The organism is Brachymonas sp. J145 (genome assembly GCF_036312245.1).
Classification (GTDB): domain Bacteria; phylum Pseudomonadota; class Gammaproteobacteria; order Burkholderiales; family Burkholderiaceae_C; genus Brachymonas; species Brachymonas wangyanguii.
Map to the genome: position 1 here is coordinate 166,181 of NZ_JAZDCI010000003.1, position 56,090 is coordinate 222,270.

Sequence of the window (56,090 nt, forward strand, 5' to 3'; positions counted from 1 at the left end):
GCGAGGAGGGCGGCATCGAGGCCACGCACGAACAGCTGGAGCAGGCCGTACTCGAAGCCTTTGTCGCGCAGCACTACCTGGGTTCCGACATGCCGCCGGTGCTGGTGACCAGCGTGCCGCTGCAACCGGCGCTGGTCGCGGCGTTGTCGGCGCAGGCCGGCCGCAAGATCACGGCGGTGCACCAGCCGCGTGAACTGCGCCGCACCTGGCTGCAGATGGCCGAGCAGAACGCCGGCCTGCAACTGGCGCGCCTGCTGGCCGAAGAGGGCTCGCAGCGTGCGCGTACGCGGGCGCTGGCCGAAGCGCTCGGGCTGGAGCGCGAGGAGCTCGACAGCCTGCATATCGAGTGCTTCGATATCTCGCACACCGCTGGTGAGGCCAGCCAGGCTTCCTGCGTGGTGTTCCAGAACCACGCCATGCAGCCCTCGCGCTACCGCCGCTACGGCATCGAGGGCATCACGCCCGGTGACGATTACGCCGCCATGCGCCAGGTGCTGCAGCGCCGTTACGGCAAGTTGGCCGAGCAGATCCGTGCCTGGCAGGACGAGGCGGCCGAATCGGGTGAAGCGGCTGACAGCGACAAGGCTCCGCGCTGGCCCGACATCGTGCTGATCGATGGCGGCAAGGGCCAGGTCGGCGTGGCACGCGAGGTGTTCAGCGATCTCGGCATGGACCTGTCGCGCATCGTCGGCGTGGAAAAGGGCGAGGGCCGCAAGGTCGGCCTGGAAGAGCTGGTGTTTGCCGATGGCCGCGAGAAGATCTGGCTGGGCCAGGATTCGGCGGCACTGATGCTGGTGGCGCAGATCCGCGACGAGGCACACCGCTTTGCCATTACCGGCATGCGCGCCAAGCGCGCCCGCGTACGCACCGGCGGCAGCCGGCTGGAAGACATCCCCGGCATTGGCCCGAAACGGCGCGCGCGCCTGTTGCAGCGCTTTGGCGGAGTCGCCGGCGTGGCCAAGGCCTCCGAAGAGGATCTGGCCAGCGTCGAGGGTATTTCCACCGAGCTGGCGGCGCAGATCTACCGCGCATTGCACTGACAGCGCCGGGGCTGATGTTTCCATGCCACAATCGGCAGGATACCGTTTGCCCTGATACGCCATGTTCCTGACCATTCCCACCGCCCTGACCTGGACGCGCATTGCCGCCATTCCCCTGCTGATGGCGGTGTTCTACATGCCGTTGGCAGAGCAGACGCAGAACCTGGTGGCGGCGCTGATGTTCATCATCTTTGCCATGACGGACTGGTTTGACGGCTACCTGGCGCGCAAGCTCAACCAGACTTCGGCCTTTGGTGCCTTCCTGGATCCGGTGGCCGACAAGTTCCTGGTTTGTGCCAGCGTGCTGGTGCTGGTGCACCTGCAGCGTGCCGACGTGTTTGCCGCCCTCATCATCATTGGCCGTGAAATCGCCATTTCCGCCTTGCGCGAATGGATGGCGCAGATCGGTGCGTCGCGCAGCGTGGCGGTGCACATGATCGGCAAGATCAAGACCACGGTGCAGATGACGGCGATTCCCTTCCTGCTCTATAACGGCCAGCTGTTCGACCTGATTGATACCCGCTTCTGGGGCAACATCCTGCTCTGGTTGGCGGTGGTGCTGACGGTCTGGTCCATGGCCTACTACATGCGCAAGGCGATTCCGGAAATCCGCCAGCGTATCCGCTGATCCGGTAGCGCCATGAAAACGCACCGCATTGCCGTCATCGCCGGCGACGGCATCGGCCAGGAAGTCATGCCCGAAGGCCTGCGCGTGCTGCAGGTAGCGGCACAGCGCTTCGGCTTTGCCCTGCAGTGTGACCATTTCGACTTTGCCTGCTGGGACTACTACCGGCAGCACGGTCGCATGCTGCCGGAAGACTGGAAGCAGCAGATCGGCACGCACGACGCGATCTACTTCGGCGCTGTCGGCTGGCCAGACAAGATCCCCGACCATATCTCGCTATGGGAATCGCTGCTGCTGTTCCGCCGCGAGTTTGACCAGTACATCAACCTGCGTCCGGCGCGCCTGATGCCGGGCGTGACGGCACCGGTGGTGCGCCGCGACGGCAGCCCGCGCCAGCCCGGCGAGATCGACATGCTGATCGTGCGCGAGAACACCGAGGGGGAGTATTCCTCCATCGGTGGCCGCATGTTCGAGGGCACCGAGCGCGAGCTGGTGATGCAGGAAACCGTGATGACGCGCCTGGGCGTGGACCGCGTGCTGCGCTTCGCCTTCGAGCTGGCACAATCGCGCCCGCGCCAGCACCTGACCAGCGCCACCAAGTCCAACGGCATTGCCATCACCATGCCGTACTGGGACGAGCGCGTCGCGCTGATGGCGCGCCAATATCCGGATGTGGTGGTGGACAAGTTCCATATCGACATCCTCACCGCGCACTTTGTGCAGCGGCCGGACTACTTCGACGTGGTGGTAGCCAGCAACCTGTTTGGCGACATCCTGAGCGATCTCGGCCCGGCCTGTACCGGCACCATTGGCATCGCGCCCAGTGCCAACCTGAATCCGACGCGCCGTTTCCCTTCGCTGTTCGAGCCGGTGCATGGCTCGGCGCCGGATATTGCCGGCAAGGGCATCGCGAACCCGGTTGGCCAGATCTGGGCTGGTGCCATGATGCTGGACTTCCTGGGCCATCGCGACGCGCACGATGCCATCGTGCAGGCGATCGAGCAGGTGCTGGATCCGCAGCATGGCCTACCACGCACGCCGGACCTGCATGGCGGCCATGCGACGACGGTGGAGATGGGCAGGGCGGTGGCGCAGGTGTTGCAGGCGGGGTAAGCCCTGTGGACGAAAACGCGACACTCCATCGAATGCTACATGGAGTGCGCCGGACAAGCTCGCTACAATGAATTGAATAGGACGACTGTGCGCTGGTGGCGTAACGCATGTATGCCCCGGTCTGTCCATGCACCCGTCCCGGCTCCAGACATGCGCTCCAGACAAGCAACAATCGGGGGACTTCCGTGAACAAGACAGAGTTGATCGAACATATTGCCAAGCAGGCAGGCATCTCCAAGGCAGCCGCAGCCCGTGCGCTCGAGGCCACCTTGGGGGCTGTCACCACCACCCTGAAAAAGGGCGGCAGCGTGACCCTGGTGGGTTTTGGCACCTTTGATGTAGCCAAGCGCGCTGCAAGAAAAGGCAGAAATCCGCAGACCGGCGAGGAAATCCCGATTAAAGCTGCTAGAATTCCGAAATTCCGTCCTGGCAAGGGACTGAAAGATGCCCTGAATTGATCGGCGTGGGGTGCTTAGCTCAGTTGGTAGAGCGGCGCCCTTACAAGGCGTAGGTCGGCGGTTCGACCCCGTCAGCACCCACCACCACACCGCACAGGTTCATCAGCAAAAACAAGCACTTGAGAGAAATCCAGGTGCTTTTTTTGTGGCCGAGCGTTTTTACAGCTTCCCCTTATGCCACTCGCATAAATACGTTTCCCAACCGTCCTGCGCCTTGTAAGGGCGTAGCCCGACAGACCATGCAGCAAGGTATCGCCCTGATTCGACCTGTCGAATCACCTTCTTGACTTAATCTTCCGCTAAGCCCCCCTTTGCATCATCCCTCCCACGCCCTACCGGGCGAAGGAGTAGATGATGGGAATTCCCCTGCCAGGCAGGACAGACACAGAGGCGCCGCGCCAGCGGCTGAAGCCGGAAGCCCTGCGCCTGTTGCCAGCGGTTGACCCGCTGCAGCGCCACCGTATCGAGGCCTATGTGGCCGGGCGTTTTTTGCTCGAGCATGGTGCGCAGCTGACGCGTTTTCTGCCGATGCTGTATGGCCTGGTCGATGCCGCTGGCCAGTTGCAGGGCGCACTCGGTTTGCGCAGCGCCGCCGAAGACACGCTGTTCCTGGAGCGCTACCTGCCACAGCGTGTCGATCGGATGATGGGCCGGCTGATCGGCCATGCGCCAGCGCGCAGCGAACTGGTCGAGGTCGGCAATCTGGCAGCCAATGGCCGTGGTTCGGCGCGCGCACTGATCGTGTTGCTGACGCAGGAGCTGGAGTCACTGGGCCTGCGCTGGGTCACGTTTACCGGCACGACGGCACTGGTGAACAGTTTTCGTCGCCTGGGTATCGAGCCGCATGCGCTGGGGCTGGCTGATCCGCTCTGTCTGGACGAGGAGGAACGGCAGGCCTGGGGCCACTATTACGATTGCGGCCCGCAGGTGATGGCGGTGTCGGTAGAGCAGGCGCGTGCCCAGCTGCAGCGTCTGCGCCTCTGGCCGGCGCAGGTCGTGGAGCGCAGCGATGTCCATTGAGAGCCTGTTGCTGGCCCTGTCCTGGGCCGCCAATCGCCCGGTGCTGCGTGGCAGTGATGCCAGCCTGAACGGCAAACAGCTGCTGCAGCAACTGGAACAGGCGCAGCAGATGTTGGCAAAGCTGCGCGCCCGACGCGTGGCGCTGGCGCTGGACAACAGCGCCGCCTGGTGCCTGCACGACCTGGCGCTGGCCGCCAGTGGCCTGGTCTGTGTGCCGGTGCCCGGCTTTTTTTCGGCCGGCCAGCAGCGCCATGTGCTGGACAGTGCCGGTATCGATACGCTGATTGGCCACCAGCTGCAGCCTGGCGTACTGGAGCAGGCCGGCTTTGTGCCGGTGCGCAGCGGGATCTACCAGCGCACGTTGCCGCAGAGCCAGGCGCTGCATGCAGGTACGGCCAAGATCACCTATACCTCCGGAACCACCGGGCAGCCCAAGGGGGTTTGCCTGTCACTGGAAACCCAGCTGACCGTGGCAGATAGCCTGCGCCAGGTCACGGCCGGGCTGCAGCTGCAGCGCCACCTGTGCCTGCTGCCGCTGGCCACGCTGCTGGAAAACATCGCCGGAGTCTATGCCCAGTGGTTGCAGGGTGCCGAGGTGATCGTGCCGTCCTTGCCGGAGATTGGCTGGTCGGGTGCGGCCGGGCTGGACGTTTCGCGGCTGCTGGCCTTGCTGCAGCGCGAACAGCCGCACAGCGTGATCCTGCTACCGCAACTGCTGCTGGCCCTGGTGCAGGCGGCGGAGCAGGGCTGGCAGCCGCCGTCCAGCCTGCGCATGCTGGCAGTGGGCGGTGGTTTTGTCAGCGCCCAGTTGTTGCAGCGGGCCGAACGCCTGGGGCTGCCGGTGTGGGAGGGCTATGGCCTGTCCGAATGCGCTTCCGTGGTCTGCCTGAACACGCCGCAGGCACGCCGTATCGGCAGCGTTGGCCAGCCCTTGCCACATGCCAGGGTCTGCCTGGCCGAGGATGGCGAACTGCTGGTGCAAGGCCCGCGCATGCTGGGTTACCTGGGTGAAGCGCCGTTGCAGGGCAACTGGTTGCACACCGGCGATCTGGCGCGTGAACAGGATGGCTTCATCCTGCTGCAGGGCCGCAAGAAGCACATGTTCGTCACCGCCTACGGCCGCAATGTCCATCCCGAGTGGGTCGAGGCCGAACTGACGCAGCAGCCGGCGATTGCCCAGGCCTGGTTGCATGGCGAGGCGCGCGCCAGCAATGTCGCCGTGCTGGTGCCGCGTGGCACTGCGGGTGATGCCGATCTGCAGGCAGCTGTCGATGTCGTCAACGCCAGCCTGCCCGATTACGCCCGCGTGCACCAGTGGCTGCGCGCCGAGGCTCCGTTCAGTGCCACGGCCGGTCTGTTGACCGACAACGGCCGCTTGCGTCGCACGGCCTTGTTGCAGCACTTTGCTCCCGCGCTATCGGCGCTGGATGCCGTTTCTTCCCCCACCCCTGTCTGAATCCTACTTCCGGAGATCTGCCATGACTTTTTTCCAGCAACTGCAGCAAGCCACACAGCAGGAGCGCCAGCAACTGCTGAGCGCGCCCATCATCACGCATGCCGTCCAGCAGGGCATTCCGCTGGCCAGCTACACCGCCTTCCTGGAGCAGGCCTACCACCATGTGAAGCACACCGTGCCGCTGCTGATGGCCTGCGGTGCGCGCCTGCCCGATCGCCTTGGCTGGCTGCGTGAAGCCATTGTCGATTACATCGCCGAGGAGTTCGGCCACGAAGAGTGGGTGCTGAATGACCTGACCGCCTGCGGTGTCGATGCCGATCGTGTACGCCATGGCCAGCCGGCGTTGGCCACCGAGCTGATGGTCAGCTATGTCTATGACCGCATTGCACGCCACAACCCGGTCAGCTTCTTCGGCATGGTGCTGGTGCTGGAAGGCACCAGCACACAGGTGGCGACGCAGGCGGCGGATCGTATCCAGCAGCAGCTGCATCTGCCCAACAGTGCCTTCAGTTATCTGACTTCCCATGGCAGTCTGGACATCTCCCACATGCAGGGCTTCGAGCTGCTGATGAATCAGCTGACCGAACCGGAGGACCAGCAGGCCGTGCTCCACACGGCGCGTGTGGTGTATCGCCTGTATGGCGACATGTTCCGCAGCCTGCCGCTGCCGCAGGAGGTGGCCGCATGAAGCTGCAGGATGCACGCGTCGTACTGACCGGTGCCACTGGCGGTATCGGCCAGGAATTGCTGGAGCAACTGCTGGCGGCCGGTGCCCAGGTGCTGATCGTGGGCCGGCGCCATTCGGCGCTGGATGCACTGGCGGCTGGGCGGCGTGCGCGCGTACGCACGGTCGAGGCCGATCTGGCCACGCGTTCGGGTCGCGATGCGGTCGAAGCCGCTGTGCGCGACTGGGGTGGTGCCAACGTCCTGCTGCACGCCTCCGGCCTGAACGAGCTGGCCAGCTTTGCCCATCAGGATGAAGAGAGCATCGAGGCCATGCTGACCGTGAACGTCACGGCCACCTTGCAGCTCACGCGGCGCTTGTTGCCGATGCTGCAACAGCAGCCGCAGGCCATGGTGCTGCTGATGGGGTCAACACTGGGTGCCATCGGTCACCCCGGTTATGCCAGCTACTGCGCCAGCAAGTTTGCCCTGCGCGGCTTTGCCGTGGCGTTGCGGCGCGAACTGGCTGATACCGGCGTGCAGGTGCTCTACGTGGCACCGCGCGCCACCCGCACCAGCATGAACACGGCTGCGGCCGTGCGCATGAACGAGCAACTGGGCAGCGCCATGGATACGCCGCAGGCCGTTGCACGACAGGTGCTGCTGGCCATGCAGGGCACGCGCCACGAGTGCTATCTGGGCTGGCCGGAAAAGCTGTTCGTGCGCATCAACCAGATCCTGCCGGGCGTGGTCGATAGTGCCATGCGCAAGAAACTGCCGCAGATCCGGCAAAGCCTGGGCCAGTCACGTGCTGCGCCTTGATCGGTACGGCTGTTGACAGTCCTATACTGGCGGGCAGTTTCCCTTTTGTTGCTGCCCACCATGCGCCTGCTGCTTGTCGAAGATGATCCCGCCCTCGGTGAAGGTATCCGTGTCGCGCTCAAGCCCGAAGGCTATACCGTGGACTGGCTGCAGGACGGCCGCAGCGCGCTGCATGCACTGACGCACGAGACTTTCGACCTCGCCGTGCTCGATCTGGGCCTGCCCGACATGGACGGGCTGGAGGTGCTGCGCCGCCTGCGTGAACGCCAGCAGTCGGTGCCAGTGCTGGTGCTGACCGCGCGTGATGCCACCAGCGACCGCATCCAGGGGCTGGATGCCGGCGCCGATGATTACATGGTCAAGCCGTTTGAAGTCGGTGAACTCACCGCACGCCTGCGTGCGCTGCTGCGCCGCAGCTTTGGCCGGCCGCAGCCGGTGCTGGAGCATGGCGGTGTCCGGCTCGATCCGGTCAGCCAGGAAGTCAGCTGCCGTGGCGAAGTGGTCACGCTGCAGCGCAAGGAATTCTTGCTGCTGCACCAGCTGATGTCGCAGCCGGGCCGCGTCTTCACGCGTGACCGGCTGGAAGAGGTGCTCTACGGCTGGAGCGAAACCGCCGCCGAAAGCAATGCGCTCGAAGTGCATATCCACCACCTGCGCCGCAAGCTCTACCCGGAGCTGATCCGTACCGTGCGCGGCGTCGGCTACCGTATCGATCCGGCATGATGCGTTCGATCCGCAGCCGCGTGCTGGGCGCGCTCCTGATCCTGCTCATGGTTGCGCTCAGCAGCATGAGCTGGCTCAGCTATCGCGACGCCCGTGTCGAGATCGAGGAAGTGTTCGATGCCCAACTGACCCAGGTGGCACGCATGCTGGCGGTGCTGGCCGATCCGGCGATGACGCCGCAAGAGGGCATGCATCTGCAGCAGGCGCTGCAACAGGCCGCCGCCCTGGGCGAACAGTCGCCCGCCTTCCGCCATTACGTGCACGAATATGAAAGCAAGCTGTCTTTTGCCGCCTTCCGCGCCGATGGCAGCCTGATCCTGGCATCGCCCACCGCGCCCATGCAGCAGCTGGAGGATTTGTGCCAGTTGCGCGAGAGCGGGGCGCTGCACGCCAGTCCTGAAGCTACACCGACCGCGGGCGAACAGGCCTTGCTGCCGGGTCTGGTCCCCGGCTATTACCAGGTGCGCCATGGCGACTGGGATTGGCGCATCTATCTGCACCACGATCCGGCCCACGGTAGCTGGGTGCTGGTTGGCGATCGTGCCGATGTGCGCAGCGAACTGGCCACGCGCATCGCCAGCCGCAGCCTGTGGGTGGAGTTGCTCGGCATGCCCGTGCTGATGCTATTGGTCTGGCTGGTGGTCGGCTGGGGCCTGCGCCCGCTGGAGCAGCTGGCGCATTCGCTGCGCCAGCGTGATCCGCAGCAGCTGGAGCCGGTGCAGCTGCGTGCCGCGCCCAGCGAGCTGGAATCGGTCTTGCAATCGCTCAACGGACTGCTCGGGCAGGTCACGGATGCGCGCGAACGCGAACGCCGCTTCCTCTCCTACGCAGCGCACGAGCTGCGCACGCCGCTGGCGGTGCTGCACGTGCAGGCGCACAACGCCTTGCACGCGCCCGATCCGGCCGACCGCGAAGCCGCCATCTGCCAGATCGATCGCAACGTGGTGCGCGCCACCCACTTGTCGGAACAGCTGCTGCTGCTGGCGCGGCTGGAACCCGGCCTGGTGCGCATGCAGCGGGTGGCGCTGGATCTGGCCGCTTTCCTGCGCCAGGAGCTGGCCGAGCTGATCACGCTCAGCCTGCAGCGCGACCAGGAACTGACGCTGCAGGTACAACCGGGCGAACGTTTCGTCATCCACGCCGACGAGCAGGGCCTGCACAGCCTGGTCGAGAACCTGGTGGCGAATGCGATCCGCCATACGCCCGAAGGCGGGCAGATCCAGGTCGTGCTGGAACGGCAGGCCGATGGCATCTGGCTGCGCTTCCAGGACAGCGGCCCCGGCATTGCGCCGGAGCTGCGTGAGCGCGTGTTCGAGCACTTCTTCCGCCAGGGTGCCGGGCAGGGCGCCGGCCTGGGGCTGGCGATCGTGGCGCGCGTGGCCGAGCTGCACGGCTGGCAGCTGCAACTCGCCGACAGCCCGCTGGGTGGACTGGAAGTCGGCGTCTGTCTGCCGGAAGGCGAACCGGCTGCCGGCAGCCACGCAGCACATTGAAGTAAAATCTTCTGCTGAGTCTCCGGGCCGGTCTTCTCCTGCCCGTCTTCCCTGCCTGCCGGCGCCGCTGGCGTCGCTGCTTCTGCTGGCATCTGCCAGCCAACAGGATTCCCTTGCATGTTTGAATTCATTCGCAAGCACACCAAGTGGATGATGGTGCTGCTGTTTGCGCTCATCATTCCCTCGTTCGTGTTTTTCGGCATCGATAACTACCAGAGCATGAACAGTGCCGCCAACGCCACCGTCGCCGTGGTGGATGGCCAGAAAATCACCCAGGCCGAGTGGGACGAAGCCCACCGCCAGGAAGCCGACCGCCTGCGCGCCAGCCAGCCGGGCCTGGACAGCGCGCTGCTGGATTCACCCCAGGCCAAGTACGACACGCTGCAATCGATGGTGGAAGAACGCATGCTGTTTGCCGCCGCCAACAAGCTCAAGCTGTTCGTCAGCGACCAGCGTCTGGCGCGTGAACTGCTCAACGATCCGACCATTGCCAGCCTGCGCGGCCCCGATGGCAAGCTGGATGAAGAGCGCTACAAGCAGCTGCTGTCCACGCAGGGCCTGACGCCCGCCAGCTACGAAGCCATGGTGCGCACCCGCCTGTCGCAGCAGCAGGTGCTGGGCGGTGTCATCGCCGCTGGCGGCTGGATGCCCGAAAACAGCGCCAACCTGGTGCTGAATCCCTTCTTCGAACGCCGCGAAATCCAGCTGGCCGGTTTTGATCCGGCCAGGTACGCCAGCCAGGTGCCGGTGGACGATGCGGCCGTGCAGGCTTTCTACGATGCACACAAGGACCGCTTCCGCACCACCGAACAGGCGACCGTCGAATACGTGGTGCTGGACATGCCTGCCGTGGAACGCACCCTGACCGTGTCCGAGCAGGACATGCGCAGCTACTATGAGCAGAACCAGGAGCGTTTTGTCGATGCCGGCCAGCGCCGCGCCAGCCACATCCTGATCACGGTAGATGCCGCGGCCGACCAGGCCACGCGTGACGCCGCACGCAAGCGCGCCGAGGAGCTGCTGGCGCAGGTGCGCCAGGATCCGTCCAGGTTTGCCGAGCTGGCACGCGCCAACTCGCAAGACCCCGGCTCTGCCGCACAAGGTGGTGATCTGGGTTTCTTTGACCGCAACGCCATGGTCAAGCCCTTTGCCGATGCTGTTTTCGGCATGGAAAAAGGCCAGATCAGCGACATCGTGCAGACCGATTTTGGTTACCACATCATCCAGCTGACCGATGTGCAGGCTACCGCCCAGCAGGGCTTTGATGCGCACAAGGCGGAGATCGAGGCCGAGCTGAAGCAGCAACTGGCGCAGCAGAAGTATGGCGAACTGGCCGAGCGTCTCAGCGATGGCGTGTTCCGCAACCCGGCCGAGCTGAAGACGCTGGCGACCGAACTGGGCCTGCAGCTGCAGACCGCCAATCACGTGCAGCGTACGCCGGCTCCGGGCACCCAGGGCCCACTGGCCAACCGCAACTTCCTGCAGGCGCTGTTTGCTGCCGATTCCATCAGCAAGAAGCAGAATACCCAGACCATCGAGATTGGCAGCAACCAGCTGGTGGCCGGCCGACTGGTTGAATACCATGCTGCGGGCCAGCAGGCGCTGGCCGACATCAAGCCGGCCGTGACGCAGGCCTATGTGCAGGATCGCGCTGTTGCGCTGGCCAAGGCCGATGCCCAGGCCAAGCTGAAGGAATGGCAGGCCAATCCGGCTGCTGCCGGTGACATGGGCGAGACCGCTGTCATCTCGCGCGTGCAGCAGACCCTGGTGCCCCCGGTGGTCGATGCTGCCATGCGCGCCAATACCGGCAAGCTGCCGGCCTTTGAAGGCGTGGATCTGGGCCAGCAGGGCTACGCCATCGTGCGCGTGAACAAGGTGCTGCCGGCCGATCCGGCAACCGACGAGTTCAAGAAGCAGCAGCTACCGCAACTGTCCCGCGCGCTGAACGAGGCACAACTGATGGCCTACTTCGAGACGCTGAAGAAGCTGCTCAAGGTGGAGATCAAGGTGCCGAAGCCCGCGGCTGCGGCGGCAGTAGCCACTTCCTGAGGAATACCATGACCGAACGTATCAACCTGGGAAAATCCGCTCCCAAGCTCTACCAGGCGCTTGCCGAACTGGATCGACAGGCATCGGAGGCCGTTGCACAGGCTGGCATTACCGAAGGCTTTTCGCATCTGCTGCGCTTGCGTGCCTCGCAAGTCAACCAGTGCGCTTTCTGTATCCGCCTGCACACGCGTGACGCCCTGGGCAGTGGCGAGAGCAGCGACCGTCTGGCCGTACTGCCGGCCTGGCGCGAGACAGCGTATTTCACCCCGCAGGAGCGTGCTGCGCTGGAATTGGTAGAGGCGATCACCCTGGTGGCCGACGGGCAGGTGCCTGATGCGGTTTACACGCAGGCTGCGGCTGTGCTGTCCGACGCAGAAATTTCGGCAGTGGAGTGGCTGGCGATCGTGATCAACGCCTGGAACCGGGTGGCCATTAGCAGCCGCTATCCGGTCAAGGCCTGAGGCAGGCTGTCGCCGAGCAAGAAAGCTGGTCCTGGACCAGCTTTTTTCTTGCGCCTTCGCAAGGCATGATGGAAAAAGAAAAACCCTTGCAAGTCGTTGACCTGCAAGGGTTTTTAATTTGGGGTGGCTGATGGGGCTCGAACCCACGACAACAGGAATCACAATCCTGGACTCTACCAACTGAGCTACAGCCACCAGAGAAAGAGAAATTATAACCCTATTTTCTCGCCCATGCCAGCCTGCTGGGCAAAATACTTGATCGGTTGAAGATCAGCCCATCTTCAAGGAGCCAGCTGCTTGGAGCAGGAGTGGCTGGGGAGAGCAGCTACACTCAAGGGCTCTCTGGCACACATGGCTTGCGGGATATGGATCCGACAGGCTGTTTTGACGATATTCTGATGTGCCCAACAGCAGCAACATGACAACAAAGTACCGGTTTTTCCCACACGTCTCATTGGAGCGCAAGCAGCATCGTGGTTGGCAATGGCTGCTTGCCTGCATCGGCCTGATCCTGTTCCAGCCCATGTCAGCTCACGCCGCCGACATCGCCTGCCGCGTCGTCGGTGTCGCTGACGGTGACACCCTCAACTGTCTCACCGCCAGCAAGCAGAACCTGCGCGTGCGCCTGCACCAGATTGATGCGCCGGAGCGTGGCCAGCCGTTCAGCAATGCCTCGCGCAAGGCGCTGGCCGATCTGGTAGCGGGCAAGCAGGTGCTGCTGCAATCAGCCGGTCAGGATCGCTATGGCCGGGTGCTGGCCACGGTGCAGGTGCAGGGCCTGAATGTCAACCAGCAACTGGTGCGCCAGGGCCATGCCTGGGCCTATCGGCAGTATCTGGTCGATCGTCGTTACCTGCAGCTGGAGGCGCAGGCGCGCAGCGAGACGCTGGGTCTGTGGAGCCAGCCCGGTGCGATTTATCCGGCCGATTACCGCAAGGGTATCCGCTCAGCCGCGCAAAACAGCATTGTGCTGGACGCGCCAGCACCGCGCACACGGCTGCTGCCGCTCATGGGCGCGGGGCAGGGCAGCCACTGTGGCAGCAAGCGCTTCTGCAACCAGATGAACAGCTGTGCCGAGGCGCGCTACTACCTGAACCAGTGCGGCATCACACGTCTGGATCGGGATAGCGACGGCATTCCCTGCGAAAACCTGTGTACCTCGCGCTGAGCGCGGCACCACCGTCAGGCAGACAGTTCAGCAGCCGCCGGCAGCCACAGCCCGCCCACGCGCAGTGTCTGTGCCGCGCGCACGGCGCACAGCACCGCCAGTTGCACCGCTTCTGCCGCCATGGCTGACAGTGTGATCAGATCGGGCTGCTGCTGCGCCTGGGCGGTAGACAGGGCAAACAGGGTATCGCCATCGAGCATGGTGTGCACCGGACGGATGCAGCGCGCCAGGCCATCGTGGCCGGCTACTGTCAGCCGCTGCAGTTCGGTACGGGACAGCGCGGCATCGGTGGCGATGATGCCGATGGTGGTATTGGTGCCGGGCAGGGCAAAGCGCGGTGCATCGCCCTGCAGCAGGGCACGCTGGGTATCACGCAAGCGCAGCTGATCTGCCGCAGTACGGGCGCCGGCCAGCAGTTGTCCGGTATGCGGATCCAGCACATCGCCCACGGCATTGCAGGCCACCAGCGCGCCCACGGTCACGCCATGGAGCTGCACGCCGGCACTGCCGATGCCGCCTTTCATGGCGCAATTGCTGCCGAACAGCTTGCCCACGCTGGCACCAGCGCCGGCACCGACGTTGCCGCAGACCAACGGACTAACACTGGCGGCGGCACAGGCCGCAAAGCCGCCATCGGCATCGGGCCGGATCAGGGCATCACCGACCGGCAAGTCAAACAGCACGGCCGCCGGTACCAGCGGCAACGGGTGGCCAAAGCCGACATCCATGCCGATGCCTTGCTGCTCCAGCCAGCGCACCACGCCGCTGGCGGCATCCAGGCCCCAGGCGCTGCCGCCGCCCAGCATCACGGCATGCACCTTGTCCACCAGGTGGCCCGGGGCCAGCAGATCGGTTTCGCGCGTGCCAGGTGCCGCACCGCGGACATCGACGGCCGCTACCGCGCCCTGCGGCGCGATCACCACGCTGCAGCCGGTGGGCCGTTGCGGGGACGTCCAATGCCCGGCCAGCAGGCCCGGCACCTGCGTGATGCAACCGTAGGCAGGAGAGTCGCTCATGAAGACCTCAGATAGAGTTCGTCCGACCAGGTGGCCAGCCACTGCGGGCGGAAGGCGACAAAAATCGCCGACAGCAGCCCGGTCATGAAACCATCGCCCCAGGCAATCAGCCAGTGCGCGATGGTGGTGAGGGAAGGATCGATATTGGGCAGGTGGTAGCCGGCCCATTCACTGAGCAGGGCGGCGGCAAACACGCTGGCCACGGTGGTAAAAAAGCCGCGTCCCAGTGTATAGACAAAGATGTTCGGGCCCAGGTAGCGCCGCACCAGCGCGCCCAGCAGCATGGCAAAGGTGGCCGGCAGCACGCCGAGCCAGAAGGCGTCGGCCATCAGCTGGGCCACCGGGGCCGGTGCCAGCAGGCCGGAGATGATCGCAATCAGGCAGAACACCGGTATCGCCAGCGGCCAGCCCAGCGTCAGCAGGATGATGCCGGAAAAGGTCAGCGTCAGCTGCAGCGGCATGGTGTGCAGCCGCGGCATGGCCCAGACCCAGGGCACGATCACCAGGCTGGCCAGCAGTGGCGTCAGCAGTTCAGTGCGGCGCAGCATGCGCCAGGGGCGCAGGAACAGGGCGATGCCCAGGGCCAGCAGCAGCGGGATCCATTCCCAGGAGGCGTACATGGCCGATTGCCAGCGCGTGTCAGTGGCCGCAGCTGCTGGCGGCTTCAGCCGGTTCCGTGGCGACCAGATCGGTATCGGTATTGCCGCTGCAGCCGTGGATCTGGCCGCCGGGCATGGCTTCCGGATGGGCAATCTGGCCGGTCGCGGTGTCGTAGCCGATGCGCTTGAGGTAGTCGGACAGGGCGGCATCCATGGTGTCGGCGTGCTGCGGGAACCAGGTCGCCAGTTCGGCGTTCATCTTGCGCACTACGACGAAATGGCCCTTGAGGCCGTAATTGAGGCCTTCGCGCATCACGTCCAGCACCGCCTTGTGGTGCGTGGTGTGGCAGTTGCTGGCGGCGAAATTGGTATCGCGCATCCACTTGTCCTCGTTGTCGAAGTGGATCTGGGTATGGTCGATCAGGTCCTTCCAGCGCTGCAGCAGCTGCTCGTCAGTTGCTGCTTCCACGGCATTGCGCAGCTCCACAAATTCCACATGCGTCTGGTCCATCTGTTCGATGCCCAGTGCCAGATCGTCGCTCCATACCAGTGTGCTCACGCGCTTTCTCCTCTGAAAACGCCATTTTATCCAGCTGATCCCCTATCTGCCTGCGATTCCCTGTTCCCGGCAAGGATGCAGGGTGCTGGGCGCGGTACACTGTGAGTGAGCGGGTACTTGCCAGTGCCGCCTGAAATCGCAAACCGAGCAGGGCAGCGAGTTGCCCGACCACCAGAAAGGAGACCACCATGTTCAACCATATCCTCTTGCCTATCGATGGTTCCGATACCGCCAGCCTGGCCGTTGACAAGGCGATCGCCATGGGTCGCGCCTTCCCGGGCACCAAGATCACGGCTGTGTACGTGCTGGATCCGTATCCGTTTGCCAGCGCCGGCCCGGACTTCGCCTTTGGCCAGACGCAATACCTGTCTGCCGTGAACGAAGAAGCCGAGCGCGTGCTGAACGAAGTCAAGCAGCGCTTTGCCGACCAGGGCGTGACTGCCGAGGCCGTCACGGTCGACGCCTACGCGGTCTGGAAGGGCATCATCGACGTGGCAGACCAGGTCGGTGCCGACCTGATCATCATGGGTTCGCACGGCCGCAAGGGCGTGGAAAAGCTGATGCTGGGCAGCGTGGCGCAGCGCGTCGTGTCGCACGCATCGCGTTCCGTGCTGATTGTTCACAAGGGCGCGTAAAAATCGACAAAACTTGTGTACAATGCGCAGCTTCTGACAGCAAACACAGTGCGCTGTCAGCGGCAAGCAAGGTTTCGGTGGCACGAAACAGACCGGAAAAAATTTCAAGAAATTTCCGGTGACTTGCAAAAACGCCAGAAATCGTCATATAATGACAGCTTCTGCGGGAATAGCTCAGTTGGTAGAGCGCAACCTTGCCAAGGTTGAGGTCGCGAGTTCGAGCCTCGTTTCCCGCTCCAGATACAAGCCCGGTGCACCATGTGCATCGGGCTTTTGTCTTTTCTGGATCTGTTGATGCAGCCTGAGGCACTTGCCGTGCTCAGCCGGCCTTGCGCAAGGTCAGGTTGATGCGTTGCGCTCCCAGCAGCGGGTGCTCTCCGGGCTTGACCGGCAGCACGCCATGAAAGCGCAGGCGGTCCACGCCGCCCCAGACCACCACATCGCCATGAAACAGCGGCACACGCTGTACGGCGGCATCACGCTTCAGGCCGCCAAACTGGAAAATTGCCGGCAACCCGAGCGAGACCGAGACAATCGGCTGGCGGTAGTCGCGCTCATGCCGGTCCTGGTGCAGGCCCATGCGCGCGCCAGGCAGGTAGCGGTTGATCAGGCAGGTGTCGGGCGCAAAATCGGCAAAGCCGGCTTCGGCAGCCGCCTGCTGGCCCAGCTGGAACAGCGTCTGCGGCATTGTTGGCCAGGGCTTGCCGCTGTGCGGGTCACGCGGGGCGTAGCGGTAGCCATGCGAGTCCGACACCCAACCCAGCTTGCCGCAACTGGATAGTGCCGCCGACATGCTGCGACCGCCGGCCGTTTGCATGATGCGGAACGGCGATTGCGCGGTCAGCTGTTGCAGCGTCTGCCACAAGGCTGGCAGGCCAGGCAGCACGTAGCCGCGCAACACGACGGCCTGCGCGCCCAGCGGTTCGCGCTGGCCGGCATCCGGGCGGTCATCGGCAAACAGATCCAGAGTGTGCATGGCTGGTCATTCTGGCATCGGCTGCCGCCGCCAGCAAGCGCTGCAGCGTCAGGGTGCCAGGCTGTGATACAGCTGCGACAGGCGGCTGGCCATGGCGCGGTCCGACCATTCGGCGGCATAGCGCACGGCGTCCTGGCTGAGCTGGAACAGGCGGCTGCGATCCAGCAGCACGGTTGCCAGTGCCTGGCCATACGCGCGCGCTTCGGCCGGCGGTGCGACTGCGCCACGGCCAGGTGCCAGGATATCGATGGTGCCCATGGCGGCCAGCGCCACGGCCGGGGTGCCGGCCGCCATGGCTTCCAGCAGCACCAGGCCCTGGGTCTCGGTGGTCGAGGCAAAGGCAAACACATCGGCGGCGGCATAGCAGGATGGCAGCTCGTGTACCCGATCCATATAGCCGATGAACTGTACCGATGCCTGCAAGCCGCGCTGTGCCACCTCTTGCTGCAGCTCGGCGCGTGCCGGGCCTTCGCCGGCAATCACCAGCAGCAGGTCCGGACAGGTTTCCAGCGCATGGGGCAGGGCGTCCAGCAGGAAATCGATATTCTTTTCATGCGCCACGCGGCCGACGAACAGCGCCATCGGGCGCTCCGCGGCAATGCCGTGCTGCTGCCGGAAACGGCTGCCGCAGCCATTGGCAAAATTGTCCAGCGGGATGCCGGTGGGCAGCACATGGATCGGCTTGGTGACGCCGTAGTCCAGCAGCCGCTGCTGCATGGCGCTGGACGGCACGACGACGGCATCGAGTGCGTTGCACTGGCGCCGCGAAAAGTTGCGTGCCTGCTGCTTCAGCCAGCCGGACGGCAGCATCGGTGCGTAGTGCTGCAGGTATTCCTCGAACAGCGTGTGGTAGGTGGCCATCACCGGCAGGCCGCGCTTGCGGGCTGCGCGCACACCGGCGTAGTGCGCCACGAACGGCGTCTGTATATGCACGAGATCGCAATCGGCAGCGGCCTGCAGGCAGGTCTGGCGCATGGCGCGCCATTTCAGCAGGCGGTCTTCCGGGTCACGTGGTACCGGCCGGCCGGCAACGCGCAGAATGTCCGGCGTACTGGCCTCGCCCTGGTAGGACGGCACCACCAGGCGCAGCTCCACGCCGAAGCTGCCCAGGGTGCGCCGGAAGGTATCGATGGAAGTGGAAACACCGTTGATGCGCGGAAAATACACATCAGACGTCATCAGGACGCGCATGGACTATCAGGCCTTGACCGCGCTTCCCATGTCTTCGGCCGGTACCTGGGCTGGAGTGCCCTGGTGCCAGGCGATCAGCTCCAGCGAACCGTCGTGGTCTTCCACGATGGCGGTGCAGGAATCGACCCAGTCGCCGCAGTTCACGTATTCCATGCCGTTGATCTCTCGGATCGTGGCCCAGTGGATGTGGCCGCAGATGATGCCTTCGACCTGATGGTCGCGGGCGTACTGTACGGCGCATTCCTCGAAGTCGAAGATGAAGTTGAGCGCCTTCTTGACCTTGCGCTTGGCGTAGCCGGCCAGCGACCAGTAGCCGCTGATGCCGAGCTTGCGGCGCGCCCAGGACAGCCACATGTTCAGGCGTACCAGCGTGTTGTAGGCCTGGTCGCCCAGCTGGGCCACCCATTTGTGGTGCTGCGTCACCTGGTCAAACTGGTCGCCATGGATCAGCAGGTAGCGCTTGCCGTTGGCGGCCTGGTGGATCAGTTGGTGCACCACCTTGATCTCCAGAAACACGGTGCCGCAATAGTCGCGCAGCATCTCGTCATGGTTGCCCGGAATCAGGACCACGCGGGTATCGGTGCGGGCGCGCTGCAGCAGCTTCTGTACCACCTGGTTCTGAGCCTTGGACCAGTTCATGCTGCGGCTCATACTCCAGAAGTCGATCACATCCCCGATCAGGAAGATGTTGTCTGCCGTGTGTTCCTCCAGGAACTCCAGCAGTCGTTCCGCCTGGCACGCTTTCGTACCGAGGTGGATGTCAGAGAGAAAGATGGAGCGGACGTGTTTCATGACCGTTACGGTACGCCCCGCGCATGTAATCGGAATGACGTACGCATGTCATTCCCGTGACCCACCCGGAGCCGCCACAAGCTTGTCGGCCAGGGCTGTTGCAGGGCGGCCACTACAATGCCTGCAACACTGTTGCGAGTCTGCCCATGAAGTTCCTCCACGCCGCCGATATCCACCTCGACAGCCCCTTGTGCGGCCTGTCAGCCTACCCGGACGCTCCGGCGGAACGCCTGCGCACGGCTACGCGCTCGGCTTTCGTGCGATTGATCGATACGGCACTGGCCGAGCAGGTCGATTTCCTGGTCATTGCCGGTGATCTGTATGACGGTGGCTGGAAGGACTTCAACACCGGCCTGTTCTTTGTGCGCCAGATGGGGCGGCTGCAGCAGGCTGGCATCCCGGTCTATCTGCTGCATGGCAACCACGATGCTGATAGCGACATGACCAGCCGGCTGGTGTTGCCGGAGAACGTGCACGTTTTCAGCAGCCGCAAGGCACAGACTTTCCGTATCGATGCCTTGCGCGTGGCGCTGCATGGTCACAGTTTCCGCACGCGCGAGACGCTGGACAATCTGCTGCCTGGCTATCCCGATGCGGTGGCCGGCTGGTTGAATATCGGCGTGCTGCATACGGCGCTGGAGGGCTATAGCGCCCATGCGCGCTATGCGCCATGTTCACTGGCCGAACTGCAGGCGCGCGGCTACCAGTACTGGGCGCTTGGCCATGTGCACGAGCAGCAGCTGTGGGAATTGCCCGATTGCACCATCGCCTTTCCGGGCAACCTACAGGGCCGCCATGTGCGCGAAACCGGCGCGCGTGGTGCCTTGCTGGTGCATGCTGAAGAGGACCGCATTACCCGGGTGCAGCCGCTGGAACTGGATGTGCTGCGCTGGGCTGTGCTCGATGTCGATCTGGCTGCGGCCGAAGACTTTGAGCAGGCGGTGCGCCTGGTCGGGCAGGCCTTGCGACAGCTGCTGGACAGCCTGCCCGAGGAGCATCCGGCCGCGGTGCGCGTGCGCCTGCAAGGCGCTACCGCCATACACGCCACGCTGCTGGCGCGTCAGTCGCAGCTGCGTCAGGAGGTGATTGCGCAGGCGGTGGCGCTCGATGCCGACCGGCTCTGGATCGAGAAAGTGCAGCTGGCGACCACGCCATTGTCGAGCCCGGCACAGGCCGATGCCGACTGGCAGGACACGCTGCTGGAGCTGGATCGGCTGATGCAGGCGGCCGCGCAGGATCCTGACTGGCTGAAAAAGCGCGCCGAGGTGGTGCAGCAGGCCCTGGGCAAGGTGCCGAATGAGGTGCTGCAGTTTGCCCCCGAGCTGGAGGCCTTGCGTCAGGATACGGCCACCGCCTTGCCAGACTGGCTGGCGCAATCGGCACGGCTGCTGCAAGCGCGCCTGCAACAGGATGGAGGGCAGGGCTGATGCGTATCCAGCAACTCAACCTGATCCGCTACGGCAAGTTCACCGGCCGCCAGCTGACGCTGCCGGCAGCAGACTGCGATATCCACCTGGTGGTCGGCCCGAACGAGGCTGGCAAGTCCACCCTGCGCAAGGCGATTGCCGACTGGCTGTACGGCATTCCGGCGCGTACGCCGCTGGATTTTCTGCACCCCAAGCCGGATCTGCGACTCGGCGGCGTGTTGCAACGTGGCAGCGAACAGCTGGCGTTTGACCGCATCAAGGCCAACAGCAAGACGCTGCGCGATCCGCAGGATGACCGCGTGATCGCCGATGCCGAATTGGCCGGCTGGCTGGCCGGACTTGACCTGCAGGCCTTCGAGCGCATGCAGGCACTTGATCACGATACGCTGGTAAAGGGCAGTGCCGACATGCTGACCGCTTCCGGCCAGGTCGGCCAGCTGTTGTTCCAGTCGGCTGCCGGCCTGCAGCATCTGGGACAGCTGGTGCAGGGTCTGCAGCAGGAAGCCGATGCGCTCTGGGCTCCGCGCAAGTCCGACAAGCGCCAGTATTACCAGGCGCAAAACGTGCTGGAGGATGCCACGCAGGCGCTCAAGGCACACACGCTGCGTAGCAGCGACTGGAAAAAGCAGCAGACCGCGCTGCAGCAGGCCGGTGTACAGCTGCAACAGGCGCGCGCGCGCATGCAAGAACTGGAACAGCAGATCCAGCGCCTGCGTCGCATCCAGCAGGCCGCGCCGGCATTGCAGCTGCTCGATGCGCAGCAACAGGCCCTGGACACGTTGCAGGCAGAAGGCGTGGCGCCGCTACTGCCCGATGACGCTGCCGGCACCTTGCAGCAGGCGCAGCAGGATCAGGCCCTGCTCGATGCCGAGCAGCAACGTCTGCAGCAGGCGGGTGCGCAGCTGGAGCAGCAGCTGGCAGCGATTGTGCTGCCACAGCCCTTGCTGCAGGCGGCTGATGAAATCGAGGCGCTACATCTCAACAGCAACAGCTGTCGCAACCATGTCCGCGACCTGCCGCTGCGCCAGCAGGAGTACCGACAGCATGAACAGCAGCTGCACGCACTAGCCCAGGGCCTGGGCTGGACCGGCCTGGACACTGATGCCATTGCGCGCAGCCTGCCGACGATGCCGGTACGTCTGCGGCTGCAGCAGCTGCTCAAGCGAGCGCCCGAAGCCGGCAACGCCCTGAATGCAGCCAGCAAAGCCTGCACGCAACTGCAGCAACGCCAGCAGATGGCACAACAGGATCTGGACGCGCTCGCCACCCAGCCGGTCAGCGCAGTCCTGCAACAGGCGATGCAGCAGGCACTGGCCTTGGGCGATGTGGCTGCGCGCCAGCAGGAGCTGGCGCTGCGTCAGCAACAGCTGCAGCAGCAGATCAACAGCGCATTGCAGGCCTTGCCACAAGCTCCGGCAAGCGCCCAAGCCTTGCGCCACATGCTGCCGCCTACATCGGTGCGGCTGGAGCAGTTGCAACAGCAGCAGCGCGATGAGGCGCGTGAACAGCGCCAGCTGGAACAGGCATTGCGCGATCTGCAGCAAGAGCTGGATGCGCGCAACCTGATGCTGGAGCAGCTGGTACGCACGCATCAGCCGGTATCGCACGCGCAGGTACAGGCCGCGCGCGATGCCCGCGATGCCCTCTGGCAGCAGCTGCTGCAGTTGCCGGCCCAGCTGTCATTGCAGGCCGATGCCTATGTCGAATTGGTACGCGCAGCCGACACGCTGGCCGATGCCCGCATGGCCACGGCTCAGCACGAGGCTGAGCGCTTGAGCTTGCAATTGCAACAGGAAAGACAGCAACAGCAGCTGCACCAGCGACAGCAGGAGCAGCAGGCGCTGGCGCAACGCCAAGCGCAGCTGCAGCAGGACTGGCTGGCGCTGTGCCTGGGTGCCGGCATGCCGGCGCTGACACTGGACCAGGCCAGCGCCTGGTTGCAGCAGCGCGAGCAGATTCTGGACTTGCTGACGGATCTGGAAGTGCTGGACCTGCAGGCACAGGCCCTGCAGCAGTCCCTCGATAGCAGTCGTACGCAGCTGCAACAGGCCTTGGGCGAAGAGGCGCAATCCCTGCCCCTGCAGGCCTGCCTGCAACTGGCGCAACAGCGTAGTGCGGCCTGGGAGCGCAGCCAGGGTGAGCGCCAGCGACTGCAGCGTGAATTGCAGCAGCTGGCAGCGTCCTTGCAGGCGGCCACACTGGAGCAGCAACAGGCCCAGACCGCCTGGGAAGACTGGCAGCAACAATGGCAAGCAGCCTGCAAGGATGCTGGTTATGAGAGATCCATTCCTGATCAGGATCAGGTTGAGCGTTATCTGGATGTTTCCCGTACCATACAGGAGACGCTGCAAGACATGCAGCAGCTGGCCAGCGAGCGTATTGGCGCCATGCAGGCGGATCTGGATGCGCTGGCACGGCAGGCTGAGGCCCTGCAGCAGCTGGTGCCGGAATTGTCCGGGCAGGACGCTGACCTTATTGCGCGCGATCTGTTTCAGCGCCTGCAGCAGGCACGTGAACAGCAGGCTGCGCAGCAGCGATTGCAAGGTCAGTTGGCCGAACAGCGTCGGCAGCTGGAACAGGTGCAAGTGCGCCAGTCGGCATTGCAGGCACGGCTGCAACCGCTGTACGCCGCCGCAGGCGTGTCCGACATGGCTTTGCTGGCGCAGGTGGTGAGCCGCTTCACCGCGCAGCAGGCGCAGCGTAAGCGTTGCGAACGCGATCGTGAAGAACTGTTGCGCCACGCCGGCGGCCTGAGCCTGGAACAGCTGCGTGCAGAAGTTGCGGCGCAGTCGTTGGACAGCCTGCCGCAGGATCTGCTGCAGGCGCAGCAGGACTACGAGGCGCTACGCGGTCAGTTATCGGAGCTGGGCAAGCAGCAGGGCACGCTGGAGGCCAGTCTGCAAACCCATGACGGCCAACAGGATGCGGCCGTGGCCGAGGCACGCCGCCAGGAAGCCATCACCGATATGGCCGAGGCCATGCAGGGCTGGCTGCAACTGGAACTGGCAGGCCAGTTGCTGCAGTGGGCGACCGAGCAGTACCGTGAACGCCACCAAGGTCCGATGCTGCAGCGCGCGTCGGCGATGTTCCGCACGCTGACGCTGGGTGGTTTCGAGCGCCTGATCGTGGAGTTGGACAAGGACAAGCCGGAATTGCTCGGCGAGCGCGCCAATGGCCGGCGGGTCGAGGTCTCTGGCTTGAGCGATGGCACGCGTGACCAGCTCTATCTGGCGTTGCGGCTGGCGGCGCTGGAGCTGCAGCACGGGCAGGGTGCCCAGGTGCTGCCGCTGATCGCCGACGACTTGTTCATCAACTTTGACGATGTGCGCACCGCCGCTGGCCTGCAGGTGCTGGGTGAGCTGTCACGCCAGCGCCAGGTGTTGTTCCTGACGCACCACGCGCATCTGGTGCCGCTGGCGCAGCAGGTGCTGGGCCCGCAGCTGAACGTGATCGAGCTCTAGATGGCTGGCTCAGTCTTGCGCCAGGAGGTCCAGCACCAGTGTGCCCGGGCGACACAGGCGTGCGCCCAGCGGCGTGACCACGATTGGACGGTTCATCAGCACCGGGTGCTGCTCGACAAATCCGAGCAGTTCGGCATCGCTCCACTTGGCATTGCCCAGGTCCAGCTCCTGATAGACCGATTCCTTTTCGCGCAGGATGTCACGCACGCTGCTGCCCATGCGCTGCAGCAGGGCCTGCAGTTCGCTGGCACTCAGCGGTGTCTTCAGGTATTCGACGACGACCGGTTCCGCGCCGCTCTGGCGGATCAGCTCCAGGGCGCTGCGTGAGTTGCTGCACTTGGGGTTGTGGTAGATGGTGATATCGCTCATGACTGGTCTCCGGAATAGGGGGAATGGCCCTGATTGTCGCCGCATCAGGGTTTGCATGGGCTTGACGGTGTTTTCCAGATGGGCACAATAGGAACCGTACATCAGGAGTCGGACACGTTCCGCACCAACCTGCCTCCCGGGGCAAGGTGGTATGCCTAGCAGATGTGGTCATGCCTACATGACAACCAAGCCGGACCAGCAAAGCCCTCCGGTTCGTCCGGCGGGCTTTGCTGCATCTGGATGCTGTCACTGGCTCATGCTGTACCGGGACCGGCGTCCCGCCTGCGTACTGCAGGGCAATAGCCCGGGTGATTTATCCCAACTTGCCACCCGTTGTCAGACCAAACGCTAAAAGGAGTTTTTCATGTTTGAAGCCCATTTTCATCCCGCGATTCACGTGATCCCGGTATCGTCCTTCGATTTTGAGCAGGAGTCGCTTGAGCTGTTCGAACGCCTGCGTCGCCATGCCGTGGCGCCACTGGCGCAGCAGCCCTGGCAGGAACTGCAGGGCGAGTGGCGTGATCCGGCACATTTGCGCTGGGAGCGGCTGGCGGCCTGAATACAAGCCGTGATTCGGCCAAAGAAAAACCCCGATGCTCTTGCGAGTCATCGGGGTTTTTGTATCTGGCGGAGAGAGAGGGATTCGAACCCTCGGTAGGCTATTAACCTACACACGCTTTCCAGGCGTGCGACTTAAACCACTCATCCATCTCTCCGTGAAAACCGAGATTCTAGCACTACTTCGCAGCGCTCGCCAAGGCGGCCGCAAAAAATTTGTGCCGGACGCTCACTTGTCCTGTTGTGCCTGCACCACCTTCATTGCCGAGGCGATCAGCGAGGACATTTCGGTCATGTTGGACGGCACCACCAGTGTGGTGCGCGCTTCGGAGGCCAGCTTGCCGTAGGCATCCACGGCGCGTTCGGCGACCTTGAGCTGTACCGCCTGATCGCCGCCGGGCTGGCGGATGGCGGCGGCAATGCGCTCAATGGCGTCGGCGGTGGCATCGGCCACGGCCTGGATGGAGACGGCTTCACCTTGTGCCGCGTTGATGGCGGCCTGCTTTTCACCTTCGGAGCGCGAGATGAAGGCGGCGCGCTCGCCTTCGGCCAGGTTGATCTGCTCCTGCTTCTTGCCTTCGGACGAGGCGATCAGCGCGCGCTTTTCGCGTTCGGCCGTGATCTGCGCCTGCATCGCACGCAGGATCTCGGCCGGCGGCGTCAGGTCCTTGATCTCGTAGCGCAGTACCTTCACGCCCCAGTTCAGTGCGGCTTCGTCAATCGCATTCACCACCTGGGCGTTGATCATGTCGCGCTCTTCAAACGTCTTGTCCAGCTCCAGCTTGCCGATCACGCTGCGCAGCGAGGTCTGTGCCAGCTGCGTCACTGCCACGATGTAGTTGCTGGAGCCATAGCTGGCGCGCATCGCGTCCGTCACCTGGAAGTAGAGGATGCCGTCCACCTGCAGCTGGGTGTTGTCGCGCGTGATGCAGACCTGGCTCGGCACATCCAGCGGGATCTCCTTCAGGCTGTGCTTGTAGGCCACGCGGTCAATGAAGGGGATCAGGAAGTTCAGGCCCGGGTTGAGCGTGGCGTGGTACTTGCCCAGGCGCTCTACCACCCAGGCGCTCTGCTGCGGCACCACCTTGACGGATTTGGCAATAAAGATGATGGCAACGGCTAGCAGGACAATCGCGTATTCCATGAAAACTCCAGATGGATGGTCGATAGGGCGTCTGGGCACTATAGCCCGGCGGGATGACAGTCAGGCGGCCGGGCTGAGCACCAGCTGGCTGCCGCGGATATCGGTCACGGTGTGGCGGCCGCTGACGGGCGGCTGCTGCGGGTTGGCGGCGATGGCCTGCCAGCGCGCGCCACGGTATTGCACATCGGTGGTGCCATCGGGTTGCCAGGCTTCGACCATCACCACGCTGCCGATATCCAGCTTGTTGCGCGTGGCGCTACGGTCGGGATCGGTCGTGGCCAGCTTGCGCTTCTTGCGCAGCAGGTACCAGCCCACCGTCAGCAGTGAGCCGGACAGGGCGGCGATGATCAGCTGCGCCGGCAGCCCCAGGCCCAGATGTGCCGACAGCGCACCCATGATGGCGGCCAGCGCCATCATCAGCAGGAAAAAGGTCCCGGTCAGCAGCTCCGCGCCCAACAGCAGGACTACGGCAATCCACCACAGGGTTGAGGTTTCCATTGTGTTGCTTCCTCCGCTTGAGCAGTGCGCCTGCGGGTTGCAGGGGCATGCCTATTGTCATATGGTTGTGACGGCTTTGTTGGATCATCGCAGGCACGACAGGTTCCCGGCGTTGTCGCACTGCAGCATCGCAGCAGACGACGCGGTCTTTTTGACACTTTTCTGCACCTGTTATGCCGTCCAGCCACTATGATGGCGGTTATTCGATACAGGCCGTTCTTGCGGCCTGTTTTGCCATGCCAAGGAGAACTCCCCCGTGAAATTCCGCTTCCCGATCGTGATCATCGACGAAGACTACCGCGCCGAAAACATTTCCGGCCTGGGTATCCGCGCCCTGGCCGAGGCCATCGAGAGTGAGGGCTTCGAGGTGGTAGGCGTGACCAGCTATGGTGACCTGACCCAGTTTGCCCAGCAGCAGAGCCGCGCCAGCGCCTTCATCCTGTCGATCGACGACGAGGAATTCACTGATGTCAACAGCGATAACGACGTCAGCCTGGCGGTCGAGAACCTGCGCAACTTCATCGAGGAAGTGCGCCGCAAGAACGAGGATGTGCCGATCTACGTCTACGGCGAAACCAAGACCAGCCGCCACCTGCCCAACGACATCCTGCGCGAGCTGCACGGCTTCATCCACATGTTCGAGGACACGCCCGAATTCGTGGCGCGCCACATCATCCGTGAAGCCAAGGCCTATCTGGAATATATCCAGCCGCCGTTCTTCAAGGCGCTGCTGGACTATGCCGAAGATGGTTCCTACTCCTGGCACTGCCCGGGCCACTCCGGGGGCGTGGCTTTCCTGAAGTCACCCATCGGCCAGATGTACCACCAGTTCTACGGCGAGAACATGCTGCGCGCCGACGTCTGCAACGCGGTCGAGGAACTCGGCCAGCTGCTGGACCACAACGGTGCCATTGGGGAATCCGAGCGCAATGCTGCGCGCATCTTCAATGCCGACCATTGCTTCTTTGTCACCAACGGCACCAGCACCAGCAACAAGATCGTCTGGCACCATACCGTGGCCGCCGGTGACGTGGTGGTGGTCGACCGCAACTGCCACAAGTCCAACCTGCACGCCATCATCATGACTGGCGCGATTCCGGTGTTCCTGAAGCCGACGCGCAACCACTTCGGCATCATCGGTCCGATTCCGCAAGAGGAATTCAGCCCCGAAGCGATCCGCGCCAAGATTGCAGCCAACCCGCTGCTCAAGGGCGTGGACCCGGATACGGTCAAGCCGCGCATCCTGACGCTGACGCAATCCACCTACGACGGTGTGCTCTACAACACCGAGACCATCAAGCAGATGGTGGACGGTTTTGTCGACAACCTGCACTTTGACGAGGCCTGGCTGCCGCACGCGGCCTTCCACCCGTTCTATGGCACCTTCCACGCCATGGGCCGCAAGCGCAGCCGTCCGTCCAAGACCATGGTGTATTCCACGCAGTCCATCCACAAGCTGCTGGCCGGTATCAGCCAGGCCAGCCATGTGCTGGTGCAGGATTCGCAGGAGCGCAAGCTGGACAGCTACCTGTTCAACGAAGCCTACCTGATGCACACGTCGACCAGCCCGCAGTACAGCATCATCGCCAGTTGTGACGTGGCGGCTGCCATGATGGAGCCGCCGGGCGGCACCGCGCTGGTCGAGGAAAGCATCGCCGAGGCGCTGGACTTCCGCCGTGCCATGCGCAAGGTCGAGCAGGAATTCGGCAACGACTGGTGGTTCCAGGTCTGGGGTCCGGAAAGCTTTGCCGACGAGGGCATGGGCCGCGCCGACGACTGGATCATCCGCAGCGGCGAACCGGACGACCAGTCCTGGCACGGTTTTGGCGACCTGGCCGATGGCTTCAACATGCTGGACCCGATCAAGGCGACCATCGTCACGCCGGGCCTGCGCATGGACGGCACCTTTGACGAAACCGGCATTCCGGCCAGCATCGTCACCAAGTACCTGGCCGAGCATGGCGTGGTGGTCGAGAAGACCGGTCTGTACAGCTTCTTCATCATGTTCACCATCGGCATCACCAAGGGCCGCTGGAACACCATGCTGACTGAGCTGCAGCAGTTCAAGGATGATTACGACAAGAACCAGCCGATGTGGCGCGTCATGCCGGAGTTCTGCCAGTCGCACCGCCGCTACGAGCGCATGGGTCTGCGTGACCTGTGCCAGCACGTGCACACGCTGTACGCCGAGTACGACATTGCCCGTCTGACGACCGAGATGTACCTGTCCGAGCTGGCCCCGGCGATGACGCCGGCCGATGCCTACGCGCACATCGCGCGCCGCCGCACCGAGCGCGTCGAGATCGACCAGCTGGAAGGCCGTGTCACCGTTGGCCTGCTGACGCCGTACCCGCCGGGTATCCCGCTGCTGATCCCGGGCGAGGTGTTCAACCGCAAGATCGTCGACTACCTGAAGTTTGCGCGCGAGTTCGCCCGCAAGTGCCCGGGCTTCGAGACCGATATCCACGGCCTGGTCGAGCAGGTCGACGAGAACGGCGAGCGCCGTTTTTACGCCGATTGCGTGGCCGAAGGCGAACCCAAGCAGGCGCCGGCGCTGACCATGGATGACATGATCCAGACGCAGCACCATTCGCCGTTCTCCAGCAACTTCTGAGCGGGCAGGGCGCTGCGGCGCCCGTTCCCGGTAGCTGCCGGCTTAGCACATGAAAAAAGCGCCCTGACCAGACGGTCAGGGCGCTTTTCTGTTGTTCAGGCCAGGGCGATCAGGCCTTGTCGTAATCGGAACCCAGGCCAGCCGTCTGGCTGAAGCCGCAATCGACATAGCTGATCTCGGCCGTGACGCCGGAAGCCAGATCGGACAGCAGGAAGGCGCAGACGTTGCCGACTTCCTCGATCGTCACGTTGCGGCGCAGCGGGGCGTTGGCCGCCATGTAGGCCAGCAGCTTGCCGAAGTCCTTGATGCCGCTGGCAGCCAGCGTCTTGACCGGGCCGGCGCTGACGCCGTTGACGCGGATGCAGCGGCCGTCTTCCATGCGGCCCAGCGATTCGGCCATGTAGCGCACCGAGGCTTCCAGTGCGGCCTTGGCCACGCCCATGGTGTTGTAGTTGGGGATGGTGCGCACGGCGCCCAGGTAGGACAGGGTCAGTACCGAGGACTTGTCGTTCAGGTAGGGCAGCGCGGCCTTGGTCATGGCCGGGAAGCTGTAGGCGCTGATGTCCAGTGCAGTCTGGTAGTTTTCGCGCGTCAGGCCGTCCAGGAACTTGCCGGAGATGGCTTCACGCGGGGCAAAGCCGATGCTGTGTACAAAACCGTCGAACTTGGGCCAGGTCTGGCTCAGGTCGGCGAACAGCCGGGCCACGGATTCGTCACTGCCGACATCGCATTCAAATACCAGATTGCTGCCAAATTCGGCGGCAAATTCGGTGATGCGGTCCTTGAAGCGCTCGCCCACGTAGCTGAATGCCAGTTCGGCACCTTGCTCGTGGCAGGCCTTGGCGATGCCGTAGGCAATGGAGCGGTTGGAGAGGAGGCCGGTAATCAGCAGCTTCTTGCCGGTCAGAAAACCCATGGAGTGTGTCCTTTTTTGCTATTGTGGATGGCCGCGCGCGACAGCGGCAGGCCTTGTATGTCATTTTATCGCCAAGGGCTTGTCCCGTGCAGGCGGATCGTCTATAATACACGCTTATCACCATCAAGCATAAAAGCAATATGGGTCGGTTTTCAACCGCCCATTTTTTTTGTCCAAGCTGGTGGATCGCCTTGCAAGACGCTTGATTTTTTCATTGTAATCAACGGCTTGCAGCATTCAATCAATCACAGGGATCAGGATATACGCGTGGCATTGCAGGAATTGGTGGAACAAACCGTACAGGGCTTGGGGCTGGACCTCGTGGAAATCGAGCGCGCCGCCGGGGGCGTGTTGCGCATTACCATCGACTTGCCGTGGCTGCCCGAGCATGCCGAACTGCCCGAGCAGTTCGTCACCATCGAGGATTGCGAGCGTGTCTCGCGCCAGCTGCAATACGTGTTCGAGGTCGAGGCCGTGGATTACCACCGCCTGGAAGTCTCCTCGCCCGGCATTGACCGGCTGCTGCGCCACGCACTGGATTTCGAACGCTTCCTTGGCGAAGAGGTCGACATCACCCTGCTGGAACCCATTGGCGAGAACGAGGCCGGCATTGCTGCCAGCCGCAAGAAGTTCCGTGGCACGCTCGAAAAGACCGAAGCCGGCTGGCAGGTGGTCTGGAGCGATGCGCCGCCGGCCAAGCCCGGTGTGCGCGTGAGCAAGAAGCGTCCGCCGGCACCGCTGCAGGCGCTGGGCTTCACCCTGGACGAGATCCGCGAGGCCCGACTGGCCCCGGTGGTCGACTTCAAGGGCCGTCGCCGTGCCGTTCCCGATGCGGCCGAACCTGATTCCGAGTCCTGATACAGGCTCCAATATCCTAGCGAACAAGAAACGGAGAACCACACCATGAATCGCGAACTGCTGATGCTGGTCGAGGCCATTGCCCGCGAAAAGAACGTTGACCGTGATGTCGTCTTCGGCGCCATCGAGATGGCGCTGGCCCAGGCCACGCGCAAGTTGTATGAAGGCGAGGTGGATATCCGCGTCGCCATCGACCGTGAAACCGGTGAATACGACACCTTCCGCCGCTGGCTGGTGGTGCCCAACGAGGCCGGCCTGCAAAACCCCGACGCCGAAGAACTGCTGATGGATGCGCAGGAGCGCGTCGCTGACGTCGTCGAAGGCGATTTCATCGAGGAGCAGGTGGAATCGATGCCGATCGGCCGTATCGGTGCCATGACGGCCAAGCAGGTGGTGCTGCAGCGCATCCGCGACGCCGAGCGCGACATGCTGCTGCGCGACTTCCTGGATCGCGGCGAGAAGATCTTCAGCGGTACCGTCAAGCGCATGGACAAGGGCGACCTGATCGTCGAAAGCGGCCGTGTCGAAGGTCGCCTGCGCCGTAGCGAAACCATTCCCAAGGAAAACTTCCGCACCGGCGACCGCCTGCGTGCCATGATCATGGAAGTCGATACCACCCAGCGTGGTGCCCCCATCATGCTGTCGCGCTCCGCGCCGGCCTTCATGATGGAGCTGTTCCGCCAGGAAGTGCCTGAAATCGAGCAGGGCCTGCTGGAGATCAAGTCCTGCGCGCGTGATCCGGGTAGCCGTGCCAAGATCGCCGTGGTCGCGCACGACCAGCGCATTGACCCGATCGGTACCTGTGTCGGCGTGCGCGGCAGCCGCGTGACCGCCGTCACCAACGAACTGGCTGGCGAGCGTGTCGACATCGTGCTGTGGAGCGAGGATCCGGCCCAGTTCGTGATTGGCGCGCTGGCTCCGGCCAACGTGCAGTCCATCGTGGTCGATGAGGAAAAGCACGCCATGGACGTGGTCGTGGACGAGGAAAACCTGGCGGTGGCGATTGGCCGTGGCGGCCAGAACGTGCGCCTGGCCTCTGACCTGACCGGCTGGAAGATCAACATCATGGACGCTGCCGAGTCTGCCGAAAAGCAGGCCAGCGAGCAGCAGGAAATGCGCACCCTGTTCATGAGCAAGCTGGATGTGGACGAGGAAATCGCCGACATCCTGATCGAGGAAGGCTTTACCAGCCTGGAAGAAGTGGCTTACGTGCCGCTGCAGGAAATGCTGGAAATCGAGGCCTTCGACGAAGACACGGTGAACGAACTGCGTGCCCGTGCCAAGGATGCGCTGCTGACCATGGCCATCGCCCAGGAAGAAAGCGTGGATGACACCGCGCTCGACCTGCGTGACCTGGAAGGCATGACGCCGGAGCTGCTGGCCAAGCTGGCTGCAGCCGAAGTACATACGCGTGACGAGCTGGCCGACCTGGCGACCGATGAGCTCGTGGAGATTGCCGGCCTCGATGAAGAAGCTGCTACCGCGCTGATCATGAAGGCCCGCGAACACTGGTTCGACGAGGACCAGGGCTAAGGAAAGGGGTAAGAACACAATGACAAACACCACTGTTGCAGATTTTGCTGCCGAGCTGAACAAGAGCCCCGAGGCTCTGCTGTCCCAGCTCAACAGCGCTGGCGTGAACAAGTCCAGCGCCAGCGACTCCCTGACTGAAGCCGACAAGCGCATGCTGCTGGATTTCCTGCGCAGCAGCCACGGCAATACCGGCGAGCGCAAGAAGATCGTGCTCACGCGCCGTTCCACCAGCGAGATCAAGCAGGCCGATGCCACTGGCAAGGCCCGTACCATCCCGGTCGAAGTGCGCAAGAAGCGCACCCTGATCAAGCGTGAAGACATTGAAGCCAGCGTGACGCCGACCGAGCCGTCTGCCGACGAGCTGGAACTGCGCCGCCGCGAAGAAGAGGCGCTGCAGCAGGCTGAACTGCTGCGTCGCCAGGAAGAAGAGCTGGCCGAGAAGCGCCGCCAGCGCGAGGAAGAAGAAGCACGCCAGCGTGAAGCTGAGGAACGCGCCCGCCGCGAAGCGGAAGAGCGCGCCCGTGCCGAAGCCGAAGCACGTGCTGCCGCCGAGGCTGCCGCGGCCGAGGCTGCGCAGGATCCGGAAAAGGCGCGTGCCGAAGCCCGTGCCCGCGCCGAAGCCGAAGTCGCCGCAATCCAGCAGGCCCGCGCCGAGAGCGTCGAGCGTGCCGCTGCTGCGCGTGACGCTGCTGTCCAGCGCGAACGCGAGCAGGAGCAGGCCGCCCAGGCGGAGGAGCAGGCCCGTATTGATGCCGAGGCCGCCAAGGCGAAAGCCAAGGCCGATGCTGAAGCTGCCCGCAAGGCCCAGGCCGATGAAGAAGCCGCCCGTGCCCGCGATCTGGAAGAGCGCCGCCGCAAGGCCCTGGCCGAGGCGGAAGCCATCCGTGCCATGATGAACGCGCCGGCCAAGGTGCTGACGGCCAAGAAGCCGGAAGAGCCGAAGCCGACCAAGGGCACGCTGCACAAGCCGGCCGCTGGTGCCGACAAGGCTGCCGCCAAGCCGGCCGCCGCAGGTGCCGACAAGACGGCCGGTACCAAGGAAGTCAAGTCGGCCAAACTGTCCTCCAGCTGGGCTGGCGACGGCGAGAACAAGAAGCGCGGCGAAATCAAGACGCGCGGTGACACCACGGCCAACAGCCGCGGTGGCAACAACTGGCGCAGTGGTCCCAAGGGCCGTCGCGGCGATCGCCGTGGCCACCAGGAAGACCGCCAGCCGCAGGCACCGGTCGAGTTCAAGCAACTCGAGATCCATGTGCCTGAGACCATCACCGTGGGCGAACTGGCCCACAAGATGGCGATCAAGGCCTCCGAGGTGATCAAGGCCCTGATGAAGCTGGGCCAGATGGTGACCATCAACCAGTCGCTGGACCAGGACACCGCCATGATTCTGGTGGAAGAACTGGGCCACGTTGCTGTACAAGCAGCCCTGGACGATCCGGAAGCCTTCACCCAGGAAGAAGTGGAAGCACAAAGCGCAGAACTGCTGCCGCGTGCCCCGGTGGTGACCGTGATGGGCCACGTGGACCACGGCAAGACCTCGCTGCTGGACTACATCCGCCGCGCCAAGGTGGCGGTGGGCGAAGCCGGCGGCATCACGCAGCACATTGGTGCCTACCATGTGGAAACCGAGCGTGGCATCGTCACCTTCCTGGACACTCCGGGCCACGAGGCGTTTACCGCCATGCGTGCACGCGGTGCCCAGGCCACCGACATCGTGATCCTGGTCTGTGCCTCCGACGACGGCGTGATGCCGCAGACGCGCGAGGCTATCAAGCACGCGAAAGCGGCCGGTGTGCCGATCGTGGTGGCGCTGACCAAGGCCGACAAGCCTGAAGCCAACATCGAGCGCGTCAAGGGCGAGCTGGTGAACGAGGAAGTGGTGCCGGAAGAGTACGGCGGCGATTCCCCGTTCGTGCCGGTGTCCTCCAAGACCGGCATGGGTATCGACGAACTGCTGGAGCACGTGCTGCTGCAGGCCGAAGTACTGGAGCTGAAGGCGCCGGTGGACGCCATGGCCAAGGGCCTGGTGATCGAGGCCCAGCTGGACAAGGGCCGCGGCCCGGTGGCCACGGTGCTGGTGCAGTCCGGTACCATCAAGGCCGGCGACGTGGTGCTGGCAGGCCAGACCTGGGGTCGCGTGCGTGCCATGGTCGACGAGAACGGCAGGCCGACCAAGTCGGCTGGCCCGTCCATCCCGGTGGAAATCCAGGGCCTGACCGAAGTGCCGCAGGCTGGCGACGAATTCATGGTGCTGGCCGATGAGCGTCGTGCCCGTGAAATCGCCAACTACCGTTCCGGCAAGCTGCGCGATACCAAGCTGGCCAAGCAACAGGCGGCCAAGCTGGAAAACATGTTCGCCAACATGGAGGCGGGCGAGGTCAAGCACCTGCCCATCATCATCAAGGCCGACGTGCAGGGTTCGCAGGAAGCGCTGGCCGCATCGCTGCTCAAGCTGTCGACCGACGAGGTCAAGGTGCAGGTGGTGTACGCCGGTGTCGGTGGCATCAGCGAATCCGACATCAACCTGGCGATTGCCTCCAACGCCGTGGTCATGGGCTTCAACGTGCGTGCCGATGCCCAGGCGCGCAAGGCAGCCGAAGGCAACGGTATCGACATCCACTACTACAACATCATTTACGACGCCGTGGATGACGTGAAGGCAGCCATGGGCGGCATGCTGACGCCGGACAAGAAGGAAGAGATCATCGGTCATGCCGAGATTCGCACCGTGTTCGTGGCGTCCAAGATCGGTACCGTGGCGGGCTGTATGGTCACTTCCGGCTATGTCACGCGCAACGCCAACTTCCGCCTGCTGCGCGACAACGTGGTGATCTATACCGGCGAGCTGGACTCCCTGAAGCGCATGAAGGACGATGTGCGCGAGGTCAAGGAAGGCTTCGAGTGCGGTATCAAGCTCAAGAACTACAACGACATCAAGGAAGGCGACCAGCTCGAATTCTTCGAAGTCAAGGAAGTGGCCCGTACCCTGTAATCCCGCATGGCACAGAAGAAAGCCCCTACCAACCGCAGCTACAAGGTGGCCGACCAGATCCAGCGTGATCTGGCGGAACTGATCCAGCGCGAGCTGAAGGATCCGCGTGTCGGCATGGTCACCCTGCAGGGCGTGGAAGTCACGCCCGACTATGCCCACGCCAAGGTCTACTTCAGTGTGCTCACTGGCGACCCGGAACAGACCGAGGAAGCCCTGAACCACGCTGCCGGCCACCTGCGCAACGGCCTGTTCAAGCGACTGCACATCCACACCGTGCCGACGCTGCATTTCGTCTACGATCGTACCCAGGAACGTGCGGCGGACATGAATGCGCTGATCGCCAAGGCCGTGTCTTCGCGTTCCAAGAACGAGGATTGAGATGACGGCTGCTCCACGGAACAGGGTGCAGCGTCGCCCTGTCCACGGGGTGGTGCTGCTCGACAAGCCCATAGGACTCTCCAGCAACCAGGCCTTGCAGAAGGTCAAGTGGCTGCTGCGCGCCGAAAAAGCCGGCCATACCGGTACGCTGGATCCACTGGCGACCGGTGTGCTGCCGCTGTGCTTTGGCGCTGCCACCAAGTTCAGCCAGCTGCATCTGGATGCCGACAAGGCCTACGTGGCCACGCTGCGCCTGGGCCAGACCACGACCACCGGTGATACCGAGGGCGAGCTGCTGGACGAGCGCGAGGTACAGGCAGACGATGCGGCGGTAGCCGCCGTGCTGCAGCGTTTCCTGGGTGAGCAGGACCAGATGCCCCCCATGTATTCCGCCCTGAAAAAGGACGGCAAGCCGCTGTACGAATACGCCCGTGCCGGCATCACGGTAGAGCGCCCGGTGCGCCGCATCACGGTGTCGCGGCTGGAGCGCCTGCCGGTGCCGGACGAGATCCTGCAGCAGCATCCGGCTGGCAGCGTGATACGTATCCACGCCAGCGTCAGCAAGGGCAGCTACATCCGCACGCTGGCCGAGGACATCGGCAACGCGCTCGGCTGTGGCGCGCACCTGATCGGCCTGCGCCGGGTACAGACGGGCGTGTTCGACCTGACACAGTGCATCACGCTCGAGGCACTGGAGGCGATGCCGGCGGAACAGCGGCTGCAACTGCTGCAGCCGGTAGATATCCTGCTGCAGGGTCACAGCCCTGTCATGCTGGGCGCAGAAGATGCAGCACGCTTCCTGACTGGCTTGCGTCGCCGTGGCCCCTGGCCCGACATGCCGCTGGTGGCGGTGTATGGCCCGGCTCCGGATTGCCCGGCGCTGTTCAAGCCACCCGACCGGGTGCTGCTCGGCACGGCCCATGTACAGGCCGGCCACCTGATTCCGGTGCGGCTGCTGAGCCCGCTGGACATCCAGCAGACGCTGGCCCAGGCAAGTGATGCCGCCAGCTGACCATTTACAGACGATTTTTTACACCATTGCATTCCCATGAGCCAACAAATCCGCAATATCGCCATCATCGCCCACGTTGACCACGGCAAGACCACCATGGTCGACCAGCTGCTGCGCCACTCCGGTACCTTTGCCGAGCACGAAAAAGTGGTCGATTCCGTGATGGACAACAACGCCATCGAACGTGAGCGTGGCATTACCATCCTGGCCAAGAACTGTGCCGTGAGCTGGAAGGGCACCCACATCAACGTCGTCGACACCCCTGGTCACGCGGACTTCGGTGGTGAAGTCGAGCGCGCCCTGTCCATGGTGGACGGCGTGGTGCTGCTGATCGATGCCCAGGAAGGCCCGATGCCGCAGACCCGTTTCGTCACCAAGAAGGCGCTGGCACTGGGCCTGCGCCCGATCGTGGTGGTGAACAAGGTGGACAAGCCCGGTGCCGATCCGGACAAGGTGATCAACGCCGCCTTCGACCTGTTCGACAAGCTGGGCGCTACCGACGAGCAGCTGGACTTCCCGGTAGTCTACGCTTCCGGCATCAACGGCTGGTCCTCGCTGGAAGAGGGCGTGCCGGGCGAGCAGTGGGGCAAGGACATGTCGCCGCTGTTCGATACCATCCTGAGCCACGTCACGCCGCACGAAGGCGATGCCGATGCACCGCTGCAGCTGCAGGTCTCGGCGATTGACTACTCCACCTTCGTCGGCCGTATCGGCGTGGGTCGCATCAACTCCGGCCGCCTGCGTCCGGCGCAGGACGTGCTGGTGATGGAAGGTCCTGACGGCAAGCAGTACAAGGGCCGCATCAACCAGGTGCTGACTTTCCAGGGCCTGGACCGCGTGCAGGTCAAGGAAGCCGGTCCCGGCGACATCGTGCTGATCAACGGCATCGAGGACATCGGCATTGGCGTGACGATCACCGATCCGGACAACCCGGCTCCGGTCGAGATGCTGAAGGTGGACGAGCCGACGCTGACCATGAACTTCAGCGTCAACACCAGCCCGCTGGCTGGCCGCGAAGGCAAGTTCGTCACCAGCCGCCAGATCTGGGACCGCCTGCAGAAGGAACTGCAGAGCAACATGGCGCTGCGCGTCAAGGAAACCGGCGAGGACGGCGTGTTCGAAGTCTCCGGTCGTGGTGAACTGCACCTGACCATCCTGCTGGAAAACATGCGCCGCGAAGGCTACGAGCTGGCCGTGTCCAAGCCGCGCGTGGTGTTCCAGGAGATCGACGGCGAGAAGTGCGAGCCGATCGAGCTGGTGACGGCCGATATCGAGGAAGGCCACCAGGGCGGCGTGATGCAGGCACTGGGCGAGCGCAAGGGCGAACTGGTCAATATGGAGCCGGACGGCCGTGGCCGCGTGCGTCTGGAATACCGCATTCCGGCGCGTGGCCTGATCGGTTTCACCAACGAATTCCTGAACCTGACGCGTGGTTCCGGTCTGATCAGCAACATCTTTGACGGCTACGAGCCTTTCAAGGGCGAAATCGGCGGCCGCAAGAACGGCGTGCTTATTTCCATGGACGATGGCGAAATCTTCACCTACGCGCTGGGCAAGCTGGATGACCGCGGCCGCATGTTCGTCAAGGCCGGTGATCCGGTGTACGAGGGCATGATTGTCGGTATCCACAGCCGCGACAACGACCTGGTGGTGAACGCCACGCGTACCAAGCAGCTGACCAACTTCCGCGTGTCCGGCAAGGAAGATGCGATCAAGATCACGCCGCCGATCGACCTGACGCTGGAATACGGCGTGGAGTTCATCGAGGACGACGAGCTGGTCGAGATCACGCCCAAGAGCATCCGCCTGCGCAAGCGTCACCTGAAGGAACACGAGCGCAAGCGCGCCAGCCGCGAAACCGTCTGATGCGGTAAACCGGCATGTTGTTGCGTGCCGTATTGCGACCACGGCTCAGCCACGGCTGGGCCGTTGTCGTCATGGTGCTGGTCACCCTGATGTGGGCCACGGCAGGGGTCATGACGCGCCAGATCACCGACGCCAGCGGGGTCGAGGTGACGTTCTGGCGCAGCCTGCTGGCGGCCAGCTGCATCCTGCTTGTGTTGCGTTTCACGCGCGGCCAGGGCAGCCTGCGCCGCATTCCCTGGGACGAGCCGATGCTGTGGCTGTCCGGCCTGTGCTGGGCTGGCATGTTCACCGCCTTCATGATGGCGCTGAGCTTTACCACCGTGGCCAACGTGCTGGTGCTGTCGGCGCTCGGCCCGGTGTTTACTGCGCTGGTCAGCCACTTCATCCTGAAAGAAAAGCTGCCGCGCCGGACCCGCATGACGGTGCTGGTGGCCGCAGCCGGCATCGTCTACATCTATGCCGCCCACCTGACGCTGGGTTATGACCGCAAGCTGATCGGTTCGCTGATTGCGCTGCTGGTGCCGGTCTGCTCCTGCGCGCAATGGACGCTGATGCACCGTGAGCGCAAGCGGCTGGCGCAGTTGCGCGCGGAGCAATCGCAGCGCGCCCATGCCGTGGCGATCAGCGAACGTACCCAGGCTGTCAGCAATGAGCTGCCGGGCGATGCCGTGGCGCAGTTCCAGAACCCGGCGCTGGAACTGGCACCGCCGCCGATCCAGGCCAGTGACATGGTGCCGGCGCTGGCGATTGGCGGCTTCCTGTCGGCGCTGGTCTGCCTGCCGTTTGCCTGGCCGTTCCAGGCCTCCTGGCCCGACATGGGCTGGCTGACGGCGTTGGGCCTGTTCCAGCTGGCGATTCCGTGCGCGCTGGCGGTGGTCGCGTCGCGGGTATTGAGTGCGCCGGAACTGTCGCTGCTGGCCTTGCTGGAGATTATTTTTGGCATACTGCTCACTTGGTGGGGTGCCGGGGAAATCCCGTCATCCAATGTGGTCATCGGCGGCAGTGTCGTGCTGCTGGCGCTGGCAATCAACGAATTCCTAGGATGGAGGCAAGTGAGATGAGTGCAAACTGGAAGTGGGCCACGCCCGATGTGCTGAGCGAGGTCCGTGGTGGCGTCGGCTTCATTACCCTGAACCGTTCCAAGGCGCTGAACGCGCTGAGCCTGGCGATGGTACGCAGCCTGTACGAGATCCTGCAGACCTGGCAGGCCGATCCGGCGATCCAGGCGGTGGCGATCCGCGGCAGCAACAAGGAGGGCGTGTTTGGTGCCTTCTGCGCCGGCGGTGATATCCGTTTCTTCCACGACCAGGCCGAGCGCGGCAACCCCGAGATCGAGGACTTCTTCACCGAAGAGTATGCACTCAACCACCTGACGCACTTCCTGGGCAAGCCCTATATCGCCTTCATGGACGGCATCGTCATGGGTGGCGGCATGGGCATCAGCCAGGGTGCGACCGACCGTATCCTGACCGAACGCACGCGCATGGCCATGCCCGAGACGCTGATCGGCCTGTTCCCGGACGTGGGCGGTGGCTACTTCCTGAGCCGTTGCCCTGGCCATAGCGGCGAATGGCTGGCACTGGCCGGCGACCACATCCTGGGCGCGGACGGCATCGCGATTGGCCTGGGTGACCATTACCTGGCCAGCAGCCGCCAGGCCGAGGTCTGGCAGGCGCTGGGTGAACAGCAGTTTGCCGATGGCGATGCCGTACGCAGCTGGCTGAAGCAGCAGATGGACGCCACGCCGGCCGAAACCGAGGCCTTTGCCGCTTCGCGCGCCGAAGCCGAGAAGTATTTTGGCGCCGAAAGCTTCAAGGCGATCGTGCAGCAACTCGAAGCCGATACCGGCAGCGAGTGGGCGCAGAAGTGCGCGGGCGCACTGCGCAAGCGTTCGCCGCTGCTGCTGCATGTGGTGTTCGAGCAGATCCGCCGCGGCCGCCACATGACGGTGGCAGAAGACCTGCGCATGGAGCGCGACCTGGTGCGCCATTGCTTCTTCCCGCAGCACATGGGCCGTACCATGGTCGGCAGCGAGATCATTGAAGGCGTGCGCGCGCTGGTGATCGACAAGGACAACAACCCGCAGTGGAACCCGCCGCGCATCGAGGACGTGACCGACGAGATGGTTGACGCGTTCTACGAGAGCCCCTGGCCGGCGTCCATGCACCCGCTGGCGTTCCTGAAGTAAATTCCGAGAGGTACCGGTCATGAGCAAGCAACTCAAGTACCTGCTCGACGAAGAGCAGATTCCACGCCACTGGTACAACATCCAGGCCGACCTGCCGCAGCCGCTGCCGCCGGTGCTGCATCCGGGCACAAAGCAACCGGTACAGGCCGCCGATCTGGAGCCGCTGTTCCCGATGGCGCTGATCGAACAGGAAATGACGACCGAGCGCGAGGTGGAGATCCCCGAGCCGGTACGCGACGTGCTGCGCCAGTGGCGTCCGGCGCCGCTGTTTCGCGCCCGCGCGCTGGAAAAGGCGCTGGGTACGCCGGCCAAGATCTTCTACAAGTACGAGGGCGTCAGCCCGGCCGGCAGTCACAAGCCCAACTCGGCGATTCCGCAGGCCTTCTACAACAAGCAGGCCGGCGTGCGCCGCGTGACGACCGAGACGGGTGCCGGGCAGTGGGGCACTTCGCTGGCCTATGCTGGTTCGCTGTTCGACCTGGATGTCGAGGTCTACCAGGTGCGCGTGAGCTACGACCAGAAGCCGTACCGTCGTGCCGTGATGGAAACCTATGGTGCGCGCTGCATTGCTTCACCTAGCACGCAGACCGAATACGGCCGCAAGGTGCTGGCCGAGCGTCCGGACCATCCGGGCAGCCTGGGCATCGCCATCAGCGAGGCGGTGGAAATCGCCGCGCAGAACGACGATACCAAGTACACGCTGGGCTCGGTGCTCAACCATGTGCTGCTGCACCAGAGCGTGATCGGCCTGGAAGCGATGCAGCAGATGGAAATGGCCGACTGCTGGCCGGACGTGGTGCTGAGCTGTACCGGTGGCGGCAGCAACTTTGCCGGCATTGCCTTCCCGTTCCTGGGCAGCGGCCTGCGCGGCGAGCGCCCGATGCCGCGTATCGTCGGTGTCGAGCCGAGCGCCTGCCCGTCGCTGACGCGCGGCAAGTATGCCTACGACTTTGGCGACACGGCGCAGATGACGCCCATCACCAAGATGCACACGCTGGGCAGCAGCTTCACGCCGCCGGGCTTCCATGCCGGTGGCCTGCGCTACCACGGCATGGCGCCGCTGGTCAGCCATGTCAAGGAATTGGGCCTGATGGAAGCCGTGGCCTATGGCCAGGGCGACTGCTTTGCCGCCGGCGTGCTGTTTGCGCGCCATGAGGGCATCGTGCCGGCGCCGGAATCGACCCATGCGATCCAGGGCGCGGTGCAGGAAGCGCTGCGCTGCAAGCACGAGGGCAAGGCCGAAGCCATCCTGTTCTGCCTGAGCGGCCACGGCCACTTTGACATGGCGGCTTACACGCGCTTCCTGGCAGGCGAGCTGAAGGATGATGTCTGTGACGAGGACGAGCTGGCGCGTGCGCTGGGGGACTTACCGCAGATTGACTGATCCGCTGTCGAAGCCGTAAAAAGCACAAGGCCAGGATGGTAACCATCCTGGCCTTGTCGCATGCAGGGCAGAGCAGGGCGCTCAGCGATGGCGACTCTTCATCGCCCGCTCCACCTCGCGCTTGCCCTCGCGCTCCCTGATGGTGTCGCGCTTGTCATGCTCGGCCTTGCCCTTGGCCAAGGCGATTTCGCATTTCACGCGGCCGTCCTTCCAGTGCAGGTTGATCGGCACCAGGGTATAGCCTTTCTGCTCCACCTTGCCGATCAGGCGCTGGATCTGGTCCTTGTGCAACAGCAGTTTCTTGATGCGGGCGGCATCGGCGCTGATGTGGGTGGAGGCGGTCTTGAGCGGGTTGATCTGGCAGCCGATCAGGAACAGCTCACCCTCGCGGATCACCACATAGCCGTCGGTCAGCTGCACCTTGCCTTCGCGGATCGCCTTCACTTCCCAGCCTTGCAGCACCATGCCGGCCTCGTACTTCTCCTCGAAGAAGTAGTTGAAGGCGGCTTTCTTGTTGTCGGCGATGCGGGCAGGGAGGGCTTTCTTGTTCTTGGTGGCCATGTGGAATGATGGGAAAACTTGCAGGGCGCATGCGCGCCAGTCAAAAGTATCAGATCATACGACCTTGAGCAAAGTTCCGCCATGCATACAATGGTCGAAAACAGCAATCCATGAAAAACGTACACAAATCCGTCCTCATCTGGTATAGCCCGGCCGAAATGTTCGACCTGGTGTCTGACGTCGAAAAATATCCGGAATTCATGCCCTGGTGCGATTTTGGCCGTGTGCTCGAGCGCACGCCCGATGGCATGGTGGCTGAAGTCGGCATCGCGCTGGCCGGCTTCAAGCAGAGCTTTGTCACGCGCAACCACCACATTCCGGACGAGCAGATCACGCTCGACCTGGTGCGCGGCCCGTTCTCGCAGCTCAAGGGCACCTGGCGCTTTGACAAGGTCGGCGATGGCAGCCAGCGCGCCTGCCGCATCCACTTCGACATGGAATATGGTTTCTCCAGCCGCGCCTTGGCGATGCTGGTCGGCCCGGTGTTTGACAAGATTGCCGGCAGCTTTGTCGATGCCTTCATCCAGCGCGCGCGCAAGGTCTATGGCTGATTCCGCCCTGATCCCGATCGAGCTGGCCTGGTCGCCAGCGCCGCGTACCGTGCAGTCGGAAGCCTTGCAGGTGACCGCAGGCACGACGCTGCTGCAAGCGGTGCAAGCCAGCGCCATGGCGCATCAGCCCGCCGTGCAGGCCTGGCTGCAGACGCAGGATGACTGCCTGGTTGCCAGCATCTGGGGCCGAAAGGCCACGCCGGACCAGCCGCTGCGCGCGCAGGATCGCATCGAGCTCAGCCGCCCGCTGCTGGTCGATCCCAAGGTGGCACGGCGCGAGCGTTTTGCCAAGCAGGGCGCTGGCGCTGCCGGCCTGTTTGCACGCCGCCGTGCCGGGGCCAAGCCCGGTTACTGATTCACTGTTTCACCCCACAGGAGCACCTCATGGCCCGATTCTCCATCGCCCCCGCCGCCCTGGCCCTGATTGCTGCCGTACTGGCTGGCTGTGCCGGTACCGCAGGCCATGCGCCTGCGCCCCAGGCCGCCGCTACCTGGAGCAAGCCTGGCGCCAGCAGCGCCCAGGTCGAGCAGGCGCTGCAATCCTGTGGCTATGTCGACCGCTTTGCCATTGGCCAGAAAGCCATCGGGGAACAGTTCGCCTGCATGGCCGAGCAGGGCTATGTGTTCAACCAGCCGCCGGTGCTGCTGAAGGAGCACTGCCAGGGCGCGAATATGCCCGCCGGCTGTGCGGTCTACTGGCATACACTGAATCGTCCCTGAGCCTTTTCCGCACTCGCCTGTTTGTGCGTTGCAACACGAACCGGGGTTTTCCGGGCCTGCCGGCTGACGGGGATCGCCGAAACCGTTAGAATCCTGCTTTTGGAGGAACCCCCCATGCGCCTGCTCGGCAAAGCTCTCACGTTCGACGACATTCTCCTGGTGCCCGCCTACTCCGAAGTCCTGCCCAAGGACACCTCGCTGCGCACCCAGTTCACCCGCAACATTCACCTGAACCTCCCGCTCGTGTCGGCCGCCATGGATACGGTCACCGAAGCCCGCCTGGCCATCGCCATGGCGCAAGAGGGTGGTATCGGCATCATCCACAAGAACATGACGGCCCAGGACCAGGCTGCACATGTCTCCAAGGTCAAGCGCCACGAAAGCGGCATCCTGCGCGATCCGGTGGTGATCACCCCCACCACCACCGTGCTGGAAGTCAAGCAGCTGTCCGAAGAGTTGGGCGTATCCGGCTTCCCGGTGCTGGACGGCGGCAAGGTGGTGGGTATCGTCACCAACCGCGACATCCGCTTCGAGACCCGCCTGGACGTGCAGGTCAAGGACATCATGACCCCGCGCGAGCGTCTGGTCACGGCCCCGGAGGGCATTTCCCTGGCCGATGCCAAGGCCAAGCTGCATGAGCACAAGCTGGAGCGCCTGCTGCTGGTGAACGACGTCTTCGAACTGAAGGGCCTGATCCTAGTCAAGGACATCAACAAGCAGACCACTTTCCCGAATGCCGCGCGTGACGACAACGGTCGCCTGCTGGTCGGCGCGGCACTGGGCGTGGGCCCGGGCACCGAAGAGCGCATCGACGCCCTGTCTGCTGCCGGCGTGGATGCCGTGGTGGTGGATACGGCCCACGGCCATAGCGCCGGCGTGATCGACCGCGTGCGCTGGGTCAAGCAGAATTACCCGCATATCCAGGTCATCGGCGGCAACATCGCCACCGGTGCCGCTGCCAAGGCGCTGGTCGAAGCTGGTGCGGACGCGGTCAAGGTCGGTATCGGCCCGGGCTCCATCTGTACCACCCGTATCGTCGCTGGCGTGGGCGTGCCGCAGATCATGGCGGTTGACAGCGTGGCAACTGCGCTGCGTGGCACGGGCGTGCCGCTGATCGCTGACGGCGGTATCCGCTTCAGCGGCGACATTGCAAAGGCGATTGCTGCCGGTGCCAACACCGTGATGATGGGCGGCATGTTCGCCGGTACCGAAGAGGCACCGGGCGAAGTGATCCTGTTCCAGGGCCGTAGCTACAAGAGCTACCGCGGCATGGGCTCGATTGGTGCCATGCAGCAGGGCAGCGCCGACCGCTACTTCCAGGAAGCCAGCAGCGGCAACCCCAATACCGACAAGCTGGTGCCGGAAGGTATCGAAGGCCGCGTGCCCTACAAGGGCTCGGTGCTGAGCATCATTTACCAGATGGCCGGTGGCCTGCGTGCCTCCATGGGCTACTGCGGCTGCGCCACCATCGATGAGATGCGCGAGAAGGCCGAGTTCGTGGAAATTACCGCAGCCGGCATCCGCGAATCGCACGTGCACGACGTGCAGATCACCAAGGAAGCGCCGAACTACCGCGCTGACTGATGGCCTGACGGCTGGTCTTCGGGCTGAGACACCTCCTTGAGGGTGGCCTCAGCCCTTTTCATTTTCTGACGGGACATCCCCATGCAACACGACAAGATCCTCATTCTCGATTTCGGCTCCCAGGTTACCCAGCTGATCGCGCGACGCGTGCGCGAGGCGCATGTGTATTGCGAGGTGCATCCCTGTGACGTGAGCAGCGACTGGGTGCGCGAGTTCGCTGCCGATGGCAAGCTGAAAGGCGTGATCCTGTCGGGCAGCCATGCCAGCGCCTACGAAGAGACGACCGACAAGGCGCCCGATGCCGTGTTCGAGCTGGGCGTGCCGGTGCTGGGCATCTGCTATGGCATGCAGACCATGGCGCTGCAGCTGGGCGGCAAGGTGGAAAGCGGCCACCAGCGCGAGTTTGGTTACGCCGAAGTGCGCGCCCACGGCCACACGCGCCTGCTGAAGGATATTGCCGATTTCACCACGCCGGAAGGCCATGGCATGCTGAAAGTCTGGATGAGCCACGGCGACAAGGTCGCCGAGCTGCCAGCCGGCTTCAAGCTGATGGCCTCCACGCCGAGCTGCCCGATTGCCGGCATGGCCGACGAGGAGCGTGGTTACTACGCCGTACAGTTCCACCCCGAAGTCACGCACACGGTGCAGGGCAGGGCGATGCTGGACCGCTTCGTGCTGGATATCTGCCAGGCGAATCCGGGCTGGGTCATGCGCGACCATATCGAGGAAGCCGTGCAGGCGATTCGCGAGCAGGTCGGTGACGAGGAAGTGATCCTGGGCTTGTCCGGAGGTGTCGATTCCTCCGTGGCGGCGGCGCTGATCCACCGCGCCATTGGCGACCAGCTGACCTGCGTGTTTGTGGACCATGGCCTGCTGCGCCTGAACGAAGGCGACATGGTGATGGACATGTTCGAGGGCAAGCTGCATGCCAAGGTGGTGCGCGTGGATGCCAGCGACCTGTTCCTGGGCGAGCTGGCCGGCGTGACTGATCCCGAGCAGAAGCGCAAGATCATTGGCCGCCTGTTCGTGGACGTGTTCAAGGCCGAGGCCGAGAAGCTGAAAGCCAGCGGTGGTGGCCACAAGGGTGCGACTTTCCTGGCGCAGGGCACGATCTACCCCGACGTGATTGAATCCGGCGGCGCCAAGAGCAAGAAGGCGGTCGTCATCAAGAGCCACCACAACGTGGGTGGCCTGCCGGAGCAGCTGGGCCTGAAGCTGCTGGAGCCGCTGCGTGACCTGTTCAAGGACGAAGTACGCGAGCTAGGCGTGGCGCTGGGCCTGCCGCACGACATGGTGTATCGCCATCCCTTCCCCGGTCCGGGCCTGGGTGTGCGTATTTTGGGCGAGGTCAAGCGCGAATACGCCGACCTGCTGCGCCGTGCCGATGCGATCTTCATCGAGGAGCTGCGCTCCACCGTCGAGCCCAACAGCGGCAAGAGCTGGTACGACCTGACATCGCAAGCCTTTACCGTATTCCTGCCGGTCAAGAGCGTGGGCGTGATGGGCGATGGCCGCACTTACGACTATGTGGTGGCGCTGCGTGCGGTGCAGACCAGCGACTTCATGACGGCGGATTGGGCGGAGCTGCCTTATAGCTTGTTGAAGCGGGTGAGTGGCAGGATTATTAATGAAGTGCGCGGGATTAATCGCGTGACTTATGATGTTAGCTCTAAGCCGCCGGCTACGATTGAGTGGGAGTGAAGCTGGTTCTAGTTGAGGACTAGATTTTTTATGAACCCAGTCATTAGACTGGGTTTCTTATGAGCCTCGGAAAATATGCTGGCTATAAAGATGGGAGTGACAGCTCGTCGTCAAAGTCAAATGCAAGCTGTACAGGTTGACGCAGCAGGCGGAAGCTTCTCCAAGGACCAGGAATATCCTGGCTATCCTCCGGCGCAATGATTGGAATATGTTGAAGCTGTGTCGCCATCCGTGCGGCTTCTGCGCACCGCCTGTAGGCATAAGAAGTGGAAATCAGCAAGTGATCGGCAACGCTTGGCATGTGGTTGTTGAAGTGCTGCAGCAATCCGAGATAAGCGGATGCCAAGGAGCCGTTTTCCGCCAGTAACTTTTGCTGCTCATTGGCCTCCTCCTTGTACAGCAGCTCATCCAGTACGTTGCTGCCCTGATTGCTGAAAGGGATCGGGCGATGGGGTGCATGTCGTCCTCATCGCCATATGGGGAATGATCCAGTCGGACAGCGTAGCGCACACGGGTATCGGTATATCGCACAAGTGCTTGATACAGGTAGCTGAGGAGCAGCTTCTGATGCTCAGGATTGCCGAGATCCAGAGTGGCTCCAGCTTTTGGAGTCATGGTCGATGCGAGTAACCAGGCCTCATTGATTACATCAGAGAGTTGATACTCACCGCGTGTACCAGAAGCTATCCGTTGCAGGTCTTTTTTGCGAGTCGTCACAAAATAGGAAAAATCGCCATCGAAAGGGATGTCCATGCCATGAGCCTCATAACGTCTACAGAAAGAGAACCTGATTGCAGGTTCATGCGTATAGCGATCCTCCATGGAATGGATGGCATGATTTTTAAAACGGTCAGTCAGTTATATGACAATGGGCGCAAGATATCGGCACATTGCATGGGTGCCAGCAAGCTGGAATGCAGGGTTTCAAGGGCTAACAAGAATCAAGTTGCGTTACAGTCATGATCTATGTCTAGCAGTAGCTCGTCACCATCCTCTGCGTCTTTCATGCGCCAAGCCCTGACCGAAGCCGAACAGGCCGCCGCCCAGGCCGAAATCCCGGTAGGCGCCATCGTCGTTGGCCCGGACGGTCACACCATCCTGGGCCGGGGCCATAACTGCTGCATTGCCGACCACGACCCGTCCGCCCACGCAGAAATCCAAGCTATGCGCGCAGCCGCCCGCACGCTGGGCAACTACCGGCTGGAAGGCTGTACGCTGTACGTCACGCTGGAACCCTGCGCCATGTGCAGTGGCGCCATGCTGCACGCGCGCCTGGCGCAGGTGTTCTATGCCGTGCCGGATTCGCGTACTGGCGCCGCCGGCTCGGCACTCAACCTGTTGGCTCCGTCTGCCATCAACCACCAGACCTCGGCCAGCCTGTTGTCCGATGCCGATGGCGGTGCAGCACTCAAACAGGCCTGCGCCGATCTGCTCATGCGCTTTTTCCGCAGCCGCCGCGAGCAGCAGGCACAACAACGCCAGCAAGCCGACCATGCGCCCTTGCGCGAAGATGCGCTGCGCCCATCGGCCAAGGCGCTGAAGGAAGTGGGCGTCTGGCAAGCTGATTCCCGCTGGACGCTGGTGTCCGATCCCGCCCAGCCGACAGCTGCCGCCTGGCGCATGCACCACCTGGAGCAGGGCGATGCCGCTGCGCCTACCGTAGTGCTGCTGCATGGATACGCCGGCCATGCCCGGCTCTGGCAGGATCTGGCCAGCCAGATCACCGATGCTGGCTGGCGTGTCCTCGCCCCGGATCTGCTCGGACACGGCCTGAGCGACAAGCCGCGCAAGCCTGATCAGCACCAGCTGGCCTGGCACCAGTCCCTGCTGGTCTCCTGGATGCAGGCGCAGCAGTTGCCTGCAAACACCTGCTGGGTCGCACTCGATCAGGCCGCGCTACTGCTGCCAGCCAGCATTCCGCCACAACAGATCCTGGCACTGGATACGCCCGATGCCGCGCTGCGCTGGCCTGATGACAATCGCGATCCATCCCGCCTGGACTGGCGCCAGCGCGCTCAGCGCAGTCCGGTTTTTGATTTGCAGGCCCATTGGGCGATTCCCGAACAGGCCGCGCTGCTGCAGGCCAGCTACCCCGACGCCGGCCACCGCACCGCCATGCGCTGGCCGCTCTGGGCCGGCCAGCCTGCTGGCGAGGCCGATCGCCAGCACTGGCAACAGCACGGCCGTCGCCTGCTGGTCCACACGCTGGAACCTGCAGCAGATACAGCCGGTACGCCCGGCGCCCGCATCCATGCGGCACTGCGGCACAATAGCTCCATGATCCTCCACTGGCTGCAGCAACAGCGGCCAGCCACCTGACACCCCCATGGCACATCTCTATATCTACTCCCCCTCCGGCTCCGTCCGTGACAAGGCCGGCTTCCGTCGCGCCGTCAAGCGCCTGCAAAAACGCGGCCACCAGGTCGAAATCGATCCGTCTGCGCTCGATAGCCAGCAGCGCTTTGCCGGCGACGATGCCACGCGTCTGGCCGCCATCGGCCGTGCCGCCGCCAGCGGTGCCGATGTTGCCCTGATGACACGTGGCGGCTATGGCCTGTCGCGCATCCTGCCCCAGCTGCCGTACAAGCAGATCACCCGCGCCATCGACAAGGGCACGCGCTTTGTCGGCCTGAGCGATTTCACCGCCATGCAGCTGGCGCTGCTGGCGCACGATCCGCACGCCACCACCTGGGCCGGCAACCTGCTGGTCGATGACTGGGGCCGCGACGACGGCACGGACGAGATCACCGAAGCCTGCTTCGACGAGATGCTGGACGGCAGCAGCGAAGGCGCCGGCTGGTACGTGAAGAAAAAGGAAGCCGATTGTGAAGGCACACTCGGCAAATCAGTGCTGATCGAAGACGCCACGCTCTGGGGTGGCAACCTCTGCGTGCTGACCAGCCTGCTAGGTACGCCATATTTCCCGCAGATAGAAGGCGGCGTGCTGTTCCTGGAAGAAGTCGGCGAGCATCCTTACCGCATCGAGCGCATGCTCAGTCAGCTGCTCTGGTCAGGTGTGCTGGAGCGCCAGCGCGCCATCGTGATCGGCACCTGCAGCGACTACAAGCTGGTGCCGCACGACAAGGGCTATACGCTGGATGCTGCCATCCAGTGGCTGCGCAGCCAGACGACAACGCCAGTCTTCACCGGCCTGCCGCATGGCCATGTGCCGACCAAGGTGCTGCTGCCGGTCGGCCGCCAGGTCACGCTGGCCGCCGAAGATCGTGACCGCCTGCTGTTCTGGGGCCACGATCACCATCACTGAGCGCGGTGCTCAGTTGTTCTGCGTCTGGTAGCTCAGGATGCGCTCGCAGTAGCGCGCCATCAGGTCGATTTCCAAATTGACCTGGCTGCCGGCCTGCAGGGCATGCAGCGCCGTGTTTTCCACCGTGTGCGGGATCAGGTTGATGCTGATTTCGCAGCCGGCCTCGGCGTCCTTGAGTGGCAGATCAACCACGCGGTTCACCGTCAGGCTCACGCCATTGACCGTGATCGAGCCCTTGTAGGCCAGAAAGCGTGCCAGCGCCTGCGGCGCCACGATGCGCAGTTCATGGCTTTCGCCCACGCGCTCGAAATGGCTGACGATGCCGATGCCGTCGACATGGCCGCTGACGATATGGCCGCCCAAGCGGTCGCTGGCGCGCAGCGCCTTTTCCAGGTTCACCGGGCCGGGCTGGTTCAGGCCGGCGGTCTTGTCCAGCGATTCCGCGGAGATATCGATGTGGAACACGCTGGACGGCACGTCAAACTCTACTACCGTCATGCAGGCACCGTTGATGGCAATGCTGTCGCCCAGCGATACGTCCTTCAGATAGCCGGCCGGAGCCTCCACGCTCAGGCGGCTGCCGTGCGCGGCGCTGTCGCCCAGGGCGGTAACGTCAAGAATCTGGCCAACGCCGGTGATGATGCCTGTAAACATGGTGAATCGGGTTCCTGTAGCAAGTGAATGCGCCCATTGTATGTCCGCCAAAAAATGTCAGCGCGAGAGTTGCAGCCCCAGCCATTCGTGCAGCACCAGCCGGCTGTCGAGCAGACCGTAGGCGCTGGGCAGCTGATCCAGCACCGTCATGTCGCGCGGCGCAATCGCTCCCATCGGTGCCGGCACCACTGTCAGCCCATGCCCTTCAAAAGCAAGCAGGGCGCGCGGCATATGCCAGGCATGGGTGACCAGCGCGATACGCTGGATGCCTTGCTGCTGCAGCACGGCCGCCATCAGCCGGCCATTCTCACGCGTATCGCGTGACTGGTCTTCCTGCAGCGTGACCGGGGTCTGCAGCAGCTCGATCGCATCTGCCGCGCCGGTACGTGCTTCCGACCAGGTCAGCTGTTCGCCTTGTGCGCCCCAGCCAACACCGCCCGCGTAGCCCAGTGGCACGCCCAGCTGGCGCGACAGCCAAGCACCATACACCAGCCGTTCCATGGCACGTTCGCGCAGCTGCGGCCGACCATATTCGGCAGCATCCATGCGGATGCCGCCACCCAGCACGATTACCGCTTGCACCTGTTGCTGGCGCAGCTGTGCCGGTGTCTGGATCGCCACCTGCGGCAGCAGCTGTCGCGACATCCACACCGCCGTTGCCTGGCAGGAGAGGAACCACAGGCTGGCGATGCCAAGCAGCAGGGCGCTCCAGCCAGTCCGGCGCTGGCGACGCCACAGCAGCAGCGCACCGATCAGCATCAGCAGCAGCGGGCCACCCGGTGGCAGCACCAGTGCCGTAAGCACCGGCTTCCATGGCCCGAGCGCCAGCAGCCATTCACTCATGCGTGGGTCGGCCAGCCCGCCAGATGGCGCTGGCACAGATCACCGAGGGCATCGATCCACAAGGGGCGGTCATTCAGGCAGGGGATGTAGCGGTAGTCCTGACCGCCAGCGTGGAGAAAGGCCTCGCGCACTTCCGCATCGATCTCTTCCAGCGTTTCCAGGCAGTCGGCGGTAAAGCCGGGGCACATCATGTCCACCTGGCGCAGGCCTTGCTGCGCTAGCGCGATCAGCGTCGGCTCGGTATAGGGCTGCAGCCATTCGGCCTTGCCAAAGCGCGACTGGAAGGTCATCAGGATCTGTTCCGGCGCCAGTCCCAGCGCCAGCCGCAGCGCCTCCGTGGTCTGGTGGCATTCGATCAGGTATGGGTCACCCTGGGCCACCGTGCGCTTGGGCACGCCGTGGTAGCTCAGCACCAGCTTTTCCGCCTGGCCGTGCAGCTGCCAGTGTGCGCGCACGCTGTCGGCCAGCGCGGCGATATAGCCGGCATCGTCCGGATAGCGGTTGACGAAGCGCATCTCGGGGATGTTGCGGATCTGGCGGCTCCAGCCGTAGATGCAGTCGAGCACGCTGCCGGTGGTGCTACCCGAATATTGTGGATAGGCCGGCAACACCAGAATGCGTTCGACGCCCTCGGCCTTGAGCTGGTCCAGCACGCCGGTCAGTGCCGGCTGGCCATAGCGCATGGCCGGCAGCACGCGCACCGACTGGCCACGCGCCTGCAGCCACTGCTGCAGCAGTTCGGCCTGGCGCACGGTCCAGACCAGCAGCGGCGATCCCTGCTCAGTCCAGACAGTGCGGTATTTGGCCGCCGATTGCGCCGGCCGGGTGCGCAGCACGATGCCGTGCAGGATCGGTTTCCAGACCGCTGCCGGGATTTCCACCACACGTGGATCGGACAGGAATTCGGCCAGGTAGCGGCGCACGGCTGTCGTGGTGGGTGCATCGGGCGTACCCAGGTTGCACAGCACGACCGCGGTGCGCAGCACCGGGGCGGAAGACGGGGAGGGGGAGGCAGGTTCTGGTCGGTAGGCCATGAAGCAGGCGGAAGGCCGCAGGATGAAGCAAAAAACGTGCAGTTACAGCAAAAACAAGGGACTTTCCCTTGTAATGACGCGGACTGTACGCAAATCATGGTATCGTAGTTTTCCTTAACTATAAACAAACACGGAGAATATCGTGAGTAATAAAGGTCAATTGCTGCAGGATCCCTTTTTGAACACCCTGCGTCGTGAGCATGTGCCGGTGTCCATCTACCTGGTCAACGGTATCAAGCTGCAGGGTCAGATCGAGTCCTTCGATCAGTACGTGGTCCTGCTGCGCAACACCGTCACCCAGATGGTGTACAAGCATGCCATTTCCACCATTGTGCCGGGCCGCGCCGTCAACTTTTCCGTAAACCCGGAATCGGGCGAAGCCACCACGGGCACTGCCAACAGCTGATCCCCCGGGCGCACTGCGGTGCGCCTGTGGCCAGCCCACATTCCCCCACATGCAAGAACAATCCGAGCGCCCCCGCGCGATACTGGTGGGCGTCGATTTCGGCTTGCCGCATTTTGATGCGGAACTGGCCGAACTGGGCCTGCTGGCCCAGACCGCCGGCCTGGAGCCGGTAGCCCGCATCACCTGCAAGCGCAAGGCCCCCGATCCGGCCCTGTTCGTCGGCAGCGGCAAGGCCGAGGAAATCGCCTTGCTCGCCGAGCAGCACGGCGCCGATGAAATCCTCTTCGACCAGGCCCTGAGCCCGGCGCAGCAGCGCAACCTGGAACGTGCCCTGCAGCGCGCGGTCAACGACCGCACCATGCTGATCCTGGAAATCTTCGCCCAGCGCGCGCGCAGCCACGAAGGCAAGCTGCAGGTCGAACTGGCACGCCTCCAATACCTCAGCACCCGGCTGGTACGCCGATGGAGCCACCTGGAACGCCAGGCTGGCGGTATCGGCATGCGTGGCGGCCCTGGTGAAACCCAGATCGAGCTGGACCGCCGCATGATTGGCGATGCCATCAAGCGCACCCGCACCCAGCTGGAAAAGGTCAAGCGCCAGCGCAGCACGCAACGGCGCCAGCGCCAGCGCACCGGTACCTTTACCGTGTCGCTGGTCGGTTATACCAACGCCGGCAAGTCCACGCTGTTCAACGCCCTGGTCAAGGCGCGCGCCTATGCCGCCGACCAGCTGTTTGCCACACTCGATACCACCACGCGCCAGCTTTATCTGGCGCAGCTGGGCCGCAGCATCTCGCTGTCCGACACCGTGGGCTTCATCCGAGATCTGCCGCACGGCCTGGTCGAGGCTTTCGAGGCCACGCTGCAGGAAGCAGTCGACGCCGACCTGCTGCTGCACGTGGTCGATGCCTCCAGCCCGGAATGGGTAGAGCAGATCAACGAGGTGCAGCAGGTGCTGGAGGAAATCGGCGCCGACAGCATTCCGCAGCTGCTGGTGTTCAACAAGCTCGATGCGGTGCTGCCGGATCGCTTGCCCACGCAGCTGTTCGACAGCTACGAGATCGCCCACCGCCAGGTGCCGCGTCTCTACCTGAGTGCCAGCACCGGCGACAACCTCGAAGCGCTGCGCGATTTCATGGCCGAAGCAGCCCGCGCCAAGTGGGAAGCGACGCATGTCCCTGGCATGCCTGCTGCCCGCGACGACGAGCCAGACGTGCGATTTGATTGAGTTTTTTCCGCTTGCTGCAGGGCACCAACAAGTCCCTGTGCCACGGAAGGCGCCGAGTTGACTGGTATAGTCTTCCATTCGGCGCCAGCGTCCCCATCTGACAGCATGGTGGCCTTGCCCTTGCGGCAGCCAGGCCATGATTTGCGTATCTGGGACCGTTCCAGACCCGACCCCTGAATACCCATGGATTCGATGAACGACACCTATTCCTCCCGTCCTTCTGCAGGCTCGCGCCGGCCGGCTGCCTGGCAGCGTCTGGCGCAGGCCCTGCCTGCTTCCTGGCAGCGCATGTTCAACCTCAACGATCCGCGTTGGGGCCGTGGCGACCAGGACGATGACCGTCCGGCTGCCGGGCGCGATCCGCAGAACCACCAGAACGACGAGCGTCCGCCGCAACCGCCGCAGCGCCCGAATCCGGGCAAGCGCCCCGACAACGGCCCGCCGGATCTGGACGAACTCTGGCAGGACCTGAACCGCAAGCTGGGCGGCCTGTTTGGCGGCAACAAGGGCGGCCAGCAGGGCGGTAGTGGCAGCAACGGTGGCGGCGGTGGCTTCCCCGGCTGGAACCGCGGCCCGGATGGTGGCAACAGCAAGGGCACGCGCATCGGCATTGGCCTGATCGCTGGCGTGCTGCTGGTGATGTGGCTGCTCAGCGGCTTCTTCATCGTGCAGGAAGGCCAGCAGTCGGTCATCACGCGCTTTGGCTCCTACCGTTCCACCGTCGGTGCCGGTATCAACTGGACGCTGCCGTACCCGATCGAACGCCACGAAACCGTCAACGTGACCCAGATCCGCTCGGTCGACATCGGTGGCGAGAACATCATCCAGAGCACTGGCCTGCGCGAGTCGGCCATGCTGACCTCCGACGAGAACATCGTCGAGATCAACTTTGCCGTGCAGTACCGCCTGAGCAATGCGCGTGACTACCTGTTTGCCAGCCGCAATCCGGACCAGGCCGTGATCCAGGCCGCCGAAACCGCGGTGCGTGAAGTGATCGGCAGCATGCGCATGGACGCGGCGCTGGCCGAGGAGCGTGAGCAGATCGCGCCGCGCGTGCGCCAACTGATGCAGCAGATCCTGGATCGCTACCAGGTTGGTATCGATGTGGTGGGCGTGAACCTGCAGCAGGGCGGCGTGCGTCCGCCGGAGCAGGTACAGGCCGCATTTGACGACGTGTTGAAGGCCGGCCAGGAAGCCGAACGTGCCAAGAACGAGGCCCAGGCCTATGCCAACCGCGTCGTGCCGCTGGCCACCGGTACCGCATCGCGCCTGCGCTCCGAATCCGAGGCCTACAAGGCCCAGGTGGTGGCACAGGCCGAGGGTGATTCGGCACGCTTCAGCTCGATCCTGCCCGAGTACCAGAAGGCACCGCAGGCCACGCGTGACCGCATGTACAACGACACCATGCAGGAAATCTACGGCAAGGTCACCAAGATCATGGTCGATACGCGCCAGGGCAGCATGCTCTACCTGCCGCTGGACAAGA

52 protein-coding genes, 4 tRNA genes and 1 riboswitch (2 of these 57 running past the window's edge) are annotated in these 56,090 nt (G+C 63.8%); of the genes, 39 read left to right on the forward strand and 17 right to left on the reverse strand.

Going from position 1 to position 56,090, the window contains the following annotated elements; translation table 11 throughout:
• The 13 genes from uvrC to V1261_RS04765 all read left to right on the forward strand — a co-directional run.
• Positions 1-1,040 carry the 3' portion of an excinuclease ABC subunit UvrC gene (gene uvrC / locus V1261_RS04705; RefSeq protein ID WP_329770283.1) on the forward strand. It extends 985 nt beyond the left edge of the window, so only the last 1,040 of its 2,025 coding nucleotides appear in the window; the start codon falls outside the window, past its left edge; the stop codon is at positions 1,038-1,040.
• Between the two features lie 61 nt (positions 1,041-1,101).
• The gene (gene pgsA / locus V1261_RS04710) at positions 1,102-1,668 is read left to right on the forward strand and encodes a CDP-diacylglycerol--glycerol-3-phosphate 3-phosphatidyltransferase (protein WP_329770284.1); all 567 of its coding nucleotides are present in this window, start codon (positions 1,102-1,104) and stop codon (positions 1,666-1,668) included.
• Positions 1,669-1,680: 12 nt separating this feature from the next.
• On the forward strand, positions 1,681-2,778 hold the full coding sequence (locus V1261_RS04715) for a tartrate dehydrogenase (RefSeq protein WP_329770285.1): 1,098 nt from the start codon (positions 1,681-1,683) through the stop codon (positions 2,776-2,778).
• Positions 2,779-2,963: 185 nt separating this feature from the next.
• On the forward strand, positions 2,964-3,236 hold the full coding sequence (locus V1261_RS04720; RefSeq protein WP_026320373.1) for an HU family DNA-binding protein: 273 nt from the start codon (positions 2,964-2,966) through the stop codon (positions 3,234-3,236).
• Positions 3,237-3,244: 8 nt separating this feature from the next.
• A tRNA-Val gene (locus V1261_RS04725) sits at positions 3,245-3,320 on the forward strand.
• 270 nt (positions 3,321-3,590) lie between these two features.
• Complete coding sequence (locus V1261_RS04730; protein ID WP_329770286.1) at positions 3,591-4,256, forward strand: thermostable hemolysin; 666 nt, start codon at positions 3,591-3,593, stop codon at positions 4,254-4,256.
• On the forward strand, positions 4,246-5,712 hold the full coding sequence (locus V1261_RS04735) for an AMP-binding protein (RefSeq protein ID WP_329770287.1): 1,467 nt from the start codon (positions 4,246-4,248) through the stop codon (positions 5,710-5,712). Before V1261_RS04730 ends, V1261_RS04735 begins: the two co-directional genes overlap by 11 nt.
• A 22-nt stretch (positions 5,713-5,734) precedes the next feature.
• Positions 5,735-6,400, forward strand: coding sequence for a TenA family transcriptional regulator (locus V1261_RS04740; protein ID WP_329770288.1), 666 nt, complete (start codon positions 5,735-5,737; stop codon positions 6,398-6,400).
• Positions 6,397-7,197 carry an SDR family oxidoreductase gene (locus tag V1261_RS04745; protein ID WP_329770289.1) on the forward strand — a complete coding sequence of 267 codons (801 nt, stop codon included), beginning with the start codon at positions 6,397-6,399 and terminating at the stop codon, positions 7,195-7,197. The genes V1261_RS04740 and V1261_RS04745 overlap by 4 nt, the downstream gene beginning before the upstream one ends.
• A gap of 60 nt (positions 7,198-7,257) precedes the next feature.
• Positions 7,258-7,920 carry a response regulator transcription factor gene (locus tag V1261_RS04750; protein ID WP_329770290.1) on the forward strand — a complete coding sequence of 221 codons (663 nt, stop codon included), beginning with the start codon at positions 7,258-7,260 and terminating at the stop codon, positions 7,918-7,920.
• Positions 7,917-9,413, forward strand: coding sequence for an ATP-binding protein (locus V1261_RS04755; protein ID WP_329770291.1), 1,497 nt, complete (start codon positions 7,917-7,919; stop codon positions 9,411-9,413). Before V1261_RS04750 ends, V1261_RS04755 begins: the two co-directional genes overlap by 4 nt.
• Before the next feature lie 117 nt (positions 9,414-9,530).
• Positions 9,531-11,462: a SurA N-terminal domain-containing protein gene (locus tag V1261_RS04760; RefSeq protein WP_329770292.1), complete on the forward strand. Its 1,932-nt coding sequence runs from the start codon at positions 9,531-9,533 to the stop codon at positions 11,460-11,462.
• Between the two features lie 8 nt (positions 11,463-11,470).
• Complete coding sequence (locus tag V1261_RS04765) at positions 11,471-11,923, forward strand: carboxymuconolactone decarboxylase family protein (protein WP_329770293.1); 453 nt, start codon at positions 11,471-11,473, stop codon at positions 11,921-11,923.
• 119 nt (positions 11,924-12,042) lie between these two features.
• Here the strand turns inward: V1261_RS04765 and V1261_RS04770 are convergent.
• Positions 12,043-12,118, reverse strand: a tRNA-His gene (locus tag V1261_RS04770).
• 223 nt (positions 12,119-12,341) lie between these two features.
• Between V1261_RS04770 and V1261_RS04775 the strand changes: the two genes are divergently transcribed.
• Positions 12,342-13,091 (forward strand): thermonuclease family protein, encoded by a 750-nt coding sequence (locus V1261_RS04775; protein WP_329770294.1) that lies wholly within the window; start codon positions 12,342-12,344, stop codon positions 13,089-13,091.
• Between the two features lie 14 nt (positions 13,092-13,105).
• Here the strand turns inward: V1261_RS04775 and V1261_RS04780 are convergent, their stop codons facing one another.
• From V1261_RS04780 to V1261_RS04790, 3 genes are read right to left on the reverse strand one after another with little or no spacing between them, the layout of a single operon-like run.
• The gene (locus V1261_RS04780) at positions 13,106-14,107 is read right to left on the reverse strand and encodes a P1 family peptidase (RefSeq protein WP_329770295.1); all 1,002 of its coding nucleotides are present in this window, start codon (positions 14,105-14,107) and stop codon (positions 13,106-13,108) included.
• Positions 14,104-14,727 (reverse strand): energy-coupling factor ABC transporter permease, encoded by a 624-nt coding sequence (locus V1261_RS04785; RefSeq protein WP_329770296.1) that lies wholly within the window; start codon positions 14,725-14,727, stop codon positions 14,104-14,106. The genes V1261_RS04780 and V1261_RS04785 overlap by 4 nt, the downstream gene beginning before the upstream one ends.
• Positions 14,728-14,746: 19 nt before the next feature.
• Positions 14,747-15,265 carry a hemerythrin domain-containing protein gene (locus V1261_RS04790; RefSeq protein WP_329770297.1) on the reverse strand — a complete coding sequence of 173 codons (519 nt, stop codon included), beginning with the start codon at positions 15,263-15,265 and terminating at the stop codon, positions 14,747-14,749.
• Between the two features lie 188 nt (positions 15,266-15,453).
• Between V1261_RS04790 and V1261_RS04795 the strand changes: the two genes are divergently transcribed.
• Together V1261_RS04795 and V1261_RS04800 are read left to right on the forward strand one after the other, a co-directional pair.
• On the forward strand, positions 15,454-15,900 hold the full coding sequence (locus tag V1261_RS04795) for a universal stress protein (protein WP_329770298.1): 447 nt from the start codon (positions 15,454-15,456) through the stop codon (positions 15,898-15,900).
• A gap of 163 nt (positions 15,901-16,063) precedes the next feature.
• A tRNA-Gly gene (locus V1261_RS04800) sits at positions 16,064-16,139 on the forward strand.
• An 80-nt stretch (positions 16,140-16,219) separates the two neighbouring features.
• Here V1261_RS04800 and alkB read toward each other — a convergent pair.
• From alkB to V1261_RS04815, 3 genes are read right to left on the reverse strand one after another with little or no spacing between them, the layout of a single operon-like run.
• On the reverse strand, positions 16,220-16,876 hold the full coding sequence (alkB, locus tag V1261_RS04805) for a DNA oxidative demethylase AlkB (RefSeq protein ID WP_329770299.1): 657 nt from the start codon (positions 16,874-16,876) through the stop codon (positions 16,220-16,222).
• Positions 16,877-16,924: 48 nt separating this feature from the next.
• Positions 16,925-18,055: a glycosyltransferase gene (locus tag V1261_RS04810; protein ID WP_329770300.1), complete on the reverse strand. Its 1,131-nt coding sequence runs from the start codon at positions 18,053-18,055 to the stop codon at positions 16,925-16,927.
• 18 nt (positions 18,056-18,073) lie between these two features.
• The gene (locus V1261_RS04815; RefSeq protein ID WP_329770301.1) at positions 18,074-18,859 is read right to left on the reverse strand and encodes a UDP-2,3-diacylglucosamine diphosphatase; all 786 of its coding nucleotides are present in this window, start codon (positions 18,857-18,859) and stop codon (positions 18,074-18,076) included.
• 146 nt (positions 18,860-19,005) lie between these two features.
• Here V1261_RS04815 and V1261_RS04820 point away from each other — a divergent pair, with 146 nt between their 5' ends.
• Positions 19,006-20,286: a DNA repair exonuclease gene (locus V1261_RS04820; protein WP_329770302.1), complete on the forward strand. Its 1,281-nt coding sequence runs from the start codon at positions 19,006-19,008 to the stop codon at positions 20,284-20,286.
• Positions 20,286-23,747, forward strand: coding sequence for an AAA family ATPase (locus V1261_RS04825; protein ID WP_329770303.1), 3,462 nt, complete (start codon positions 20,286-20,288; stop codon positions 23,745-23,747). Before V1261_RS04820 ends, V1261_RS04825 begins: the two co-directional genes overlap by 1 nt.
• A 9-nt stretch (positions 23,748-23,756) precedes the next feature.
• Here the strand turns inward: V1261_RS04825 and arsC are convergent, their stop codons facing one another.
• Positions 23,757-24,116: an arsenate reductase (glutaredoxin) gene (gene arsC, locus V1261_RS04830; protein WP_329770305.1), complete on the reverse strand. Its 360-nt coding sequence runs from the start codon at positions 24,114-24,116 to the stop codon at positions 23,757-23,759.
• A gap of 93 nt (positions 24,117-24,209) precedes the next feature.
• Positions 24,210-24,315, forward strand: a riboswitch (SAM-I-IV-variant riboswitch).
• A 165-nt stretch (positions 24,316-24,480) separates the two neighbouring features.
• On the opposite strand from arsC, the gene V1261_RS04835 reads away from it, so the two are divergent.
• The gene (locus V1261_RS04835; protein ID WP_329770306.1) at positions 24,481-24,675 is read left to right on the forward strand and encodes a hypothetical protein; all 195 of its coding nucleotides are present in this window, start codon (positions 24,481-24,483) and stop codon (positions 24,673-24,675) included.
• Between the two features lie 66 nt (positions 24,676-24,741).
• Here V1261_RS04835 and V1261_RS04840 read toward each other — a convergent pair.
• The 3 genes from V1261_RS04840 to V1261_RS04850 all read right to left on the reverse strand — a co-directional run bounded on the left by V1261_RS04840 (position 24,742) and on the right by V1261_RS04850 (position 26,316).
• Positions 24,742-24,832: transfer RNA gene (locus tag V1261_RS04840), tRNA-Ser, on the reverse strand.
• A 71-nt stretch (positions 24,833-24,903) separates the two neighbouring features.
• Positions 24,904-25,818 carry an SPFH domain-containing protein gene (locus tag V1261_RS04845; RefSeq protein WP_329770307.1) on the reverse strand — a complete coding sequence of 305 codons (915 nt, stop codon included), beginning with the start codon at positions 25,816-25,818 and terminating at the stop codon, positions 24,904-24,906.
• 60 nt (positions 25,819-25,878) lie between these two features.
• Positions 25,879-26,316 carry an NfeD family protein gene (locus V1261_RS04850; protein ID WP_329770308.1) on the reverse strand — a complete coding sequence of 146 codons (438 nt, stop codon included), beginning with the start codon at positions 26,314-26,316 and terminating at the stop codon, positions 25,879-25,881.
• A 256-nt stretch (positions 26,317-26,572) separates the two neighbouring features.
• On the opposite strand from V1261_RS04850, the gene V1261_RS04855 reads away from it, so the two are divergent.
• On the forward strand, positions 26,573-28,930 hold the full coding sequence (locus V1261_RS04855) for an arginine/lysine/ornithine decarboxylase (RefSeq protein WP_329770309.1): 2,358 nt from the start codon (positions 26,573-26,575) through the stop codon (positions 28,928-28,930).
• Positions 28,931-29,039: 109 nt separating this feature from the next.
• On the opposite strand, the gene fabI is transcribed toward V1261_RS04855, so the two are convergent.
• A complete protein-coding gene (gene fabI, locus V1261_RS04860; protein ID WP_329770310.1) occupies positions 29,040-29,846 on the reverse strand; it encodes an enoyl-ACP reductase FabI in 807 nt (268 codons plus the stop codon).
• Positions 29,847-30,113: 267 nt separating this feature from the next.
• Here fabI and rimP point away from each other — a divergent pair, with 267 nt between their 5' ends.
• From rimP to V1261_RS04905, 9 genes are read left to right on the forward strand one after another with little or no spacing between them, the layout of a single operon-like run.
• Complete coding sequence (gene rimP, locus V1261_RS04865) at positions 30,114-30,704, forward strand: ribosome maturation factor RimP (RefSeq protein WP_329770311.1); 591 nt, start codon at positions 30,114-30,116, stop codon at positions 30,702-30,704.
• A gap of 45 nt (positions 30,705-30,749) precedes the next feature.
• Positions 30,750-32,237, forward strand: coding sequence for a transcription termination factor NusA (gene nusA, locus V1261_RS04870; RefSeq protein WP_329770313.1), 1,488 nt, complete (start codon positions 30,750-30,752; stop codon positions 32,235-32,237).
• Positions 32,238-32,256: 19 nt separating this feature from the next.
• Positions 32,257-35,229, forward strand: a complete 2,973-nt coding sequence (infB, locus tag V1261_RS04875; protein WP_329770314.1) for a translation initiation factor IF-2 — start codon at positions 32,257-32,259, stop codon at positions 35,227-35,229.
• A 6-nt stretch (positions 35,230-35,235) separates the two neighbouring features.
• Positions 35,236-35,607 carry a 30S ribosome-binding factor RbfA gene (gene rbfA / locus V1261_RS04880; RefSeq protein ID WP_329770315.1) on the forward strand — a complete coding sequence of 124 codons (372 nt, stop codon included), beginning with the start codon at positions 35,236-35,238 and terminating at the stop codon, positions 35,605-35,607.
• A gap of 1 nt (position 35,608) precedes the next feature.
• Entirely contained in the window at positions 35,609-36,619 is a 1,011-nt protein-coding gene (gene truB, locus V1261_RS04885; protein WP_329770316.1) for a tRNA pseudouridine(55) synthase TruB, read from the forward strand.
• Between the two features lie 36 nt (positions 36,620-36,655).
• Positions 36,656-38,485: a translational GTPase TypA gene (typA, locus tag V1261_RS04890; protein ID WP_329770317.1), complete on the forward strand. Its 1,830-nt coding sequence runs from the start codon at positions 36,656-36,658 to the stop codon at positions 38,483-38,485.
• Positions 38,486-38,499: 14 nt separating this feature from the next.
• Complete coding sequence (locus tag V1261_RS04895; RefSeq protein WP_329770318.1) at positions 38,500-39,546, forward strand: DMT family transporter; 1,047 nt, start codon at positions 38,500-38,502, stop codon at positions 39,544-39,546.
• Entirely contained in the window at positions 39,543-40,673 is a 1,131-nt protein-coding gene (locus V1261_RS04900; protein WP_329770319.1) for an enoyl-CoA hydratase/isomerase family protein, read from the forward strand. Before V1261_RS04895 ends, V1261_RS04900 begins: the two co-directional genes overlap by 4 nt.
• A gap of 19 nt (positions 40,674-40,692) precedes the next feature.
• Complete coding sequence (locus V1261_RS04905; protein ID WP_329770320.1) at positions 40,693-42,057, forward strand: TrpB-like pyridoxal phosphate-dependent enzyme; 1,365 nt, start codon at positions 40,693-40,695, stop codon at positions 42,055-42,057.
• A gap of 81 nt (positions 42,058-42,138) precedes the next feature.
• On the opposite strand, the gene smpB is transcribed toward V1261_RS04905, so the two are convergent.
• Complete coding sequence (gene smpB / locus V1261_RS04910; protein ID WP_329770321.1) at positions 42,139-42,618, reverse strand: SsrA-binding protein SmpB; 480 nt, start codon at positions 42,616-42,618, stop codon at positions 42,139-42,141.
• Between the two features lie 110 nt (positions 42,619-42,728).
• Here smpB and V1261_RS04915 point away from each other — a divergent pair, with 110 nt between their 5' ends.
• The 5 genes from V1261_RS04915 (at position 42,729) to guaA (ending at position 47,174) form a co-directional block, all read left to right on the forward strand.
• The gene (locus V1261_RS04915) at positions 42,729-43,169 is read left to right on the forward strand and encodes a type II toxin-antitoxin system RatA family toxin (RefSeq protein WP_329770322.1); all 441 of its coding nucleotides are present in this window, start codon (positions 42,729-42,731) and stop codon (positions 43,167-43,169) included.
• Positions 43,162-43,524, forward strand: a complete 363-nt coding sequence (locus V1261_RS04920; RefSeq protein ID WP_329770323.1) for an RnfH family protein — start codon at positions 43,162-43,164, stop codon at positions 43,522-43,524. Before V1261_RS04915 ends, V1261_RS04920 begins: the two co-directional genes overlap by 8 nt.
• Positions 43,525-43,553: 29 nt before the next feature.
• A complete protein-coding gene (locus V1261_RS04925; RefSeq protein WP_329770324.1) occupies positions 43,554-43,889 on the forward strand; it encodes a hypothetical protein in 336 nt (111 codons plus the stop codon).
• Between the two features lie 114 nt (positions 43,890-44,003).
• Positions 44,004-45,473, forward strand: a complete 1,470-nt coding sequence (gene guaB, locus V1261_RS04930; RefSeq protein WP_329770325.1) for an IMP dehydrogenase — start codon at positions 44,004-44,006, stop codon at positions 45,471-45,473.
• A gap of 81 nt (positions 45,474-45,554) precedes the next feature.
• Positions 45,555-47,174, forward strand: coding sequence for a glutamine-hydrolyzing GMP synthase (guaA, locus tag V1261_RS04935; protein WP_329770326.1), 1,620 nt, complete (start codon positions 45,555-45,557; stop codon positions 47,172-47,174).
• 273 nt (positions 47,175-47,447) lie between these two features.
• Here guaA and V1261_RS04940 read toward each other — a convergent pair whose 3' ends face one another.
• On the reverse strand, positions 47,448-47,927 hold the full coding sequence (locus V1261_RS04940) for a hypothetical protein (protein WP_329770327.1): 480 nt from the start codon (positions 47,925-47,927) through the stop codon (positions 47,448-47,450).
• Between the two features lie 252 nt (positions 47,928-48,179).
• Here V1261_RS04940 and tadA point away from each other — a divergent pair, with 252 nt between their 5' ends.
• Positions 48,180-49,493 carry a tRNA adenosine(34) deaminase TadA gene (gene tadA, locus V1261_RS04945; protein WP_329770328.1) on the forward strand — a complete coding sequence of 438 codons (1,314 nt, stop codon included), beginning with the start codon at positions 48,180-48,182 and terminating at the stop codon, positions 49,491-49,493.
• Positions 49,494-49,500: 7 nt separating this feature from the next.
• Complete coding sequence (locus tag V1261_RS04950) at positions 49,501-50,439, forward strand: LD-carboxypeptidase (protein WP_329770329.1); 939 nt, start codon at positions 49,501-49,503, stop codon at positions 50,437-50,439.
• 9 nt (positions 50,440-50,448) lie between these two features.
• Here the strand turns inward: V1261_RS04950 and V1261_RS04955 are convergent, their stop codons facing one another.
• The 3 genes from V1261_RS04955 to hemH are packed head-to-tail and all read right to left on the reverse strand — an operon-like array spanning position 50,449 to position 52,970.
• Entirely contained in the window at positions 50,449-51,093 is a 645-nt protein-coding gene (locus V1261_RS04955) for a riboflavin synthase (RefSeq protein WP_329770330.1), read from the reverse strand.
• A 57-nt stretch (positions 51,094-51,150) separates the two neighbouring features.
• Positions 51,151-51,936, reverse strand: coding sequence for a YdcF family protein (locus tag V1261_RS04960; protein ID WP_329770331.1), 786 nt, complete (start codon positions 51,934-51,936; stop codon positions 51,151-51,153).
• A complete protein-coding gene (gene hemH / locus V1261_RS04965; protein WP_329770332.1) occupies positions 51,933-52,970 on the reverse strand; it encodes a ferrochelatase in 1,038 nt (345 codons plus the stop codon). The genes V1261_RS04960 and hemH overlap by 4 nt, the downstream gene beginning before the upstream one ends.
• A 142-nt stretch (positions 52,971-53,112) precedes the next feature.
• Here hemH and hfq point away from each other — a divergent pair, with 142 nt between their 5' ends.
• The 3 genes from hfq to hflK form a co-directional block, all read left to right on the forward strand.
• A complete protein-coding gene (gene hfq / locus V1261_RS04970) occupies positions 53,113-53,376 on the forward strand; it encodes an RNA chaperone Hfq (RefSeq protein ID WP_026320698.1) in 264 nt (87 codons plus the stop codon).
• Between the two features lie 49 nt (positions 53,377-53,425).
• On the forward strand, positions 53,426-54,604 hold the full coding sequence (gene hflX / locus V1261_RS04975) for a GTPase HflX (protein WP_329770333.1): 1,179 nt from the start codon (positions 53,426-53,428) through the stop codon (positions 54,602-54,604).
• Between the two features lie 183 nt (positions 54,605-54,787).
• On the forward strand, positions 54,788-56,090 hold the 5' portion of the coding sequence (gene hflK / locus V1261_RS04980) for an FtsH protease activity modulator HflK (protein ID WP_405197978.1). It continues 152 nt past the right edge of the window; 1,303 of the gene's 1,455 nt are visible here — the first part of the coding sequence; it begins with the start codon at positions 54,788-54,790; its stop codon lies beyond the right edge, outside the window.

What these genes read in the sequence shown, in the direction of transcription:
- guaB (WP_329770325.1), top strand. Translation starts at nt 44,004, where the DNA reads ATGCGCCTGCTCGGCAAAGCTCTCACGTTCGACGACATTCTCCTGGTG.
- fabI (WP_329770310.1), bottom strand. Translation starts at nt 29,846, where the DNA reads ATGGGTTTTCTGACCGGCAAGAAGCTGCTGATTACCGGCCTCCTCTCC.
- V1261_RS04785 (WP_329770296.1), bottom strand. Translation starts at nt 14,727, where the DNA reads ATGTACGCCTCCTGGGAATGGATCCCGCTGCTGCTGGCCCTGGGCATC.
- guaA (WP_329770326.1), top strand. Translation starts at nt 45,555, where the DNA reads ATGCAACACGACAAGATCCTCATTCTCGATTTCGGCTCCCAGGTTACC.
- smpB (WP_329770321.1), bottom strand. Translation starts at nt 42,618, where the DNA reads ATGGCCACCAAGAACAAGAAAGCCCTCCCTGCCCGCATCGCCGACAAC.
- V1261_RS04940 (WP_329770327.1), bottom strand. Translation starts at nt 47,927, where the DNA reads ATGGACATCCCTTTCGATGGCGATTTTTCCTATTTTGTGACGACTCGC.
- typA (WP_329770317.1), top strand. Translation starts at nt 36,656, where the DNA reads ATGAGCCAACAAATCCGCAATATCGCCATCATCGCCCACGTTGACCAC.
- rbfA (WP_329770315.1), top strand. Translation starts at nt 35,236, where the DNA reads ATGGCACAGAAGAAAGCCCCTACCAACCGCAGCTACAAGGTGGCCGAC.
- hflX (WP_329770333.1), top strand. Translation starts at nt 53,426, where the DNA reads ATGCAAGAACAATCCGAGCGCCCCCGCGCGATACTGGTGGGCGTCGAT.
- nusA (WP_329770313.1), top strand. Translation starts at nt 30,750, where the DNA reads ATGAATCGCGAACTGCTGATGCTGGTCGAGGCCATTGCCCGCGAAAAG.
- V1261_RS04715 (WP_329770285.1), top strand. Translation starts at nt 1,681, where the DNA reads ATGAAAACGCACCGCATTGCCGTCATCGCCGGCGACGGCATCGGCCAG.
- V1261_RS04815 (WP_329770301.1), bottom strand. Translation starts at nt 18,859, where the DNA reads ATGAAACACGTCCGCTCCATCTTTCTCTCTGACATCCACCTCGGTACG.
- hemH (WP_329770332.1), bottom strand. Translation starts at nt 52,970, where the DNA reads ATGGCCTACCGACCAGAACCTGCCTCCCCCTCCCCGTCTTCCGCCCCG.
- V1261_RS04920 (WP_329770323.1), top strand. Translation starts at nt 43,162, where the DNA reads ATGGCTGATTCCGCCCTGATCCCGATCGAGCTGGCCTGGTCGCCAGCG.
- V1261_RS04950 (WP_329770329.1), top strand. Translation starts at nt 49,501, where the DNA reads ATGGCACATCTCTATATCTACTCCCCCTCCGGCTCCGTCCGTGACAAG.
- V1261_RS04820 (WP_329770302.1), top strand. Translation starts at nt 19,006, where the DNA reads ATGAAGTTCCTCCACGCCGCCGATATCCACCTCGACAGCCCCTTGTGC.
- V1261_RS04780 (WP_329770295.1), bottom strand. Translation starts at nt 14,107, where the DNA reads ATGAGCGACTCTCCTGCCTACGGTTGCATCACGCAGGTGCCGGGCCTG.
- truB (WP_329770316.1), top strand. Translation starts at nt 35,609, where the DNA reads ATGACGGCTGCTCCACGGAACAGGGTGCAGCGTCGCCCTGTCCACGGG.
- tadA (WP_329770328.1), top strand. Translation starts at nt 48,180, where the DNA reads ATGCGCCAAGCCCTGACCGAAGCCGAACAGGCCGCCGCCCAGGCCGAA.
- V1261_RS04915 (WP_329770322.1), top strand. Translation starts at nt 42,729, where the DNA reads ATGAAAAACGTACACAAATCCGTCCTCATCTGGTATAGCCCGGCCGAA.
- V1261_RS04735 (WP_329770287.1), top strand. Translation starts at nt 4,246, where the DNA reads ATGTCCATTGAGAGCCTGTTGCTGGCCCTGTCCTGGGCCGCCAATCGC.
- alkB (WP_329770299.1), bottom strand. Translation starts at nt 16,876, where the DNA reads ATGCACACTCTGGATCTGTTTGCCGATGACCGCCCGGATGCCGGCCAG.
- V1261_RS04925 (WP_329770324.1), top strand. Translation starts at nt 43,554, where the DNA reads ATGGCCCGATTCTCCATCGCCCCCGCCGCCCTGGCCCTGATTGCTGCC.
- arsC (WP_329770305.1), bottom strand. Translation starts at nt 24,116, where the DNA reads ATGAGCGATATCACCATCTACCACAACCCCAAGTGCAGCAACTCACGC.
- V1261_RS04835 (WP_329770306.1), top strand. Translation starts at nt 24,481, where the DNA reads ATGTTTGAAGCCCATTTTCATCCCGCGATTCACGTGATCCCGGTATCG.
- V1261_RS04760 (WP_329770292.1), top strand. Translation starts at nt 9,531, where the DNA reads ATGTTTGAATTCATTCGCAAGCACACCAAGTGGATGATGGTGCTGCTG.
- V1261_RS04730 (WP_329770286.1), top strand. Translation starts at nt 3,591, where the DNA reads ATGGGAATTCCCCTGCCAGGCAGGACAGACACAGAGGCGCCGCGCCAG.
- infB (WP_329770314.1), top strand. Translation starts at nt 32,257, where the DNA reads ATGACAAACACCACTGTTGCAGATTTTGCTGCCGAGCTGAACAAGAGC.
- V1261_RS04765 (WP_329770293.1), top strand. Translation starts at nt 11,471, where the DNA reads ATGACCGAACGTATCAACCTGGGAAAATCCGCTCCCAAGCTCTACCAG.
- V1261_RS04795 (WP_329770298.1), top strand. Translation starts at nt 15,454, where the DNA reads ATGTTCAACCATATCCTCTTGCCTATCGATGGTTCCGATACCGCCAGC.
- V1261_RS04755 (WP_329770291.1), top strand. Translation starts at nt 7,917, where the DNA reads ATGATGCGTTCGATCCGCAGCCGCGTGCTGGGCGCGCTCCTGATCCTG.
- V1261_RS04905 (WP_329770320.1), top strand. Translation starts at nt 40,693, where the DNA reads ATGAGCAAGCAACTCAAGTACCTGCTCGACGAAGAGCAGATTCCACGC.
- pgsA (WP_329770284.1), top strand. Translation starts at nt 1,102, where the DNA reads ATGTTCCTGACCATTCCCACCGCCCTGACCTGGACGCGCATTGCCGCC.
- V1261_RS04845 (WP_329770307.1), bottom strand. Translation starts at nt 25,818, where the DNA reads ATGGAATACGCGATTGTCCTGCTAGCCGTTGCCATCATCTTTATTGCC.
- V1261_RS04745 (WP_329770289.1), top strand. Translation starts at nt 6,397, where the DNA reads ATGAAGCTGCAGGATGCACGCGTCGTACTGACCGGTGCCACTGGCGGT.
- V1261_RS04740 (WP_329770288.1), top strand. Translation starts at nt 5,735, where the DNA reads ATGACTTTTTTCCAGCAACTGCAGCAAGCCACACAGCAGGAGCGCCAG.
- V1261_RS04750 (WP_329770290.1), top strand. Translation starts at nt 7,258, where the DNA reads ATGCGCCTGCTGCTTGTCGAAGATGATCCCGCCCTCGGTGAAGGTATC.
- V1261_RS04955 (WP_329770330.1), bottom strand. Translation starts at nt 51,093, where the DNA reads ATGTTTACAGGCATCATCACCGGCGTTGGCCAGATTCTTGACGTTACC.
- V1261_RS04775 (WP_329770294.1), top strand. Translation starts at nt 12,342, where the DNA reads ATGACAACAAAGTACCGGTTTTTCCCACACGTCTCATTGGAGCGCAAG.
- V1261_RS04895 (WP_329770318.1), top strand. Translation starts at nt 38,500, where the DNA reads ATGTTGTTGCGTGCCGTATTGCGACCACGGCTCAGCCACGGCTGGGCC.
- V1261_RS04810 (WP_329770300.1), bottom strand. Translation starts at nt 18,055, where the DNA reads ATGACGTCTGATGTGTATTTTCCGCGCATCAACGGTGTTTCCACTTCC.
- V1261_RS04960 (WP_329770331.1), bottom strand. Translation starts at nt 51,936, where the DNA reads ATGAGTGAATGGCTGCTGGCGCTCGGGCCATGGAAGCCGGTGCTTACG.
- V1261_RS04900 (WP_329770319.1), top strand. Translation starts at nt 39,543, where the DNA reads ATGAGTGCAAACTGGAAGTGGGCCACGCCCGATGTGCTGAGCGAGGTC.
- V1261_RS04850 (WP_329770308.1), bottom strand. Translation starts at nt 26,316, where the DNA reads ATGGAAACCTCAACCCTGTGGTGGATTGCCGTAGTCCTGCTGTTGGGC.
- V1261_RS04825 (WP_329770303.1), top strand. Translation starts at nt 20,286, where the DNA reads ATGCGTATCCAGCAACTCAACCTGATCCGCTACGGCAAGTTCACCGGC.